Source organism: Bacillus sp. SRB_8, from assembly GCF_003264205.1.
Classification (GTDB): Bacteria; Bacillota; Bacilli; order Bacillales; family Bacillaceae_G; genus Bacillus_A; species Bacillus_A mycoides.
The window spans coordinates 57,672-115,342 of sequence record NZ_NADT01000005.1; the positions used below are offsets into that span (position 1 = coordinate 57,672).

Here is a 57,671-nt window from a genome sequence, read left to right on the forward strand (position 1 = left end):
TGAAATTTTCTATGTACTCTACAATTTTTTCAAGACCAGCAAAAACAGCATAGCCGTTTTCGAATGGAAGCTTTCGAAAGTATAGATCAAAAACAGAACGGCGAGTATGAATACCATCTTTCCAATATGTATAAGCCATGTTGATTTGATATAAATCTGTATGTAAGGCGTAACTATCGTCTTTATAATGATTCATTGCGAAAACACCTCCGTAATTTGGTTATAGTATACCAATTTTTCCCCTTTCGTAGCAAAGAAGTAATAGGGGATTGAAGTCAAGAGAGAAAAAAATGAAATAATGCATATTTTTTAGAAAATTTACATTTATCAATTTATATTTCTCTAGATTTTATGTATTATTAGAGTAGTGGGGGTAATGAGAATGGAGGAGGACAATGCAACAAACATTAGAAAAAATAGGCAAGCAAGTTTTTTATAAACGGCTACAGCAAAAAATGACACAAGAAGAATTATGTCAGGGCATTTGTTCTGTCTCATACTTAAGTAAGATCGAAAATGGAAAGATTGAAGCATCAGAAGAAATTCTACAATTGCTCTGCACAAGACTAGAAATTGCTGTGACGGATTTGAGAGATGTAGAAGAAGATGTGAAAGTGAAGTTGGACGAGTGGTTGAATGCATTAGTTCATTTGGACAAGCAACAAGTAGAGCGCATATACGAAGAGTTGCAAGGTGAAATGAAGCATGTGTTGGATTTTGAAATTATAAATTATTATAAACTGCTGTATACACGTTATTTAATGATGAAGCGGGATCTCCCTGCTGTTGAAGAAGAATTGGACGGATTGAAGAAAGTGTATAAGAAATACTCGCCTTTTCAGAAGATGTTATATACGTATAATAAGGCATTATTATATTCTGTGCAGTACAAATATACGCAGGCATTAGAATATCTGTTAAAGACGGAATCGATGGCGAAAGAGTTAGGATATTATGAAACAGGAATATATTATAATTTGGCATTGACATATAGTCAGATGGAAATAGACCATATGACATTATATTTTGCTAATGTGGCATTAGAAGGTTTTAAAAGTGAATATAAATTTAGAAATATAATTAATTGTAAGTTTTTAATTGCGTTTAGTTATACTAGAAAAAAACAATATAATGAAGCTATGGAAATCTATAATCATATCATAAGAGAAGCAACTTCTTTTGCTGATAAAGATAATATTCTTTCTATTGCTTTAAATAATATTGGTTATCTGTACTACCGACAAAAAAATTATGCCAAGGCGAAAGAGTATTATATAGAATGCTTAAATTATAAAAAAGAAGAGGATATGAATTATATTGATGCCATGTATGAGCTCTCATTACAGTGTATTCAATTAGGAGAACTTGAGGAAGCGGCTGAATGGATTGAAAAAGGTATCCTTGCTGCAAGGAAAGATGATAGATACAAAGGGATGTTATATTTATTGTTAAATTTAAGATATAAATATTTTGAAGAAAGAGACCTCTATAAAAAATTTTTAGAAACAGAAGTAGTTCCTTTCTTTAAAACAGAGGAAAATATAAAAGATTTAAAGAAAGTATACTTAGAACTAGCTGAATACTTAGAAGAATGCTCAGATTTTAAAGAAAGTAATCGCTATTATAAATTAGCGATTACTTTATTAGAAGAGTAAAGAGGAGGGATAGTATGAAAAAGTTAATTGCAGGAACATTTGTGGTTATGGCAATTGCAGCTGTAGTATTGGATATTCAGTATGCTTGGAAGCCGGATACTCTAGGGCAAGAAGCTAAAACAGTTGAACAAATTAATTTATAAAAAAAACCCTTTCCCAACGGAAAGGGTTTTTTTCAATATTTGTTCCTCAAAATTCTACAACACTTGAGAAAGAAATTAATTGAATTTTTAGTATATTAATAGTGGAAACATAATGATAATATGAAACTACTCTTTTTCAAAAATTTTTTATTAGGGGGAATGTTAGATGAAAAAGAAGAGTTTAGCGTTAGTGTTAGCGGCAGGAATGGCAGTTACTACGTTCGGAGGGACAGGCTCTGCATTTGCGGATTCTAAAAATGTACTCTCTACTAAGAAGTACAATGAGACGGTACAGTCACCTGAGTTTATTTCTGGTGATCTAACTGGAGCGACTGGTAAGAAAGCGGAATCTGTGGTGTTTGATTACTTAAACGCAGCAAAAGGTGATTATAAGCTAGGGGAAAAGAGTGCACAAGATTCTTTCAAAGTGAAACAAGTGAAAAAAGATGCTGTAACTGATTCAACAGTAGTACGTATGCAACAAGTTTACGAGGGAGTACCTGTATGGGGGTCTACTCAAGTAGCTCACGTAAGTAAAGATGGTTCTTTAAAAGTATTGTCTGGAACAGTTGCGCCTGATTTAGACAAGAAGGAAAAGTTAAAAAACAAAAATAAGATTGAAGGCGCAAAAGCAATTGAAATTGCGCAACAAGATTTAGGAGTAACACCTAAATACGAAGTGGATCCAAAAGCGGATTTATATGTATATCAAAATGGTGAAGAAACGACATATGCATACGTTGTGAATTTAAACTTCTTAGAGCCAAATCCAGGAAACTATTACTATTTCATTGAAGCGGAAAGCGGTAAAGTGTTAAATAAATATAATAAACTTGATCATGTAACGAATGATGATAAGTCACCAGTTAAGCAAGATGCTCCTAAACAGGAAGCGAAAGCGGTTGTAAAGCCTGTAACAGGGACGAATAAAGTTGGAACTGGTAAAGGTGTATTAGGAGATACGAAATCGCTTAATACAACGTTATCTGGATCGTCTTACTATTTACAAGATAATACGCGCGGAGCAACAATTTTCACATATGATGCGAAAAACCGCTCAACATTACCAGGAACATTATGGGCAGATGCAGATAATGTTTTCAATGCAGCGTATGATGCAGCGGCAGTAGATGCTCATTACTATGCAGGTAAAACATATGATTACTATAAAGCTACATTTAACAGAAACTCTATTAATGATGCAGGAGCACCATTAAAATCAACAGTTCATTACGGAAGTAAGTATAATAATGCATTCTGGAACGGCTCACAAATGGTATACGGAGATGGTGATGGTGTAACATTCACTTCATTATCTGGTGGCATTGATGTAATTGGCCATGAATTAACACATGCTGTTACGGAAAATAGCTCGGATTTAATTTATCAAAATGAATCAGGAGCGTTAAATGAAGCAATTTCTGATATTTTTGGTACTTTAGTAGAATTCTATGATAACCGTAACCCAGATTGGGAGATTGGTGAAGATATTTATACACCTGGTAAGGCGGGAGATGCACTTCGTTCTATGAGTGATCCAGCGAAATATGGTGACCCAGACCATTATTCTAAGCGTTACACTGGTTCAAGTGATAACGGTGGCGTTCATACAAACAGTGGTATTATTAACAAACAAGCTTATTTATTAGCAAATGGTGGTACGCATTCTGGTGTAACTGTAACTGGTATCGGTAAAGATAAATTAGGTGCGATTTACTACCGTGCAAATACACAGTATTTCACGCAATCTACTACATTTAGTCAAGCACGTGCTGGTGCAGTACAAGCTGCAGCTGATTTATATGGTGCTAGCTCTGCAGAAGTAGCAGCAGTTAAGCAATCATTTAGTGCTGTTGGTGTAAACTAAGGCTTTAAGGGATAGTTATTAATAAAATACCTCAAAAATAAAGAAGGAGCATAGGCTCCTTCTTTATTTTTTTCTCCATTTTTTCCACAAATAAAATAATCCAACACAACCTGCGATTGTAATAATCCATTTCGCTTCATTTGTTCCGTTAATGACATGATATGCAGAATATACTTCAATCAATAAAGCCGGTATTTTCCCTATTGTGCTGGCAATACTGAAAGAGAGTAATGACATTTTGCCTAGAGCTGCAAATAAAGTAACGATACTGGACGGAATGAAAGGAATAAAACGAAAAGATAGGACTAGTAGAAATGCCTCTCTGCCTTCTACGTAAAGAAGGCGTTCTACCTTTGGATACGTATTTACTTTATCGTGAGTGAACTTTTGAAGGCCTATACGATAAATATAAAACGAGATAATAGCCCCTAATGCCTCACCTGCGATCGAAATGATTGTGCCATTTGTTACACCGAAGAGCTGTATATTAATGGCGGTCAAAAAAATACTAGGGATAAAACCTAAAAGACTGATGATGATGTTGATTAAGATACTAAGTGGAATTGCGATTGAATAATAGTCTGTTAAGAAGTTTTGAATTGTTTCAGCCATTCTTTAAAATCCTTTATCTTTTTTTGCATTACACCATATTTACATTGTATAGGCAAGTACAAATTTACATAATGTAGAAAACAGTTGATAGAAAGGGTTTTGTATACCTTATATAGGTATTAGGTATATGAAAGTAGGGGTATATTTATTTTGTTTAAAAAACACTCCATAAATCCTGTATTTAAAGGGTTTATGGAGTGTTTCGATTGGTGTTTTCATCTGGGAAATAATTATAAAAACAGGGGGGGATATTTTAAAAAGGGTGAAAAACAGTGATTTGATGAAAGGGGGGTGGAAAATATAGCAAAATGAATGAGGATTTTAAAACTGTATACATTTTTTCTTTGTGAAATTGACTTTTAGTGGAGTTACGATAATAATCATGGAAGAGGTGATACGATGAAACGATTAAGTAGTCTTTTCTTGAGTAGTTTATTGGCACTAATGCTGATTTTAAGTGGATGTGCAGGAAAAGAACAAAAAACAGAAAAACCAAAAGAGGATCATTCTACATCAGTAGAAAAAATTAGTGATAATATTTTAGATGAAATGGAAGGGCCACCTAAAAATGGTCATACGATTGAAAGGCATGTAGGCAAATCAGAAGAGGATTTGAAGAATCGTTTGAAGACAGATAAAGTTTCAGCGGCAAGTACATACTATGATAAGGAAACAGCGACAAAGGCTGTGAAAGATAGTTTAAAACAACATGATAAAGAAATTCAGGATTGGTTGAAAAACTCTAAAGAGGCTCGTCTTGTATTGAATACAACTCATTCATTCCCAGTTGGAAAAACAGTAATAAAGAAAAATATGAATGTAAAAGACAAACTAGTAAAGACTGTTACTGTTTTAGCGAGAGATAAATCAGGAAATCTAGGATTTAAGATTATTACTTCTTATCCATCAGATAAATAAAGGGGGGAGTATATATGTATCCAACATTACAATACTTTCTTAAATCGTACTGTACGTTAAGTATTCATGAGGATGAAATAGTAAGCGTGATGGAAGAGTTTATAGAGCAAGAGGACGAAGAGATTGTTTTGAAATTACGCGATGAATTAGTAAATATGAAGAAAAAGAACGCGTGGGAAGAAGCGTGCGTATTAGCTGCGAAGCAAGGCAATCGTGTGTGGTCTTTAGAAGAAACGAAAGATCATCTGGAAATTTTTTCACTATTATTGCAAAAGAAAAAGGCGTGAGTAGATCACGCCTTTTTGTATACGCTTTTTGAAATTTGTCCGTTTGATATTATCTCATTGTTTTGGGGCACTTTTATATACGCTTTTTGAAATTTGTCCATTTGAGAGTACTTCACCGTTTTGTGTTACTTTTTTATACGTAACCGCTGTTATTTTATCACCAGTATTACTAATTACTTGAGAAGAAACTTCAACATTTTTACCAGTATTTGTACCGAAAATACGTGTAGTAATACTACCGCCATTTGAAAATGCTTGAATGTAAATATGCTTACCTGTATTGTTTTTAAATTTTAAATCCGGACCATAATCTGCCACTGCTGCATCCTGCCCAAGTGGTAAATAATTTACGGGCATAGAATGATTGCTTCGAGAAACAATTCCTAAATCTGCCCTTAAAGCTGCGCTGTATAAAGTACTACTTACTTGGCAAACGCCTCCGCCTGCACTTTGTATAACTTTACCTTGTGAATATACTGCTGCGGATTTATAACCATGTGCAGCATCAGTTACGCCAACACGGCCATTAAAACTAAACGTTTCATCAGGTGCTACAATAACTCCACTTAACGTATTAGCTGACTTATTTACGTTATAGGATTGATTTCCATTACGGCCAGCCATTGGGGTAGAATATTCAGCAATCACTTCTTTAATCCCCATTTGTTGTATATCTTCTGTAGAACGTTCAGGTTTTATTAGTGTAACTGGTAATACAACATCGGGTGTGCCAGAAGTAATAGCTGCGCTTGTTAAATCGGTTAATTTTCCTTTATCAATTTTTTCTCCATTTTGACTTTGGCTAATATTTACTGTAGAGCCTTCAACACTTAATTCGGCGTTGACAGGATTTTTTAATGTTTCATTATATTTATCCTTTATAAAGGTTTCATAAGTTGTTGTATTTAATTGTGGTGTTAATTTATAGTCACGTTTTACTTCACCGTTTTCAGCTTGCTTACGCATGTTGTAACGATTCATTACGTTCCCTTCTTGTTCTTTAAAGATATTGTCGACAATATCCTTCTCTTTATAATCTACTCCTAAATCTTTCCACGTGTAATTTTGCTTATCATTTTGGAATACGTAGTTAAGAGATTTTTGATTTAATTCATTCATCTTTTGATTAACAAGGGCTTGAATATCTGCTTTATTTTTTCCATCAAGAGAAATACCTTCAAATGTAGTGTTTGGTAGTGCAGTTGTATTTAGTTGATTATTTAATTTGGATACATATTGATATCCACCAATACCACCAACACAAAGTAATATGCCACCAGCAATAGCGGAACCAATCAGTATTTTGCTTAGCTTCATTTATTTCCCCCCAGAAAAATTTTTATAAATATATGTATTACATTTTTTGTATAAAAATGATGAAAATAACATTATGTACGTCCTAGTATACTATTATTTTCACTACGTGTGTAATGTTTTCATAAAAAATGTTACACTGCTGTAATAATTGTCTCTTTTTGTCACAATATGCATGAGAAATATGTTGAAAATTATAATAAAAAGGCTGCNNGCAGCCTTTTTATTATAATTTTTTATGCTCATTTTTATTCGTAACACCGAGATGTTCTTGAAGTGTTGTCGATATATCATTAACACTCTTTTCGTTTGGAACGTAATAATAAATACCACCTATATATTTATCAGTACCTTCCACTTGCAATTTATCCATTTTTAAATTTGAATCCATTGAATTTTTTGCAATAGTCATCATATCATCAAAAGTTAAATTTGTTTTTAAGTCTGTATCGACAGCATCTAATAGGCTTCCGATTTTATTAATGGAATTGAGAGATAGGGCTTTTTCAGCAATAGCCTCTAAAACAAGTTGTTGTCGTTGACCACGCATATAATCACTATCAATATGACGCGTTCTAGCTAGTGCAAGTGCTTCTTCTCCATTTAAATGTTGACGCCCTTTTTTTAGGTGAATTGCATCTGCTTCGTCGCTACTATTTTGTTCTGTGAACTCAACTGGAACGTCGACAGTTATACCACCTAGAGAATCAACAATCTGGATAAAGGATTTGAAATTGAATTTTACATAGTAATCAACTGGTACATCTAAAAATTTTTCTACTGTATCAATTGTGCTGTCTACACCACCAAATACATGTGCATGTGTAATTTTGTCATATTTATCACGTGATTTAATGAAGACGCGTGAATCACGTGGAATGCTGACTAGTTTAACAGATTTATCATTTTTATTAATTGTTGCAAGTAGTAATGCATCTGTACGAGTCGCTTTTCCGTAACCTTTTTCCCTGATATCACTTTCATCAACACCCATGATCAGGACAGAAATATTATCAGTCATAGGTTTAACAGCTTTTTCACGTTTGCTGGATTTATCTCCTCGGCCGAGTTCAGAATAAGCGTTGCTTAAGACGGATTTTGCTTTACTGTATATATGGAAGGAATAGCCTCCGGCTCCCATTGCTACAATAAGTAAGGGAATAAGAATGAACCAAAGTAGGCGCTTTTTCTTTGAACGTCCTTTTTTGGCTCGAGTTTCGTTGTTAATGTCGGATTTCATCATTTTTTCTCCTTTAAAACAATCAAAGTGTATACATCTAGAAGCGTATTAAAACACATAAAAAATATTTTACGCTAAATAAAAGGTATTGTACATGTATAAAAAATAGATGTATTGATTATTTATCCCGCATTAACGGGCAGTAAAACTCCCACCTCAAAGTCCAGCGAATGCAAGGAAGTTAGGTGGGAGATAACTGCCCGTAAATGCCCGATTGGTTCAACTAATAATCAGTGGGGGATAGCCCCCTCTGATTAAAGTTTCACTTTATAAGACATCTATTCGTTATTGTATACAAAAGACAGGGATAAGAAAATGATAAAATTTTACCTAATTAAAGCATAATACTTACAATAATCGCAGATAAAATACTAACAAGAGTAGCGCCGTATAGTAATTTTAGGCCGAAGCGGGCAACAACATTTCCTTGTTCTTCGTTTAACCCTTTTACCGCACCGGAAATAATTCCAATGGAAGAAAAGTTGGCAAAAGAAACGAGGAAGACAGAAATAATACCAACTGTACGGATAGAGAGAGTGCTGGAAATTTTACTAAGATCCATCATTGCTACAAATTCATTTGTTACAAGCTTTGTTGCCATAATGCTACCCGCTGTGACAATTTCAGAACTTGGTACGCCGATAAGAAATGCAATAGGGGCGAATACATAGCCTATTAATTGTTGGAAAGTAATGCCGAATATAATGAGGAATAGGTCATTAATGCAACTCATTAATGCGACGAATCCAATGAGCATAGCACCGACGACAATTGCTACACGAAAACCATCAAGAATGTATTCTCCAAGCATTTCAAAGAAACTTTGTTTTTCCCCTTTTATTACCAAAATGTCTTCATCATCGTTAACGTCGTAAGGGTTAATAATGAGTACGATAATAAAACCACTAAATAAATTGAGAACGAGTGCGGTTACTACATATTTTGGTTCAATCATTGTCATATAGGCACCGACAATGGACATAGATACTGTTGACATAGCAGAGGCGCAAAGTGTATATAGTCGATGTTTTGGAATTTGGGCTAATTGTTTTTTTACCGTAATAAAAACTTCTGATTGGCCGACAATAGCGGAAGCGATGGCGTTGTAAGATTCTAATTTCCCAAGACCGTTTATTTTACTAAGAAAGAAACCAATCCAACGAATAAAGAATGGTAGTATTTTGAAATGTTGTAATATACCAATTAAGACGGAGATAAAGACAATCGGTAATAATACGTTAAGGAAAAATGGCATTTCCCCTTTATTTGCAAGACCGCCAAATACAAAATTTATACCACTGGCAGCATACTCAAGTAGCCTCGTAAACAGGCTAGAAATTACCGTAATAAGTATGAGACCAATTTCTGTATTTAATAATAAATAGGTTAAAATTAATTGTATAATAAGCATGATAAAAATTGGTTTAAATTTAATATGTTTCTTATTGTTGCTAGCAATATAAGCAAGGAAGAAAACAACGATAAGTCCCACGAAAAAAGTAATAAATTTCATAGTAAGCCCCCTAAAAGAGATATTCTGCTATATATGTTTTTCATTTCAAGGGAGAATATGCATCTTTGGTAAAGAAAGGAATAGAGAGAGCATGAATATATGTAGAGTGCACCACGTTGCAATTATTTGTTCGAATTATGAACTGTCAAAGGATTTTTATACTCGGATATTAGGTTTTAAAGCGATAAATGAAGTATATAGAAAAGAACGAGATTCTTATAAGTTAGATTTATGTGTAGGGGAAGAGTATCAAATTGAATTATTTTCATTTCCTAGTCCACCTGAGCGCCCAAGTTTTCCAGAAGCAGCTGGACTTAGACATTTAGCATTTGCTGTTACAAATATAGAAGAAGCTGTAAACCATTTAAAACAATGCGGTGTGGAGACTGAAGCGATACGTATGGATGAAATTACGGATAAAAAATTTGTCTTTTTCCAAGATCCTGATGGCTTGCCTTTAGAATTGTATGAGGCTTGAAATTGGTGAATTTTATATAGGGTTGCTTTCAAATAAATGAAGAAACTAAAGTGAAACTTCTTTTTTAAAGGAGGTGTAACTTTAGCTAAGAAAGCTAAAGGACATATGTGGATATTTTAAAATTACTGATGGTAGCCATTCTTATTGCGTTAACAGCATTTTTTGTGGCTGTTGAGTTTGCAATTATTAAGGTGCGTAGCAGTCGTATTGATCAACTCGTTAGTGAAAAACGCCGAGGAGCATTGGCAGCTAAAAAAGTAACTTCGAATTTAGATGAGTATTTATCAGCATGTCAGTTAGGTATTACAATTACTGCTTTAGGGCTTGGGTGGTTAGGAGAGCCCACTATAAAACATATACTCGAGCCGTTGTTTTTAAAACTACACCTATCTCCTGCAATTGCAAGTACAGTTTCATTTATTATTGCCTTTGCAGTTATTACGTTTTTACATGTTGTCATTGGTGAACTTGCTCCGAAGACGCTCGCTATACAAAGGGCAGAGCAAGTTAGCTTATTATTATCGAAGCCAATTATTTACTTTTACCGAGTAATGTATCCGTTTATTTGGGCTTTAAATGGTTCTGCAAGGCTTGTAACAGGGTTATTCGGATTACATCCGGCTTCTGAACATGAAGTAGCTCATTCGGAGGAAGAATTACGATTAATCTTATCTGAGAGTTATGAGAGTGGAGAGATTAATCAAAGGGAATTTAAATATGTAAATAATATTTTTGAATTCGATAATAGAGTCGCAAAGGAAATTATGGTACCTCGTACGGAAGTTGTAGGTTTATATGAGGACGAACCATTTGAAACACATATTAAAATAATCGCACAAGAAAAGTACACGAGATATCCCGTATTTGGTGAAGATAAAGATGAAATTATTGGGATGGTTAATGTAAAGGATTTATTTATTCGTTATATGGATGGTAATCGAGAAGAGGGGTGCTCGATTACGCCATATACAAGGCCAGTTATTGAAGTGTTAGAAAATATACCTATTCATGATTTACTATTACAAATGCAAAGAAAACGAATTCCATTAGCTGTATTATATGATGAATATGGTGGTACAGCGGGGATTGTTACATTGGAAGATATTTTAGAAGAAATTGTTGGAGAAATCCGAGATGAATACGATGAAGATGAGCATCCACCTATAGAACATATAAGTGAAGTGTGTAAAATTGTAGAGGGGAAAGTGCTTATTAGCGAAGTAAATGATTTATTTGGCATACATTTGGTCGCTGATGATGTTGATACAATTGGTGGTTGGATTATGGTACAAAAACAGATCGTTGCTGAGGGGGATATTATTGAGAAACACGGCTTTTCTTTTAAAGTTCTTGAAAAGGATATGCATCAAATTAAGCGAGTTGAAATAAAGAAAGTAGAAGAATGAATGGATTTTCTATTATATAAACTTTAAGAAAAAGTATATATAGAAAAATAAATGTTTGCGCTTTCAAAAAAGGTGCTATATAGTGAAAGTGGATACTGAAGAATTCATTTAATGATACTCGTATTTTATAGGGCGAATTCTTTAGATAAGGATTTAGAATGAAAAGTATAGGTGATGAAAAATGATAGCAACGAAGGATATACGTATAGAAAAAGATTTTTTAGGTAAAAAGGAAGTACCGAGTGTAGCTTATTATGGTGTACAAACATTACGTGCCGTAGAAAACTTTCCTATTACAGGATACCGCATTCATCCGTCACTCATTACGGCAATGGCAATTGTAAAAAAAGCGGCAGCGCTTGCGAATATAGATACAGGTTACTTAGCTAAAGATATCGGACAAGAAATTGCAGAAGCGGCACAAGAGATTGTTGATGGAAAGTTCCATGATCAATTTATCGTAGACCCGATTCAAGGCGGAGCAGGTACTTCAATTAATATGAATACTAATGAAGTAATTGCTAATAGAGCGCTAGAACGTATGGGATACGAAAAAGGTGAATATGCGAAAATTAGCCCAAACACTCATGTGAACATGGCCCAATCAACAAATGATGCGTTTCCAACTGGGATTCATATAGCAACTCTTATGATGCTGGAAGAACTTCTTGTTACAATGGAAGAACTTCACTCTGCTTTTCATGATAAAGCAAAAGAGTTCGATCACGTTATTAAAATGGGGCGTACGCATTTGCAAGATGCAGTTCCAATTCGCCTTGGACAAGAATTTGAAGCATATAGCAGAGTGCTAGAGCGTGATATAAAAAGAATTAAACAGTCTCGTCAACATTTATACGAAGTTAATATGGGTGCGACAGCTGTCGGTACGGGATTAAATGCAAACCCTACTTATATAGAACAAGTTGTGAAGCATTTACGAACTTTTAGTGGTTTCCCTCTTGTTGGTGCAGAGCACTTAGTTGATGCGACGCAAAACACAGATGCATATACAGAAGTATCTGCAGCACTAAAAGTATGTATGATGAATATGTCTAAAATTGCAAATGACCTTCGTATTATGGCGTCTGGTCCACGTGTTGGGTTGGCGGAAATTCAATTACCAGCTCGTCAACCAGGTTCATCTATTATGCCGGGGAAAGTAAATCCAGTTATGGCAGAAGTAATTAACCAAGTTGCTTTCCAAGTAATTGGAAATGACCATACAATTTGCTTAGCGTCAGAAGCTGGACAATTAGAGTTAAATGTAATGGAGCCGGTATTAGTATTTAATTTAATTCAATCCATCAGTATTATGAATAACGGTTTCCGTGTATTCCGTGAATACTGTATAAAGGGAATTACAGCGAATGAAGAGTTGCTTAAGCAATATGTTGAAAAAAGTGTTGGAGTTATTACAGCAGTGAATCCTCATATTGGTTATGAAGCAGCTTCTCGCATTGCACGTGAAGCAATTGCGACAGGAAAATCTGTTAGGGAGCTATGTTTAGAACATGGTGTACTTACAGCAGAAGAGCTTGATATTATTTTGGATCCATACGAAATGACGCATCCTGAAATTGCTGGTGCTTCTTTATTAAAGGATAAAGTGAAACTTTAATCAGTGGGGGGGAATCCCCCACTGATTATTAGTTGAACCAATCGGGCTTTTACGGGCAGTTGATCTCCCACCTAACTCCCTCGCATTCGCCGAATTTTGGGGTGGGAGTTTTACTGCCCGTTAGTGCGGGATAAAAAAATGTAATGTAAAAAGCACCGATCCATTTGGATCGGTGCTTTTTTTTAGAAGATATTAAATACAGAGTTAAGTTGAAGTAAGCTAATAATAGCTAAGAAGATTAAACTATATTTCATTACTATTTTAAATAGAGCAGATTCTTGACCAACTAGTCCAACTGCTGCACAAGCAACTGCTACAGATTGTGGTGAAACCATTTTTGCGATTGTACCACCAACTACGTTTAATGAAACGAGAGTAGATGGTACGATGTTTAACTGATCGGCAGTTACTGCTTGAAGTGGTGCGAATAATGAACCACTTGATACGACTGAACCTGTAATGAATACGCCAATCCATCCTAAGATTGGAGAAAGAACTGGGAATGCATTTCCTGTAGAAGAGAATGCAAGTCCAAGTGTAGATGACATACCAGAGTAGTTTTCTACGTAAGCTAAAGCGATAACGCTACAAATTGTATATACTGGAACTTTTAGTTCTTTTATTGTTTCGATCATTAATTCTTTAATCATTTTGCCGTTTACACGGTAGACGATAAGTGAAACGATGATTGCTAATACAATCGCAGTAGTTGTAGAAGAGAATACATCTAGTTTGAAAATCGCTGCGAAAGGTGTATCAGCCTTTGTAATTGGTGCAGTTTTCATAACCGCATTATGAAGACCAGGGAATTGAATGTTAAATACTAAGTTTGCCAATGGACCATCCGGAGCAAATAAAGCTTTAATTGGTTTTAAATTAAAGATTGTTACAAATGCAGTTAAGAATACGAATGGGGACCAAGCATATAAAATTTGATTGAATGTATGAGATTCTTTTTCTTCTTGTTTTTCTTCTTTAGCAGAAGATTTTGGTTGCCAAACACGTAAGAATAATGTAAGAGCGACCATACTTACGACTGCTGCGAAAATATTAGTAAGTTCAGCGCCTAAGAAGTAAGTCACAAGGAACTGAGTAATTGCGAAAGAAACACCACTTACAAGAATACCTTGCCAAGTTTCTTTAATGCCTTTAAATCCATCTACCATTGAAACAAGTAAGAACGGTAAAACAATGCTAATGAATGGCAAAATGTAAACAGCTTGACGACCGACAGTTAATGCATCTATCCCAGTTAATTGTGCAGGTACTGTAACTGGAATACCCATAGCACCCATAGCACCACCAGCGATATTAGCTACTAAGCAAATACCTGCTGCTTTTAATGGATTAAAGCCCATACCTACAAGTAATGCAGCTGTAATAGCAACTGGAACACCGAAACCAGCTGCGCCTTCTAAGAAAGCACCGAAAGAATAAGCGATTAATAATACTTGTAAACGCTGATCATTTGTAATACTTGAAATGCTATCACGAATGACATTGAATTGTTCTGTTTTAACAGTTAATTTGTAAAGGAAGATAGCTGCGATAACGATAGTACAAATTGGATAAAATCCAGATAAAACACCGAATCCGGCAGATGCTACAGCTACAGTTGCGGGCATTTTATAAACAAATATAGCAAGAATAATAGCGACGATCACACTATAAAGCCCAGCCATGTAACCTTTCATTTTGAATCCCACTAAACAAATAATGAAGCAAAAAATTGGGAGTGCTGCGATTAGTGCAGATAACCAAATATTGTTTAATGGGTCATAAATTTGTGTCCAAGTACTCATAATAATGACAACTCCTATCTATTATATGTGAAGAAATTCACATTATTTGTGAAACTATTCACAATCAACTTACATGCTTAGTATATTCTCCTTCAACACTATTGTCAACGTGAAAAAGTATAATTATTCCATAATAGTATTAAAAGTAACATTTTGTTCATAAAGTAGACAAAAAGCGTAATCAAATTGATTTGATTACGCTTCTATAAATTATTTACATATTCTTTCATTTTTTCATATGTCATTGGTCCTACATGCTTATATTGAATGACACCGTTTGTATCGATGACAAAAGATGTTGGAATGCTGATGATTTGATATGTGGCACTTGCCTGGCCTTTCTGATCTAATAGGACGGGGAAGGTATATTTGTTTTCTTCAAGAAATTGTTTTACATTATTCGGGTCTTTTTCAGTAGCTGTCGCATTTACAGCAACAATTTCAATCCCCATATCTTTAGTATCGTGATAAAACTTTTCCATATCAGGCATTTCTATTTTGCATGGACCACACCAGCTTGCCCAAAAATTCAATATTACTTTTTTTCCTTTATAGTCTGTAAGACGAACTTCTTGACCAGTGGTTGTTTCCAGAAGGAAATCGAGGGCAACATTGCCAACTTCAGTTCCAATGGGGATGTTTGATTTTGAAGCTATATCTTCTTTTTTGTATAGGAAGTGATTGATAATGGTCCAGCCAACCGCAATGCTAATTAACGCAAAAATAAACCATTTTTTAATATTACATCATCCTCCTTACTTAAATTTCCTTTTTATCGTAACAAAGTGGTTAAATATGGTCAAATTACTTTACGATAGGTTATCAATTATGGACGATATTTTACAATATCATTACTGTACATTTCAGTAAGGTGAAAATATAACAAAAAGCCTGATAAAACAACGTTTGTAAGCAAAGTATTGCTAGCCCTTTGTTTTGCTTTTTTATTGTATCATATAGTATAATATTCAAAATCAGGTGGGATTTTTTCTTGAACTGTGTGCTGATAAAAGTCGGAAAATTTTCTCAGCATTATAGGTTGATAAAGTTATGTCGTAACAGGAAATATAAGAACAGATATATAAATAAATAAAGAGAAAATAAAAAATGAAAATGAGGGGAATTTTATGAACCAAAACCAATTTGACTGTCGTATTTCAGAAGAAGACGTACAGATGTTAAGAGCATTAGCTCATCCACTTCGTCTACGTTTAGTAATGGAACTGATGCAGCGTGGAACATGTAATGTAACACAATTACAAGAGGTATTAGAAATTCCGCAATCAACTGTTTCGCAGCATTTAACGAAATTAAAACAAAATAAAGTAGTACGCTTTGAGAGACGCGGGTTAGAAGTGTACTATCAAATTCATAACGATAAAGTAAGTGAAGTAGTAAAAACATTATTTTCTTAATTTTTGAATATTATGGAAAGAAGACGTGTGAAATATACGTCTTTTTTTATTTGGAAAGAATCTAATAATAGGAAGATTTGAGAGCGTATATATTAGCGTGTTAGAAAGAAACAAACTATCGGTTGAAGTGCTAAATTGACGGAATATATTCTGAAGGGATATGAAAAGATAGAAAGGAGTGTTGTAAGCCAAAGGAGGAATAATATAATGGATGTAAAACGTGTGAAACAGATATTATCTTCTTCAAGTAGAATTGATGTTACATACGAGGGAGTCCCCGTATGGATTGAGAGCTGTGATGAGCAGAAGGGTAGTGCTCAAGTGTATGACGTATCCAACCCAGGAGAGAGCGTTCACGTGGATGTGACGGCTTTAGAAGAGATGTAATAGAAAAGACGCTTCTAATTGTAGAAGCGTCTTTTTTATTTACTATTCCATCATATGTGCAATTTTCTTAGAGAACATAAGAAGTACTAATCCTAGCACGATTACGATAACACCGATGCTTGCGAATACTTCTAAATATCCTAAAGATTGAGTGAAAGCAGCTAATTGTCCTGCTAATAAGTTTGCAAAGCCAGTACCAGCTAACCATACACCCATTAATAAAGATGCTAATTTAAGAGGTGCGATTGCACTTACCATAGATAATCCGATTGGTGATAAGAATAATTCACCGATTGTGTGGAACATGTAAGTGAATACAATGAATAGTAAATTTGCTTTCATTGTAATGTTACCTTCATCGCTACCAGTTTTTAGAACAGCTAAAGTTAAAACTAAGTACCCGATTCCTAGTAAAATCATACCAAAAGCCATTTTTGTAGGGATTTTTAAATCACCATTTTTTGTTTTTGAAAGTTTAATCCATAATGCAGAAACTGGTAATGCTAGTAAGATAATGAATAGTGGGTTTACAGATTGGAACCAAGGTGTTGGAATTGTAAATCCACCAATTGTACGATCCACGAACTTATCTGTGTAAAGTGTTAAAGAACTACCAGCTTGTTCAAATCCTGCCCAGAAGAATACAACGAAACAAGTTAAAATTAAAATTGCAGTTGTACGCTTTTTCTCTTGTGTTGTTAAAGGTTTTTTCTCAATAGGTTTTGCATTTTGTTCTTTAGATTTTTTACCGACAACAGTTGTTCCAGCTGATCCTAAGTAACGAGGTGCTAATAAGTTAAATGCAATCTGTCCAATGATCATACCGATACAAGCTGTTAAGAAACCGTATCTATAATCTGTGAAATAACCGCAAATGAATGGAGCGATAAGAGCTCCTAAGTTAATTCCCATATAGAAGATAGTGAAGGCACTATCACGACGAGAATCGTTGTCGCTATATAATTGACCTAATAAAGTCGAAATATTTGGTTTGAAGAATCCGTTACCGATAACTAATAATCCTAATCCTAAAAATAGTCCAGTTTTCGTGTTCATTGAAAATAGTACGAAGTTACCAAGTGCCATAATGATACCGCCGATGGTAATGGCGTGTCGTTTCGTAATGAAATGGTCAGTTAGCCAACCACCAATAATAGGTGTGAAGTATACTAACATTGTGAAAATACCGTAAATCTGTACAGCAACTGCTTTATCAAAGCCTAAACCGCCACTTACTAAGCTCGTTGTTAAATAAAGAACTAATAAGCCACGCATTCCGTAATAACTAAATCTTTCCCATGCCTCTGTAAAGAACAACAAATATAATCCTGGTGGATGTTTTTTTGGTGATTGTTGCTCTCCAGCTTTGTCTAATTTTAAAGCTGCATCCATGTTTGTTTCCCCCTAATCCTGTATAACGGATATTTATGTAATTATTTTAATTCACAAAATATTTAGAAGTCAATAGAATTATATGGAAATAGCAAGAAAATTTATGAAAAAATCTATTTTTCTTCAACCGTTATTATATTTTTCCCTGAAAACAAGATAATAAGCGTTTTCAAATGTAGTAATTGAATTCTAAAATAAAGTAAAATAGTGATAAATCAGAAAATTTAGATTAAAATATTTATTCTGATATAGAGAAAATATACTATATTTACTTTTATAATATAACATATCGGGAATAAAAATACAAAATGAAATAATGTGACACTTCAGTGAAATGAAAAAACCAGCTCCATAAAAGAGGGAGCTGGTTACAATGAAATTATTTAACAAAGCGTTTTTCAATGTCGTCTAGTAGTAAGTTAGCAGCCATTACACCGCCAGCTGTATTCCAAATAACGTCGTCAACTTTGTATGCTTTTCCGTTCTTTACTGCATTTAAGTTTTTAAAGAGAGGGTCGTTTATATATTCTTTTTCTAGTTCAGAACCTTTTTTCTCATTGCCTTTATCGAATGTGAAGTAGAATAATACATCGCCATCCATTGCCGAAATACGCTCTTTAGATACGTTACGTTCTGCGAAATCATCTTTGTTTTGATCTCCAGGACGTTTAAATCCAAGTTCTTTTAAAATAACACCAGAGAATGTATCGCCATGATAAATACGAACATCACCAGGCATAAAGCGTACCATAGAAATTTCTTGATTTACTGTATCACCAAGTTTGCCTTTTAAATCTTCCATACGTTTTCCGTAATCAGCTAAAACTTTTTGACCTTCTTTTTCCTTATTTAAAGCTTTTGCATAAAATTTGAAGTTATCTTTCCATTCACCACGTAATGTTTCCGAGAAAACAGTAGGTGCAATAGCTTTTAATTGCTCATACACTTTTTCGTGGCGCATTTTGTTACCGATAATTAAGTCTGGTTTTAAAGAAGCGATAGTTTCAACGTTAACTTGTCCTTCATCGCCAACAACTTTTACATCTTTCATTTTATCCTTAATATGTGGATACCACGGATCACCAGTCCAAGACTTTACAGCCCCAACTGGTTTTACACCTAATTCGAGTAAAGCTTCAGTTCCTTCATTAGTTAAAATAACTACACGTTTTGGATTGGCAGGAACTTCTGTTTTACCCATTGCGTGCTCAACCGTAATCATTTCTTTTTTATTATCTTCTTTTGTTGATTCTTCTTTGTTATTTGATTTTCCACAAGCACTTAAAAGAAGTGAAAAAGCTAGTAAAAATACAAATACTGTAAACGATTTCTTTTGCATGAAATTCATTATGTACCCCCTACATGTTGAGAATATTTTTCAATAGCAAGCATGATGTTAAGCCTTTATCTTTGGATTGTCAATATATATTACTGAAAATAGTTCTCATTATCGTTGACAATGAGAATTAAGTTGAAATACACTTACAACGTATCATTATACATTGAAGGGGAAACGCTGCATGTTATTAAAAACAAATCAAGCAAAATGGATTGGATTATTTGCTGGAATCATTGCAGTCGTTATTTGTATTTGGGGAAGTATTATTTTCGGATATACAAATACGAGTTGGAAATTAGCTTTAGATGCTTTTTTCCATTTTAATGGTTCAAATGAGCATATTATTATTCAAAATGTGCGTCTACCAAGGGCGTTAATTGCAGCAAGTGTTGGTGCTAGTTTAGCCATTGCAGGTTGTTTAATGCAAACTTTAACAAAGAATCCGCTTGCTTCTCCAGATTTTATTGGATTAAATTCAGGCGCTGCGTTCTTTATAGTTGTAGCAATTGTACTCTTTTCCGTGACATCATTATCAGCTTTCACATGGATTGCCTTTTTAGGAGCGGCAGTTGCAGCAGTACTTGTATTTGCCTCTAGTTCTTTAGGAAAAGAAGGGACAACGCCTCTTAAGTTAACATTAGCAGGTGTAGCGATAAGCGCTTTATTTTCATCATTAACACAAGGGTTACTCGTATTAAATGAAAAAGCATTTGAAGAAGTGTTATTTTGGCTTGCCGGATCTGTGCAAGGAAGAAAGTTAGAGATTTTACAATCTGTATTCCCGTATTTATTAATAGGCTGGATTGCATCTTTTATGATGGCAGGGAAAGTAAATACATTAATGATGGGGGAAGATGTCGCAAAGGGGCTCGGACAACGAACAATTTTAATGAAATCATTCGTGTTACTTATTATTGTACTGTTGTCTGGTGGTTCAGTTGCGGTTGCTGGTCCAATTGGATTTATTGGCATCGTTACTCCTCATTTCGCAAGAGCTCTTGTTGGGGTAGATCACAGATGGAGAGTACCCTATAGCGGATTGTTAGGTGCAATACTATTAATCTTGGCTGATATAGCAGCAAGATATGTCATTATGCCACAAGAAGTACCAGTAGGGGTTATGACAGCATTTATCGGGGCCCCATTCTTTATTTATATTGCACGTAAGAGAGGGCTTAGCAAATGAAGAAGTATATTCCGTTTCGTATTGGAAAAGGCGAGCTCTCGTTTTTAATGTATAAACGAGCTTGTCTCGTCTTATTGAGTTTACTAGTTGTTTTAATAGGATTATTTTTTGCGAGTGCAGGTATGGGGGATATGAAAATTGCTCCTTATGACGTATGGCAAGCGATTACCGGAAATGGTGATGCGATGTCAAATATGGTTGTAAATAAATTTCGTATGCCGCGTATTTTAATTGCTATCCTCGTAGGAATTGCGCTTGCGGTAGCGGGCTGTATTTTACAAGGGCTCGTTCGAAACCCACTTGCTTCTCCTGATATCATCGGAATTACGGGCGGGGCAAGTGTTGCAGTTGTACTCTTTTTAGCTATATTTAGTGATAAAAACAATGCGTTAACAGTAAGCATTCATTATATGCCGCTAGCAGCTTTTGCTGGGGCAACAATTGTAGCGTTTTTTGTATATTTATTTGCCTGGAAAAATGATGGATTATCACCGATTAGTCTTGTTTTAATTGGTGTTGGATTTTGGGCATTAACGAAAGCAGCAACAACTTTATTTATGTTGTTAGCACCAATTTATCAAGCAAGTCAAGCGAATGTATGGATCACAGGTACTGTTTATGGCTCTTCGTGGCAAAACGTTATGATACTTGCGCCGTGGGTTCTTATTTTAACGGTAATATCATTTATAGCGGCTAGACATTTAAATGCTCAAGAGTTAGGGGATGATATTGCGGTAGGACTGGGTGTTCCTTTAACGAAGTCACGCGTATTCATGTTATTACTTAGTACAGCTTTAATTGGCGGGGCAGTTGCCTTTGCAGGAGGAATTGGATTTGTTGGTTTAATGGCACCTCATATTTCGCGAAGATTAGTTGGCTCTTTCTACGGTGCATTGCTCCCAGTTGCGGCGATTATCGGTGCAATTCTAGTACTCGCTGCAGATTTAATTGGGCGTACAGTTTTCGCACCACTTGAAATTCCAGCAGGGGTATTTACATCAGCAATTGGTGCACCTTATTTTATTTATTTACTTTATAAAAGTCGGAATTCATAAAGGGAGATGAATATGCAAAAAGCATTGGAGACGAAACGCTTGACGCTGTCGTATGGTGAAACGATTATTATTGATGAGCTGAATTTAGAAATTCCAAAAGGGGAAATTACAATCTTCATCGGTTCTAACGGTTGTGGGAAATCAACTTTATTACGTTCACTAGCTAGATTATTAAAGCCAACAACCGGTGACATTTTGTTAGATAATCAAGCAATTCAAAGTATGCAAACGAAGCAAATTGCTCGCCAAATGGCAATTTTACCGCAAGGGCCACAAGCTCCAGAAGGACTTACAGTATTGCAACTTGTAAAGCAAGGACGTTATCCATATCAAACATGGCTGAAGCAATGGTCCGAAAAAGATGAGGAAATGGTACAAAAAGCGCTTGCTGCAACGGGTATGACAGAATTTGCTGAGCGTGATGTTCATGCCCTTTCAGGTGGACAACGTCAACGTGCTTGGATTGCAATGACCCTTGCACAAGATACAGATATTATTTTGCTTGATGAGCCGACTACATATTTAGATATGACGCACCAAATTGAAGTGTTAGATTTATTATTCGAATTAAATGAAACAGAGAAAAGAACGATTGTTATGGTATTGCACGATTTAAATTTGGCATGTCGTTATGCAGACAACATTGTAGCTATTCAAGATAAACAAATATATGCGCAAGGTAAACCAGAAGAAGTTATTGACCAGAAGTTAGTTCGGGATGTATTCCGTATGGAGTGTCAAATAAGCGCTGATCCGTTATTTGGGACACCGCTCTGTATCCCGCATGGAAGAGGAAGACGTGTATTTAAAGAGGCTGTTCAGGCGATGAGATAACGAAAAAAGACGATGAGGATTCATCGTCTTTTTTATTTTTGGCAAGAAAATAATAGAAAAAGGGGAATACGTAAACGTCGTTCATATTCTTCTTCATCTTGAAAACAGTTTCGATTTGGTGTAGCTTCTTTTAAGCTTGTAATCGTAAATCCGGCTTGTTGTAATAATGTAAAATATTCTTCCGTAGTCCGGTGATATTTAATAACTTCTTGATCAATCCATGGCTCAACTCGTTTTCCTGTTTCGAAATAATCATCGACGAGCCAACTAGTTCTTTTACCACTCGTTTGCAAGCTTTCAAATGAAGAGGTAATAACGGGATGTTGAACGCTAAAGGTGAAGGTTCCGTTTGTTTTTAAAGTTTGAAACACATTTTGAAAAATGATATCAAGGTGTTCAATATAATGTAAGGCGAGTCTAGATGTTACTAAATCAAAAGTAGAAGGAGGGTATGTGTAGTCTTTGAGGTTTAAAAAATGAACGGTGCCATTTTTATTTTCTAGTTGTTTTTTAGCTTTTTCATACATAAGCTCGGAGCCTTCAATACCAGTGTAAGAGTGGCATCCATGTTCTAATAATTCTTCGCCGAATTTAGCATCACCACAACCTAAATCGAGGATTTGTTTTCCTGTTACATTGCCAATGAGCTGAAAGAATGCTGGTTTTTCAAGGGATTCGTTTGGACTATTTTCTCGATATCTTCGCTGCATATATTGCTCTAAAAACGATTCGTTATTATATACATCAGATTCAGTAAATGCCATTTTAAAAGCCTCCTAAATATTTTTTTAATTCTATCAAATATGAAAAGTAAATGATAGATTTCTTGTAATGAATCATATATAATCTAAAATTGTAAGCGGTTTCTTTAAACTATTTTTCTATAATAAATTCTGAAAACGTGTTAAGCTAGTAGAGGGATTATTAGAACTATTAAGATAATAATCCGCTTACATGAACGATGGGAGGCTTCACGATGTCTAGTAAAACACTTGCAAACTTTTTAGAAGAAAATTTAGAGGATTTAAAATCAAAGGGGCTTTATAACGTAATTGATCCGCTTGAAAGTCCAAATGGACCGATTATTACAATTGGCGGAAAAGAATATATTAACTTATCTTCAAACAACTATCTTGGATTAGCGACTGATAATCGCTTACAAGAAGCAGCAATTGGTGCAATTCATAAGTACGGCGTTGGAGCAGGAGCTGTTCGTACAATTAACGGTACTTTAGATTTGCATATTAAATTAGAAGAAACAATTGCAAAGTTTAAACATACAGAAGCAGCAATTGCTTATCAATCAGGATTTAACTGTAATATGGCAGCGATTTCAGCTGTTATGGATAAAAATGATGCGATTCTTTCAGATGAATTAAACCATGCATCTATTATTGATGGTAGTCGTCTATCAAGAGCGAAAATCATCGTTTATAAGCATTCTGATATGGAAGATTTACGCAAAAAAGCAATCGAGGCAAAAGAATCAGGTCTTTATAATAAATTAATGGTTATTACAGACGGTGTTTTCTCAATGGATGGAGATATTGCAAAATTACCAGAGATTGTTGAAATTGCAGAAGAGCTGGATTTAATGACATATGTAGATGATGCACACGGTTCAGGTGTACTTGGCAAAGGTGCAGGTACTGTAAAACATTTCGGCCTTTCTGATAAAGTTGATTTCCAAATTGGTACATTATCAAAAGCAATTGGAGTAATTGGTGGATATGTAGCTGGGAAACAAAACTTAATCGATTGGTTAAAAGTGCGTTCACGTCCATTCTTATTCTCAACAGCTTTAACACCAGCTGATGCAGCTGCTTGTATGAGATCAATTGAAATTCTAATGGAAAGCACAGAGTTACACGATCGTTTATGGGAAAATGGTCGCTATTTAAAACAAGGGTTAAAAGAACTTGGCTTTAACATTGGAGAAAGTGAAACACCAATTACACCTTGTATTATTGGTGATGAAGTATTAACACAAGAATTTAGTAAACGTCTAAATGAAGAAGGCGTATACGCAAAATCTATCGTATTCCCAACCGTAGCAAAAGGAATGGGACGCGTTCGTAATATGCCTACAGCAGCTCATACGAAAGAAATGCTAGATGAAGCAATTCGTAAGTATGAAAAAGTAGGGAAAGAAATGGGTATCATTTAATTAACGACATCTTTTGAATAGCTTGCAAATGGGGAGTGGGAAAAATGAAAAAAATTCTAGTAACCGGTTCTTTAGGGCAAATTGGTTCTGAACTAGTAATGAAACTTCGTGATGTATACGGCGCATCAAATGTTATTGCAACAGATATTCGTGAAACAGACAGTGAAGTAGTAACGTCTGGTCCATTTGAAACGTTAGATGTAACGGATGGACAAAAATTACATGATATTGCAAAGCGTAATGAAGTAGATACAATTATTCATTTAGCGGCTTTACTTTCAGCAACTGCAGAAAAAAATCCGTTATTTGCTTGGAATTTAAATATGGGTGGACTTGTAAATGCATTAGAAGCAGCACGTGAATTAAACTGTAAGTTTTTCACGCCAAGTTCTATCGGTGCATTTGGTCCATCAACGCCAAAAGATAATACACCACAAGATACAATTCAGCGTCCTACTACGATGTATGGGGTAAACAAAGTAGCAGGAGAATTATTATGTGATTATTATCATCAAAAGTTTGGCGTTGATACGCGCGGTGTACGTTTCCCTGGCTTAATTTCTTACGTAGCTCCTCCAGGAGGCGGAACAACTGACTATGCAGTTGAAATTTATTATGAGGCGATTAAAAAAGGTACATACACCTCATACATTGCAGAAGGAACATACATGGACATGATGTATATGCCAGATGCTTTACAAGCAATCATCTCATTAATGGAAGCTGATCCAAATAAACTAGTTCATAGAAATGCGTTTAACATTACAGCAATGAGCTTTGAACCAGAGCAAATTGCAGCATCAATCCGTAAACACATTCCGAACTTTACAATGGATTACGCAGTAGATCCAGCTCGTCAAACAATCGCTGATAGCTGGCCGAACTCTATTGATGCAACAGCAGCAATGAAAGAGTGGGGCTTTAAAGCAGAATATGATTTAGACAAAATGACAACTGATATGTTAGCCAAGTTAAAAAAAAAGCTTGCAGCTGAGTTAGTGATGAATTAATAGGAAGAGCCGATTCTTAGGAATTGGCTCTTAATTATTTTAGGAAGGGAGAAAAGCAACATGCAAAGAGTTGATGTTGTATATGCATTAATACACGATAGCGAAAAAGATAAAATATTAATGGTACATAATATAGAACAAAACGTTTGGTCATTGCCAGGCGGGGCTGTTGAAAAAGGTGAAATATTAGAGGAAGCACTAGTAAGAGAAGTGAAAGAAGAGACAGGTTTAACTGCCGCACTCAGTGGACTTGTCGCATTAAATGAGAAGTTTTTTGAAGAGAAAGGACATCATGCATTATTTTTTACATTCCGAGCAAATGTAGTAACAGGTGAACTTCGTGCAGAAGATGAAGGAGAAATTTCCGCAATCGAGTGGGTAGATAGAAAAATTGCGAATGAGCGATTCCCATACTACGATGGAGGGTTCGAATTATTATTAGAAGTTTCCATTCCATACAAGTTTCAACCAGAAACAAAGTAAGTTAACGAAGAAAAACAGGAGCCTCGGGGCTCCTGTTTTTCTATTCAATAGTCTTCAGTAATAGTTTCTTCAACAATGGTTTAATCTTCAGGCGTAAATCTTCAGCATGATTTGCAACTAAGAAGTGATGGTTATAAATGTTTTTCATTAGTTGATAAGTCGCTTCTTTCGCTTCGCCTTCTTCGATAAAGATGCCGATGACTTCCATACCACTTTTACGAGCAAGTTTGACTGCTTCGTGCGTATCTAAAATTCCGTCTTGTTGATAGTCTAGTGCAGAAGGTTCACCGTCTGTAAAGACAAGTAAGAATTTATGTTTTTCTGGTCTTTTCGCAAGCTTTTCGGAAACGATACGAATAATATACCCGTCGCGGTTATCTTCTTCTTCGCGAAGTTGCATAATTTCTGGACCGACGTTTGGTAACGTTGAGTTTTTATACGTAACAACTTCATGGATAACGTTCGGTTTATCTTCAGGTTTAGCACTAGAAGCATCTTCCCAAAATCCACTAATAGCGTGCGGGATTTTTAAAGATTTTAAAGCTTCATGGAATAGGACCACACTCTTCTTCGTTTCTTCCATTTTGTTATACATAGAACCAGAGCAGTCCACTAATAGTTGGAATGCAACGTCGAGCTCTTGTGATTCTTGTCCTTTTTTATAAAACATACGCGGCTGCTTTTCAGTATAAATACGAAGGAATTTCTTACGAAGCCTTCCGTAATATTTATCACTGTTTGCATTCGTTTTGTTTTCAATTGTTTTTTCGATAATTTTCTTTAATTCTTTTACATCTTTATTAACGACTGATTTGATAGCTTGGTAATCTTTTTTCTCATCAGGATTCGATTTGCGAGCTTCTTTAAATGTATGAGAAGCTCCCACATTATACTTGCCGTATGCACCGTCGTTTTGGCTAGAAGCATGAGACGCTCTTGCTTCCTCTGTATCAGCACCATCAAAGTTAGATTGTGTACTTTTTTGGGAAGTACCTTGTACAGAACCAAGTGCTTGGTCACCATCTTCTGATTCACGAGCAGTATCACCCATCATATTTGTTTTTGTTCCGCTTTCTAAATCAAAGCGTAAAAAGTTCTCGTTTTCATTGTTTTTATTTTCACGGTGCCATGTCGAGAAGCTTTCATCCATTTTGTTTTTGTTATCATCGTCATCTAGGAGCTGCGTATCATCATTTGCTAATTTTTCAGCGCGACTGTCTTTCTCATCTGCAATCACAGATAAATAAAGCGGTGCATGTCCGAAATAATTATTAAGCATATCACTTTCAAGAAGTCCTTCTAAACGATAGCGAATTTTCTCAACAATATACATAATATCTTCCGTATTACGAGCTTGGAATGTTTCATGCAAAATTGATTCAATTTGCTCGAAATATTCATTATTAAACATTTCATATTTATCACTCGTTAATGAAAGATAGCATAGACAAAATAGACGATCACCGTGATAGTTACGAACACGATTTATTTCATTTTGTGAGCCAAAGTAATTGCGATACATTTCTTTTCGGCGTTTAAAAATATGTTTTGTGCCAGGACGTAAATTTTTGACGATTTCCTCAACACGTAAATCTTCTAATAGAACAAATAATTGTGTTAAAAACTTTTTTAGAGGCGATTCTTGTAACTCAATCGCATAAGAACGAATTAAAGTCATGTCCGAGTAATGTTTATTACCAAGTGCCTTTAAGAACACTTCGCTTTTTAATCCGATTACTGTATCCTCTTCTTTTCGATCATCCCAAAAGTGACTAATGACAACCTTTTTTTCAATTTCGTCGTAGTATGCTTTATAGCCATACTCAAGATAGGCATCGTCTTCTTTTAAAAGAGCATACATTAAGTTTTCCATTTGTAGAAACAGCGACGCATCAATTTTTTTGTCACTAAAAATTTGTCTCATGAATTATCCCTCAAAGAAATAACTTTCTGCTAATTCACGGACAGTCATTTGTTCTGTTTCATCGTTTAATTTTGCGATAATACTACGTTCAATTGCACGCATAACAGGAATATATACACCTAAATCACATGCATCGATAATGCCACGAATACTAGCTGCTTCTTCACTTACGCGCCCATCACGAGCTAAAGGCATAAGATCGCTTGCGAATGCAACGAACTTTTCAATTGTTGCAACATCATTTAATTTTGATTCAGATAGTAATAGTTCTTTTAATGTATCACCTTGAATGTAAGGAACTTCAATAATAACGAAACGGTTTTTTAACGCTTCGTTTAGTTCACTTGTCCCAACATAACCTTCGTTAATCGCAGCAATTACGCGATATTCGTCATCACCGTATACAACTTCTTGTGTAAATGGGTTTGTAATCATTTTACGGTAATCTAACGCACCATGAAGAAGTGGTAACGTTTCAGGTTTTGCCATATTGATTTCATCAATATAAAGGAAATGACCGTTTTTCATTGCCTTCATAAGAGGACCGTTAACGAACGTAACTTCAGATGCGCCGTCTTTTGTTTGTAATGTGTTGTATCCTAAAATACCTTCTACATCTAAGTCGACAGAACAGTTAATGCTATGCATTGGTTTTTGGAATAAAGAAGAAAGAGTTTCCGCTAGTACTGTTTTACCACTACCAGTTGGTCCTTTTAATAGAATGTTTTTACCAAGTAAAAGTGCTGTAATGGCATCTTCAATAATGCTGTTATCAGATGCTTTATATATTTTCTTGCCAATTAAATGTGCATTTTCACCAGCTTCTTGTTTATTCTTTTCATGAATTGTAGAAAGCTGCTGTTTTAAATCAGAATGTATATGAAATTGTTCTAACATGTATTTCCCACCTAACATTATTTTCATAAAGTAATACATCTTATGATAACTTGTTTTAATATGGTATGCAAAGAAAAGGAGAAGGGGGAAATATAAAAGAAAAAGCAATCAATATCACATTGATTGCTTATAGTAAAGGAGAAATGAGTCGCATAAAGGACTCTAATATTCGTTTTTTGATACTTCTTTTTTGGAACGAGTTCCATTTAATTTCAGTGGAGTGTTTAAAGTCTTCTTCAAAATCGCGTTTAATATCATGAACGGTTTCTGATTCATATAGTACGCTAATAATTTCATAATTCAATTCAAAGCTACGTACATCCATATTTGCTGTTCCGATTGTTGCAATTTTATCGTCAACGAGTACAATCTTTGCGTGCATAAATCCATCTTTATAACTGTAAATAGAAGCACCAGCTTTTAAAAGTGGAGTGAAATAGGATTGAGATGCTTGATCGCTAATAATACTATCACTCTTACCAGGATATAAAATGCGTACATCTATTCCAGATATTGCACTTAAGCGTAATAATGTTAAAGTTTCTTGATCCGGAATAAAGTATGGTGTAGCGATCCAAATAGATTTTTTGGCTGAGCCCATAACAGCTAGTAATGTATTACGAATACTTTTATCATCTGAGCTTGGTCCACTTGCTACAATTTGCACCGCACCTTCTGCATCCGGAATTTCTTTTCCTGGGAAGTAGTGTCTATTCATAAATTGATCCCAAGAATAAGTATTCAATCCACTAGACGCATAAAGCCAATCTTCTAGAAAGATGGCTTGTAATTTATACAATGCTTTTCCTTCTATTTTTAAATGACTATCACGCCAAACAGGGAATTTTTTTGAGCGACCAAGATATTCATCACCGACGTTGAGCCCTCCGGTAAAACCAATTTCTCCATCTACAATGACGATTTTACGGTGATTACGATAATTAACGGTCTCGAGTAACCAAGCTGAAAAAATAGGGTCAAATTCGACAATTTCAATTCCAGCTTTTTTCATAGGTTGTAAAAATCGTCGTCTTAACGTATTACTTCCGAGTCCATCATAAAGGAAGCGTACAATAACACCATCTTTTGCTTTTTGTATTAAAGCATCTCGTACTTTTGTACCAATCTCATCAGATTTATAAATATAGTATTGAATATGTATGTGATGTTTTGCATTCTCGATTGCGTTCAAAATTTCTGAAAAGGTTTGATCACCGTTTGTTAAAAGTTTTGTTGTCGTTCTATCTGCGGCAGGCCCGCCTCCGAATTTTTGTACGACTTCTGTTAAATGTATAGAACGTTCATGTAATGGGACTGTGAGTGATAATTCTAGTCGTCTTCCTTCTAATATTTCGCGGAATAACTTTCTTTGTTCTTCTGAACGATGAAGATGTTTTTTTCTTCTCCAACGGCTACGCCCGAAAATAGAGTATAAAAGTACACCTACAACAGGAAGAAGTGCTAATACTAAAAACCACGCTAAAGTGCTTTGGGGTGATCTATTTTCGATAAAAATAACGAATGAAATTCCTACGATTGTGATGGACCATAGAGCACCAACAAACGTATATAACGAAATAACCGATGTATTTAATAGGAAAAGAACGATAGATACGATTGTAAATATTAATAATAATTGAACGATAGGTTTCTTCATTTCTATATAATTCCTCTAATCTTTCTTAAATATAGACTTCTTAAATAGAAGATATAATCTGACATCCTTATTATAAAGTGTTTTGTTTTTTTTACAAAATATAGACATTTGTCCTATACTTTCCGCATTTGTCCTACATACAGTATATTGTTACGTTGTTATCCCGCTATTTGCTGGTTAATGATCAGTGTAGGGGGAACAAAAACCTTGCCCCTTATATAGAAAAGGGAATGAGGTTTCTTTCCTGGATTTGTAGCAGGTACATTATGAAGCACAGGATATGGTTATCCATATTACGCGGATTCTTATTAAGGTGAGAAAATGGAAAGGAGAGGGGAATAATGAATTATATAGAAAATAACGGATTGTATTATCGTCATAATCATGGAGGACACCATCATAATGGCGGGCATAATCACCATGGAGGACACAATCATTATGATCATCACCACCATCATCACGGCGGCGGCTGGGGTGGCGGCTCGTGGGGTGGAGGATTCTTTCCAGGAAGTTTTGCTGGAGGCATGTTAGGTGGGCTTACAGCTGGCGCATTAACGGGTGCGGCAGGTGGAGGCTACTATCCAGCACCGTACCCAGTAACATACCCAGCACCATATCCAATGCCATACCCGGGTTATCAGCAAATACCATATCAGTATTAAACTAAAAAAGAGGATATCCTCTTTTTTAGTTTAATAATTTATTTATAAAATATTTCCAAAAACAAGGTGAAAATATTTTAATATTTTGTTATTATAATTCAATATGTTAAATGAAAATTTTGGCTTTATCCCGCTATTTGTGGGCAGTAAAACCCCCACCTCAATATTCAGCTGGAACAAAGAAGTTAGGTGGAAGCCCTGCTACCCGTAAAAGCCCGATTGGTGATCAGTTGGGATGAACAAAACCCCCACTGATTAAAGTTTCACTTTATATTATTATTCGTGAATCGTTGCATTTTGTATGTTAATCTCTATTTCATTATGTATCGGCAGTTAGATTTACATCTTAACATTTAATGAAATAAATGAGGTTAGGTGTGAGGTCGTATTAGTAGGGAGCAGAGGCGAATAGTGATGAAATTGTCACTTTACAAATTCAAAGAATGTAAGAGAATACTGTATAATAAGCTTAGATAAGTAGAGAGATGAGAAGCTTCTACTATAATTAAAACAGCACCATATTGCTTTTTTTTATAAATAATATTATGTTATTTTAATCGGCCTATTTAGAAAAAAATTGTGATTTATCCCGCATTAACGGGCAGTAAGACTCCCACCTCAAAATTCGGTGAATGTGAGGAAGTTAGGTGGGAGATAAAAGCCCGATTGGTGAAGGCTAATAATCAGTGGGGGATGGACAACCCCCCACTGATTAAAGTTTCATTTTATGTAAAGGCGTATTGTTAGAAAATGAAATATCTCTATTTCTATGAAGAGAAACGAGTTGTGTTTTAGTCAGATAGGAAGCAAGGAGAGGTGCGCATGCTAGAACAAAGAGGTCATGCATTATATGACTCTTCATTGCAAGATTTAAAATTAGCATTAGATGAGTCTTCAATTGTTGCTATTACAGACCGAAATGGTCTTATTACATATGTGAATGATAAATTTTGTAAAATCTCAAAATATAAAAGAGAAGAGTTAATAGGAAAAGATCACCGTATTTTAAATTCCGGATATCATCCGAAAGCATTTTTTCAAATCCTATGGAAGCGTATTTTGAGTGGAAAAGTCTGGACAGGGGAAATTCGAAATCAAGCAAAAGATGGTACGTATTATTGGGTTAAAACAACAATTGTTCCATTTTTAAATGAAAAGGGAGAACCTTATCAATTTATTGCAATTCGAAATGATATAAGTAGTAGGAAAGAAGCAGAACAAAGATTACGATTAAGCGAAAGTCGTTATAGGGAACTTGCTTATCATGATGCGTTAACAAGTTTACCGAACCGTTTACAGTTAATTACGACTGTAAATAAGATGATTGCAGAGAAAATAGAGTTTGGCATGATTTACTTTGATTTAGATCGTTTTAAATTAGTGAATGATACGTTAGGTCATATGATAGGAGATTTACTTTTAAGCGAAGTTGCTTCACGGTTGCATTATGTGCTAGGAGAGAAAGATGTTCTGGCTAGGCTTGGTGGCGACGAATTTGTGCTGTTAACAAAAACTCATACACATGATGAGATGAGGCAGTTAGCGACATCCGTGTTATCATGCTTTCAAGCGCCATTTATGCTTGAAGGTCATGAAGTATATATTTCAGCTAGTCTAGGACTTTGTTCCTATCCGCAAGATGGAAAAGACGTTGAAACGTTATTAAAAAATTCGGATTTAGCCATGTATAGTGCGAAAGAGCAAGGAAGAAATGCGGCGTGCTTCTTTACAGATGAATTACGTGCGAAAATAAACCGTAGAATGAAAATAGAATTTGCTTTGCAAAAAGCGATTCGTGACGAAGAATTAAAAGTGGCATTACAACCCATTATTGATTTGAAAACAAAGAAATGTACTGGTATTGAGGCTTTAGTACGCTGTAAGACAGAAGAAGGTCCTATTTCACCAAGTGAATTTATCCCTGTAGCTGAAGAGTGTGGACTTATTATAAAACTAGGAGACTGGGTACTAGAAAAGTCATGTCGACTGTTTAAAACTTTACCAGATTATCAAGAGGGACTGAAGTTATCTGTTAATTTATCAATACAACAATTGATGCAAAAGCGATTTATTTTATCTGTTCGTAGTATATTGAAGCGAACAGGGTTTCCGCCAAATCGTTTAATATTAGAAATAACAGAAAGTATAGCTGTACGTCATTTTGATTATATTATTGCTACATTACAAGAATTAAGAAGTATGGGAATTTTAATCGCTTTAGACGATTTCGGAACAGGGTATTCCTCATTATATTATTTAAAACAACTACCACTTGATATTGTGAAAATTGATCGTAATTTTATTAGTGGTTGCTGAAGGGGTAGAAACGGTAGAACAAGAAAGTTTATTAAAATCAATGAGTTGCGACTTTGTACAAGGTTTTTATTATGCGAAACCGTTAGATATAGGGGAACTAAAAGAAAAGTTATTAACTGATTTTTAATAAAAAAAGAGAAGCGAAAAGCTTCTCTTTTTTATTGTTTTTTTTGTGAATCTTTCATTAAAACTGGATAAAGAATAAGACCTAATACAAACAAACCAATGCCTAAGAAGAATGTTTTTAAATCAGCAGTTCCCGTTTTAATAACCCATATGGAATATAAAAATGCTAATGCAGTAATGATTCCATCTTTTATTCGAGATCCCGGCATTATATCATACGTTTCCCCCGTAATAACTAATTTTAACTGATACAAGGTAGAAACAAGGTACGGGATTAAATATGCTAATGTCGCTACAACAATAGCGAAATTATATGCTTCTGAAACAGTACCAGAAATCGTTGAGAATAAGAAAATTTGCGTCATCACATTTGTAATAAATAATGATTTTGAAGGACTACCTTTTTTATTTGTTTTACTGAAAAACTTAGGGAAAAGTCCATTTTTAGCAGCCTGGTAAGGTACTTCTGAGCTAACAACGATCCATCCTACAGTAGAGCCGAATAAAGATACGAGTGCAAGTAAGGCCATTATATAAGCACCTTTAGTACCAATTGCTAAATTTAATGCATCTACTAATGGTTTTTGAGACTCTTTTAAAGCGTCTTGTGGAAGAGCGCCCATTGTTAGTAGAGTAATTGCCATGTAAATAAGAAGAGCGATGATTAATCCGAAAATCGTAGCTTTCTTAACATCGTGCTGAGATTTTGCACGGTTAGAGAGCATAACTGCTGACTCAATACCGATAAACGCCCAAAGTGTTGCAATAGCAGCGGAATTTATTTGTCCACCCAACGAAATAGGTTGTCCGGCTTCATTCATAAATGTTTGACCGTCCCCGAAATTAGAGGCATTGAAAATGAATAATGTGATTACAATAAACATTGTAAATCCGATGATTTTTGCGATTGTTGCAAGAAGGTTCATATTTCCGGCTCTATCAATATTTTGAGAAAGAATATATTGAATTCCCCATAGCATCATACTACATACTATGAAGGTTAAAGCTTTTCCAAGTTCTAATGAAAATCCGTTTGTTGAAAAGAGAATTTGCTTACTTTGTAAAACTGGGAAGAATGTTGATAAATATCCTGCAAAGGAAATAATTACAGATGCTGTAGCAGCCCAGTTAGCAGCCCAGTATCCCCAAGCCATACTATATCCTGCAACTTTACCTGTCTTTTGAGAAGTAAACATTGCTTGGGCGTAACTTTGTGGTCCTGCTTTTAATTCTGGTTTACGAATTGCTAAATTTCCAAATACGAGTGCAATCATAAATACACCAAGTCCTGTAATACTCCATGCCAGTGTAGATCCCATTGGACCTGATACGTGTGCTAAATTTGCTGGGAGCATAAATACGCCACCGCCAACCATATTCCCGATAACAAAAGCTGTTAAAATCCATAATCCCCATTTTTTCGTTTCCATTTTTGTTAACTCCTTTGTAGTAAGTTTTGCTTAAACATCATTTTTTACTAGCATTTTTGGCAATAAAAAAAGAGCCATGTAGATAAAAAATACCTACATGGCTCTTTGCCAAAGCGTAGGTACAACGGGAATAACCCTTGTACCTACGCGTAATTTTTCCGCTAGGTTTCAAGGGTTAAGTATGATGATGATGTTTTTGTGCAAATGTAACTACAGTTGTATAAGTAAGCATAGTTCTTTGCTCCCTTTCTCCTCTGATTTTGAAGTTAGTATACTACATGTTTTTTTGAATGAAAAGAAAAATTTATAAAAATACGTTTTAGAGACTAAATATTTACCTATAGTTTTCTTGTACTGGAAAATAAGTGAGAGATTGGCAGAAGAGTATAGCGTGGTATAATATATATAGAACTAGAAGGTGACAAGGGGCTATTGTAGATGATGAGTAAGTATGAACAAATTTATACAGAAATCAGCAAGTCTATTGATAATAAACAATTAAAAGAAGGATGTAAAATCCCATCAGAAACGGAATTAATGAAGCAGTATGAGGCAAGTAGGGGTACTGTAAGAAAAGCTGTAGATTTATTGCAAGAGCGTGGATATGTTCAAAAAATACACGGAAAAGGTGTTTTTGTATTAAAGCGCAAAAACATTGAATTTAACTTTGGTGGTATTGTAAGTTTTCAAGAAGAAAATGAACGTTTAGGACGTCATTGTATTACAGAAGTCGTGGAAATAGAGAAAATGAAAGCGACACAAGATGTAGCAAAGTTATTAAACGTGAAAGAAAAAACGGAAATAAATCATATTAAACGTGTACGAAATATTGATGGAGAAAAAGTAATTTTAGATATAAACCATTTTGTATCGGAATATATTCCAGGATTAACGAGAGAAATTGCAACTGCATCGATTTATAAATACATTGAGAAAGAATTAGGGCTACATATTAGCTATTCACAGCGGGTAATTGAAGTGCAACCATGTACAGAGGATGACCGAAAGTATTTGGATTTAAATGGAACAGACTATGTTGTCGTTGTAAAAAACTTTACTCATTTATACGATGGGAGTCAGTTCGAATATACGGAATCACGTCACCGTTTAGATATTTTTCACTTTTCGGATGTGGCGCGAAGAAAATAAAGAGATGGAGCGAAATAATCGTTCCATCTCTTTATTTATAAAAAATCACCAACTTATATATATGAGTGTTGACTAACTTATATATACGAGTTAATATGTAAGTGTAAACGGTATCAAAAAAAGAAAAGAGGGACGGGAATATGGGGAAAGACTATCGTAAAACAGCAAAAGAAGTGTTGCAGTATATTGGTGGGAAAGACAATATTGAACAAGCTGCGCACTGTGTAACGAGGCTACGTATCGCTTTAAAAGATGAAAATAAAATAGATAATGATAAATTACAGTCTGTTTCATTAGTAAAGGGAGCGTTTCATAACGCTGGGGTATTTCAAATTGTAATTGGTCCAGGTGATGTCGATCGAGTGTACGCTGAATTGATAACGCTTGCAGGTATGAAAGAATCGACAGTAGCTGACGTAAAAGGTTCAGGGGATAAAAAATTAAATCCAGTTCAAAAGTTTGTAAAAGTATTTTCAGATGTATTTATGCCGATTTTGCCAGCAATTATTACGGCAGGTTTACTAATGGGGATTAATAACCTGTTAGGGGCAAAGGACTTATTTTTTGATGGGAAAAATTTATTAGAAGTATATCCGAACTTAGGTGGGCTTTGGGATTTAATTAATATGATGGCCAATACAGCATTCGTATTCTTACCGGCACTTGTTGGTTGGTCAGCAACGAAGCGCTTTGGTGGTAGTCCAATACTAGGGATTGTTATGGGATTAATGCTTGTGCATCCGGCCTTATTAAACGCGTGGGATTATGGAAAAGCAGCGACTGGTTTAGAGGGACAAAAGATTGAGTACTTCGATATTTTAGGGCTATTCCAAATTGAAAAGGTAGGGTATCAAGGTCAAATTTTACCCATTTTAGTAGCAGCATTCGTATTAAGTAAAGTTGAAATCTTCTTAAAGAAACATGTGCCAAACGCAATTCAATTATTAGTTGTACCAATTACAACAATCGTTGTAACGGGTGTGTTAGCGTTAGGAATTATCGGTCCAGTTACACGTCATATTGGCGATTTATTAACGGCTGGATTAGTTGGCGTATATGAAACGGTACCAGTACTTGGAGCAGTATTATTTGGAGCATTATATGCACCGCTCGTAATTACAGGAATGCATCATATGTTTATTGCAATTGATTTACAGCTAATTGCACAGCACGGCGGTACATTTATTTGGCCGATGATTGCTCTTTCTAACATTGCACAAGGTAGTGCGGCACTAGCGATGTTCTGGATTTCTAAAAATCAAAATGATAAAAGTATGGCATCAACATCAGCAATCTCAGCGTACTTCGGTATTACAGAGCCAGCGATGTTCGGTGTGAATTTAAGAAATAAATTCCCGTTCTATGCAGCGATTATTGGGTCTGCTATAGCAGCGATATTTATTACATTAAATGGTGTATTAGCACCAGCAATCGGAATTGGCGGATTGCCAGCATTTATTTCTATCATTCCGAAATCGATTCCAATGTTTATTGTAGGGATGATAATCGCAGTAGTAATTCCATTTACATTAACATGGTTATTTGCGAAACGAGTAAAACAGAAGTAGGAGGAAATTAAGCATGAAAGATTGGCATAAAAGTGTAGTCTATCAAATTTATCCGAAGAGCTTTAACAGTTACTATAATAAAGAAACCGGTGATATAAAGGGAGTTACAGAGAAATTAGATTATTTAAAGGAACTTGGAGTGGATTATATTTGGTTAACACCGATATACCGATCACCACAAAATGACAATGGATACGATGTAAGTGATTATTACAGCATTGATCCATCTTACGGGACGATGGAAGAGTTTGAAGAGCTTTTAAAAGAAGCGAAAGTACGTGACATTGAAATCATGCTTGATATCGTTGTAAATCATAGTTCAACGGAGCATAAGTGGTTTAAAGAAGCAAAAGAAGATAAGAATAGTCCGTATCGAAATTATTATATTTGGCGTGATGAAAAGAATAATTGGCAGTCTAAATTTGGAGGATCTGCTTGGAAATATGATGAGAAAACAGGGCAATATTTTTTACATCTATTTGATGAGACGCAAGCTGATTTAAACTGGGAAAATGAAAAGCTTCGTGAAGAAGTGTACGATATGATGCGCTTTTGGTTGGAGAAAGGTGTAAAAGGATTCCGCCTTGATGTTATTAACTTAATTTCAAAAGATCAAAGATTTTTAAGTGATGAAGGCACCACGGCTACAAGTGATGGGCGTAAATATTACACAGATGGTCCACGCGTCCATGAATATTTACAAGAGATGAGCCAAAATGTTTTTGAAGGGAAAGATGTAATTACAGTTGGAGAAATGTCATCTACGACAATTGATAATTGTATTAAATATTCGAATCCTGAGCGCAATGAACTAAGCATGACGTTTAGTTTCCATCATTTAAAAGTAGATTATCCGAATGGTGATAAGTGGACGAAAGCTGATTTTGATTTCATTAAATTAAAAGAAATTATGTCTAATTGGCAAATTGAAATGCAAAAGGGCGGAGGATGGAATGCGTTATTCTGGTGTAATCATGACCAGCCTCGTATCGTTTCACGGTTTGGTGATGATGAGAAGTACCGGAATGAATCTGCGAAAATGTTAGCGACAGCTATGCATATGTTGCAAGGAACGCCTTACATTTACCAAGGTGAAGAAATCGGTATGACGAATCCTAAATTCGAGTCCATCGAGCAATATCGTGATGTAGAATCGTTAAATATATATGATATAAAGCTAGAAGAAGGATTATCAAAAAAAGAGATTATCGGGATTTTAAAACAAAAATCTCGTGACAATTCCCGTACTCCGATGCAGTGGAATGAAGAGGTGAATAGTGGTTTTACAACAAGTACACCTTGGATTTCTGTGGCTGAAAACTTTAAAGAAATAAACGTAGAGAAGGCATTAGAAGATAGAGAATCTGTATTTTATCATTATAAAAAGCTAATTGAACTTAGAAAAAAATACGATGTCCTTACAGAAGGGAAATATGCTATTTTAGATGGAAATCATCCTAGCATTTGGGCGTATACACGTACTGTAAATAATGAAGTATTACTTGTTATAAATAACTTCTATGGAGAAGAAATAACGTATTCTGTACCAGTTCATGTTCAATTAGATGGTATGAAACAAGAAGTATTATTATCAAATTACAAAGATTCAAGTAAAGATATTACCAATCTTAACTTAAGACCGTATGAGTCAATTGTATATCGTTATATGAAATAAAAGGTTGGATGCCGGCGGGCGTCCAACCTTTTATTTTAAGACGCCACTATATAAAATCTTTACTTCTACTTCCGGTTTAAATTTTACCTTTGCATAATCTTTATTCCAATTCTTTTTCTTCCATAACTCTGGATGATAAGCGATAAGATTTCTACCTATAAAGATTCGATATATAAGATTGTTCCTTTTCCATTTTGGAAAGGGACATCTAATTTTTTTATATCATCTGAATGACAGAGCTTATTTTCAATGTAATTAATATTTTCCGGAAGTGATGGAAACATATGCTTTTTTTTATTATCTTGTTGTGAATTTTTCTGTTCGGCCATAATTTCCATCTCCTTTACATTGAAATTGTTTCTGTTAATTTTTGTTGTTTGTGAGAAAATTATGCTTGGACTATTTGAAAAAAGTAGCTTGAAGGTTACGTTACGTCATCTTTTATACTAAAGAAAATAGGATATAGGGGATGGAAAGAAAGCGTATATTAGATTAGCGATATTAATATATATCTTTTGTACTATAGAGGATAAGCCTAGCGGTATGCATAATTACATCGTTTGATGAATAGGAAATTTATGAGAATCGATTTATACTAATATTGTGTCTTGCCTTTTTAGGTGTAGTACACAGCCGGTGATTGGCTAGTGGAGGTTTTTCCATTTTGCCAGTGCCGGTTTTTTGTTGGATAATAGAGAAAATGAAGTTTTATAAAGAAAGAAGGGGTTGTTTTGAAGGATGTAAATTCTATCTTTATGAGAGAAAAGATTGCTAGTTCTTATCTTTATTTTATTTCTTTTCTTGGCTTGATTACTATAACCATATCTTTACTTGATATTAAAATCCCTTCTTATCCAACGATATTAATATTGTTATTAATATTTATGGGGATTGCAGAGTATTTTCCTGTACGATTTTGGAGAGGAACTAGCTCGCTTACCTTTCCGATAATTTACGCTATGAGTTGGCAGTTTGGAATCCATATGACTATTATTGCTATTGTACTCGTAACGCTAATTATTCACCTGCATCGTCGTTCACCGATACAAAGAATGTTATTTAATAGTACTCAGCATGCGCTTAGTTTGATCTTGGCCGAATGGTTTTCAAATAAATGTATGTCTTTATTAATTAACAAGATAGATATGTCAGTTCTATATGAAAATTTAATATCTTTGTTGTTATTTTGCGTGTTTTTTGGCTTCTTCAACAACCGCTTTTACGATTTGTTAATGATAATTCTTCCGCAGCCATATTCAATCTATCAGTGGTATAAAAAAACTGTAACGGTATTTCTTTGCGAAACTTTTGGTTTCTCTTATGCGGCCCTGATGCATGTATTAATTAGTACATATAGTGTGGAAATAAACGAGATTACAGTACTGTTTTTCTTTTTTCCACTTGTAGCAATTTCAGTTATTAGTTCTTTTTCTGTACGGATAAGGATGGAGAAGGAACGATTATATGAGCTGTTTCTTATTACGACAGAAATTAGTCGTGGACTAACCGGAGGAAACTTGAAACATATTAAACAAGCGCTTAAAGGCTTTTTTGGCATACAAGCATATGTAATATGGACAAAAGATGATGGGAACTGGAATCTTCTATTAAAAGATGGGAAAGTTCGTCTGGATATTTCTGATCATTCAGAAATATCCAAGGCGTTTGAGGGAATCTCTAAAAATCTTGTGTTTCATGATTGGAAAACTGGTACGGCTCCTGGAGATGAAATATTTGATAGCGTCATACGCTCGCTTGTATATTTTCCTCTTATTGTAAATGATGAACTAGTCGGAATGTTTGTTGCAGGGAAAAGTAGAACTGCGGGTTTTTTTCCGGAAGATGTACAGTCGTTAGCTACGTTTTCTAACCAATTAGCTAACGTAGTTAAAACAAGAATATTGATTTCTGAACAGGAAAAAAGAATGATTTTAGAAGAAAGAAATAGAATCGCACGCGAAATTCACGATGGTATTGCACAAACATTGGCCGGGGTGATATACCAACTAGAATCCGCGCAGAAAAAATACCGTGATAAACCAATAGATATGCAGCAAATAGTAGAGAAAAGTATAAAAGATTTAAGAGGAAGCCTAGGAGAAGTTCGTTATTCTATTTATGCTTTAAAACCATATCCGACACAACAATTAGGGCTTAAGCAGGCGATAGCAAGTAAAATAAAATCTTTAAAACAAGAATATGAACTAGATATTACATATCATGAAAGAGGTCATGCACGTGCACTCAGCTTTTCAAAAGAAAGAGTTATTTTTGATACATTACAAGAGAGTTTGCAAAACATTGTAAAACATGCACAAGCAGAAAAGACTGATGTTTTACTTAGCTATCAAAGTGAGCACGTGCTTTTAAGGGTTAAGGATAATGGAGTCGGCTTTTCACTATTTGAGTCTATGGTTAAAACGAAGAATGAGCCACATTATGGTATATTACATATGAATGAACAAGCTGAACAATTAGGGGCTACTTTACAGATTGATAGTTCTGTAGGGAAAGGGACAGAAATTACACTATTAATTCCAGATTCACAAACAAGGGGTGCGTAAAATGATTAAAATATTAGTAGTGGATGATCATGCTTTTTTACGAGACGCAATTCGGAGCATACTAGAGGATGAATCTGATATGAAAGTGGTTGGAGAAGCTAGCTCTGGGGACGGAGTATTGGGAAAAGTAGAAGAATGCAGACCAGATTGTATTTTGATGGATATTAATCTTCCAGGGAAAAATGGGATTGAAGCCACAGAGTTAGTAAAAAAAAATTATCCAAATTGCCGAGTGCTTGTGTTTACAATGTATGAACATGATGAGTATTTAATGGATGCACTTCAGGCTGGTGCTGATGGTTATTTATTGAAGGATTCATCATCGGAGCAGGTAATAGCAGCAATTCGAATGTTATATCGAGGCGATTCAGTTATTCATCCGCGTATGACTAAAAAATTAATTACATATCATCAGCAAAAAATGAAATTAGAATCAAATGAAAATGAACTGACGGAACGTGAAAAGGAAGTTCTTTTTGAATTAGTAAAAGGACTTAGTAATAAAGAAATTGCTGAAGCTCTATATATTAGTGATAAAACAGTTAAAATTCACATCAATAAAATTTTTAAAAAACTCAATGTGAAAAGTCGTTCACAAGCAGTGATTTATGCTGTTCGAAATCAATTGGTTCCGTTGGATTAAATAAGAGATGCTTAAAAGAACTAGCGTGTTTCTTTATTCTATATTACAAAGAATAAAGGGCAAGGTAGTTCTTTTGTACTATTTGGGCATAGAATCATTAGAAAAAAATTACTCCTTTTGTTCAATATTCAGAAAAATCAAAATGTGAAATAATAAAAATAGAATTATTGCTTAACGCTACTAATAATTCATGTTGTAAATCGTTGTAGTTGGAAACAATTTATGGGGGCTTTTATAGAAAGAAGATTAGTAGTGTTGGAGATTCTCGATTGTTTTAAATAGATTTAAGGTTGATAGAATTGCCAATGCTAAATAGGAGATCAGAGGATTTATTTTAGAAAAAATAATTTTAATAATAAGGAGATGCGCTATGAAGAAGGGGAAATTCGGAAAAATACTTATCGGAACGCTAACTGTTGGTATGTTAATGTCTCAAGGAATTCCATATAACGTATTGGCCGAAGAGGTAAATACAACTACTTTAACTGGGATTGATGATGCAAATGCTATATTGAAAGGTCTTACAAAGGAACAACGTAATGCCTTAAAAACGTTAGATACAAAACCAGGTTTTGTTATTTCACCAGGCATCAATACAGCAAGTCCTGATAATGTGAATGTGATTGTAGAGTTTAAGCAAGCACCTAGCAAAATCGAGATGTTAAAACAGGCAGCTAAGGGGAAAAAAATAGCCCTTTCAACTGCGGAACAAAAGGTAGAAGCATCTCATAAAGAATTTAAATCAGAGTTTGAGCAGCTTCAAAAGAATAAAGATAAAGGGACGAATTTTAAATCTGCCAAAATAACAAGAGAATATAAGAATGCTTTTAATGGTGTAGCGATTTCGTTACCTGCGAATATGATTGAAGACTTAGTTCGCACTGGTATTGTTAAGCGCGTATGGGAAGATAGTGAGGTCAAAATTGATTTACCGAAAGAAACAGCTAAGACGGCTGCCGAACCCAAAATGGCAGATAGTGTACCACAAATTGGTGTGGACAAGCTGCATGATGAAAAAATAACAGGAAAAGGAATTAAGGTAGGTGTACTGGACACAGGTATTGATTATAACCACCCTGATTTAAAAGATGCTTATAAAGGGTATCGTGCAAAGCAAGGTGAAGATGCAAGCAAAATAGATCCGAACTCAATAAAAGGATGGGATTTTGTTAATAATGATGCTGATCCAATGGAGACAACGTATAAGGATTGGCAAAATTCTGGAGGATATCCTGAAATTTATGATGGAAGTGCATACTATACATCCCACGGTACTCATGTAGCTGGGACAATTGCTGCAGACAAAAAGAATAGTGTGGATTATGCAGTTATGGGAGTCGCTCCGGATGTAGATTTATATTCATATCGTGTATTAGGTCCATATGGAAGTGGACAAACAAGCGGTATTCTTGCTGCGATTGATAAAGCAGTGAAAGACGATATGGACGTTATCAATTTATCATTAGGTGCGTCTATTAATGATCCTTTATATCCTACTTCTATTGCAGTAAACAATGCGATGTTAGCTGGTGTTGTTACAGTAGTAGCGGCAGGTAATAGTGGTCCAGAAGAAGGTACCCTTGGATCACCTAGTGCAGCAGCACTTCCAATTACAGTTGGAGCAAGTGACGCTGCGATGACTATCCCGACATTTTCCGCCGATGCAGCTGATTTACATGTGGATAAAATGATGCTACTTGGAAAAAGCTTTACTGATAAGATTGAAGATTTGAAAGGTCAATCATTATCTGTTGTATATACAGGTCTTGGGAAAATAGATGATTTTAAAGGGAAAGATGTACAAGGAAAGTTAGCGCTCATCCAGCGCGGTGAGATTACATTCGATGAAAAAATTAAAAATGCTAAGGAAGCAGGTGCAAAGGCGGTAATTGTATATAACAATGTAGATGGTGAAATTACAAGTTACCTTGGGGAAAGTACTTCATCTATTCCATCGTTCCGCTTAACAAAGGCAGATGGTGAGAAATTGCAAGCAAAAGCTGTCCAAGGAGATGTCTCTTTAACATTTGGAGAACTGAGTAACACAAAAACAGAAGGAGATCACTTAGCTGATTTCAGCTCTCGCGGTCCTGCAAGTAAAACAGATGATATTAAGCCGGATATTGTAGCGCCAGGTGTTTCTATTTTCTCAACTGTTCCTGAATATATTAATGATCCAAAGGATGGAGAAAATTATCCGGTAGCGTATGGACGTATGTCAGGTACATCTATGGCAACTCCTCATACAGCGGGGGTGGCGGCACTCATTTTACAAGAACATCCAAACTATAGTCCGTTTGAAGTAAAAGAAGCGCTTATGAATACTGCAGTTGACTTAAAAGAGGCACGCTCTGTATTTGAGGTAGGATCAGGCCGAATTGATGCGTATCGTGCAGTTCATGCAGATACAGCTATCGAGGTTATCGATAAAACATCAAACGTTGTAAATGATGAAGAAGTAGAAATTGAAGAAAAAACAGGGTCTATTGCATTCGGGTATAAAAACCAATTGGGAAATGGACCTATTAAAGATAGTCGAAAAGTCTTAATTAAGAACAGCAATAAAACAGACGAGAAAGAGTTTAAATTAGAAGTAGAGTTTTCACCAACAAGTGTAGGTGTGCAAGATGCAGCGAAGAATGGTGTGAAGCTGAACGTACAAGATTCTATTAAAGTAGCTCCTAGTACATCAGGGGAAATTAGCCCTGGAATTATCATTCCAGAAAACGCTGAATTTGGTAGATATGAGGGATATATTCATATTTCAAATAAAAAAAATGAAAAAGAAGTATATCAAGTGCCATTTGCAGTTAAATTCACAGAAAAAGGGATTGAGTCTGTAGATTTGCTGAGAGACGCAATGGCAACAGATGCATCAAAATTCCATCCATTTATGGAAAGACCAAGTTCGCCGTTGGCATTTAAATTGAATAGCCCTCTTGAAACTATTGATGCGGTTGTGAAGGATCGAAAAACAGGAAAGGCATTAGGAATCGTTGGTACACTGAATGCAAGCAGTCTAACACCGAATGTTGAATATATGATGTTTTCTGGTATGGGAGGATATGTATTTCCGTTCACAGGAGATCCTGCCCATCCAATTGGGGATAAACCTGTTATGTTGCCTGATGGAGATTACGAATTGAACTTCGTTGGATATGATAAAGAAGGGAAATCTTATACAAAAGGCGATAGCATTATCATTGATAATGTCATACCTGAAATGAAATTTACGGATGTACAACCTGGTATTCATGAAGTAAATGATTCTATGTTCAAAGAAGAAGATGGCCAGCGGGCATTATGGGTGCATGGTAATGTTTATGATTCTACAGTGGATGCATTAAAGGCAAAAGGCCTGCAGTATGACCAAAAAGCTAATCAAATTGTATATTATCAGAACTCGGCCTTTCCATCAGGTTGGCTGAATACAATTCAGGCCAATGGTGACTTTAAATTTGGAGTACTTCCAGAAGAAATAAATGAACCGTTAAATTTAAAATTATTTGGATATGACCTCGCAACTGCAGGGAATATGGCAACTGGATATAAAGATTACGTCTTTGTAAAAGAAGGGACAGAATACGCTGTTCCAAGTTATGACAAAGATAAAATAAAATTAGGAGAAAAAATTACGTTAACTTTAAATCTCAATAATGTAAAACAACTTACGGCAGGTACATTTGAAATCCCTTATGATAAGCAGCTATTTAAATTTACAGATGTGAAACCAAATTCAGCGCTTACGGAATATGCAAAACAACATGGATTAAACTTGACATTAGAAGATCCGGCTATAAATACAGAAGGAACTTGGGAAAACAAGGTGAAAGTTGGCGCATCATTGGAAGGAAAAGAATTTAAAGGATTAGATGGAGATACACCATTTTTAGATGTTACATTCGAAATGACGAGCGATGAATATTTTAATAATTTAACTGCATTTGGAGCAGATAAGTTCTCTTATACAAAAGCTGGTGCATCAGAAGGTACTGAGATTCCTGTGTTTAAAGATAAATCTTTTGCTATTGTTTCGAAGCATTCAACAGTTACAGGATATATTGGTCCAGAAGCTTTCTTGAATGAAGAGGGGTATTTAGGTAAGAATGATTACACAAAACTAGGAGCAAAAGTTTACGCAGTTGGCAAGGATGGAAAGAAATATACAGGAACGGTTAATGATAATGGGCAATTTGAAATTCATAGTGTTCCTGTAAGCGATAAAGAATATGATATTTTCGTAGAAATGCCGGGTCATTTAAATAGTAAATTAACTACAAAAATAGGGAAAATGCAAGATGGAGAATTAGTGGGACAAAACTTTAGAGCCGATATGGATGACAACCTTGCAGGTGATGTAAACGGCGATAAAATGGTGGATATTCAAGATGCTAGAATAGCAGCTCTTTCATATGAAAAAGGAAAAGTGGCTGCAAAAGATGGAGATGTCAATCAAGATGGTGTTGTAAATGAAACAGATATTCGTTTTATCGAGAAGAATTTCTTGAAAAAGGGTCGAGATGCTAAAGAAAATCAGAAGCCGAAAGAAAATGTAGGGCCAGTGACGTTAGATAAAATCTTACGTTCTATTGGTTTAGAACCCAAAAAATAAGTGGACAAACTTCTAGAGTAAATAAAGCAATAAGACAATGAATATAAAATTAAATGAGATTGGCTAACAAATAACCGGTAATGATTTACGGTAACATTACCGGTTATTTTAAAAGTAATAGTCGTTTGGGTACATGAAGTAACTAGTTTAAAGTTAGTTCGCTTTCGTTGTGGGACAAGGTAGTTGCTTAATTATTATTGTTTGTGGGCTGGAAATAAGGTTTGTAGTTTAAACTTTAAAAATAGGGGGACTTGTGAAATGAGTATTAAGAAAAAACTTGGTATGGGTGTTGTAACTGCAGCGCTTGGCTTATCTTTAATTAGTGGGGGAACATATGCGTATTTTAGTGATAAGGAAGTATCACAAAACAAGTTTGCAGCCGGTACTTTAGATTTGAGTGTTAATCCTGAAGTTGTTATTAATGTCGACAATATTAAACCGGGCGATGAAATGGAGCGTGGTTTTCAATTAGTAAACAAAGGAACCTTAGCAATAGGAGATGTGAAACTTCTGACAGATTACAGTGTAATCGATGCTAAAGGAGATAATGGAAATGCTGATTTTGGTGATCATATCCGTGTTGATTTCTTGTGGAATTTGGATAAAAATGAGGTTCCAATTTGGTCTACTACATTATCTGAATTAAAGGTAGCTACGCAAAACGGAAGTATTCCTGATCTTGTACAAAAAGGTGTTGTAGACCGAGAAGGAAATGGACTTGCTCCTGGTGATGATGATACTTTCTACGTAATGTTCACATTTGTAGATAACGATGAAGAGCAAAATGTATTTCAAGGAGATTCATTGAATTTAAATTGGACCTTCAACTCAATGCAGACAAAAGGTGAAGAGAAATAAAGATAAATATTATATATGAGAATGAATTGATGAAGAATTGAGGAATAGAATTTTTAATAGTGTAAAGGTTGATTGAGTGAATCAACCTTTTTTTATTTTGTGAGAAAATTATACTTAGATTATTTGAAAAAAAGTAGCTTGAAAGTTACGTTACGTCATCTTTTATACTAAAGAAAATAGGATATAGGGGGATGGTGTAGATGACTTTAAAATGTATGTGGGGATGGAAAGAAATTTTATATTTATTTGTTTTTGTATTTCTGATTGTACCAGTAATGGTTGAATCTCTTTTTTATGATTATGCTTTAAAAATAATAGGGAACTCATTATATGCTGGAGTATTAATGGGACTTATAATGGCAGTGATATTTACATTTTTAGTTTATCTTTTTTGCATAAAAAGATATAAACTGTCGTGGAAAGATATTGGAATTCGGAAGCTTTCATGGAAAGATTTATTGTGGACATTTGTAGCGGTTATTTCTTTGATTGTAGTGAGTGTTGGAGTATTAATGATAATGGAGAAACTGGGGATTTCTTTCGAAAATAGTAAAACGGAGACGATCCAAAATGATAAATCAATATATGCGTTCTGTATCGCGGTAATTGGAGCAGCAGTTATATCACCAATCTATGAAGAAATTTTATATAGAGGTGTTTTTTATACGTTTTTTCGTGATAGATATGGCATATTGGGCGGGGTGATTATAAGTTCAATAATATTTACCGTTGTTCATATTCCAACATATAACACATTACCGGTGAATTTTTTAAGCGGTGTAGTATTCGCGTGGTTATATGAAAAAACAAATTCTATTTTATCGGCTATGATTGCACACGCACTATTTAATTTCATAGCAGTACTTCTTACATTTATGTCGAATTAAGAAGATATATAGGAGGGATACAAATGGAAATAGCGGTAGAACATGTTTTTACGAATGAAATTTTAGCAAGAGCAGCAAAGGCATATCATGTAACGGTGGAAGAAAAGCCACTTGGTGATTTTGAAAATTATATTTTTAAGGCGAAGGGTAAAAATAATGAAGATTACGTATTACGCTTAACCCATTCTTCTCATCGGTCTAAAAAAGAGGTAGAGGCCGAACTAGATTTTTTACGGTATGTTGCAGAGCATGGGGCAAAAGTGGCGGGACCTCGTAATTCAATATCTCAAAACCTTGTAGAAGAAATTGGAGCGGAAGATGGCACTTTCTTTTTCGCGTCTTTATTTACATATGCACAAGGTGAGCAAGTAAAAGGAGAAGAATCGCCTTATTGGGGAGATGCTTACTTTGAAGCGTGGGGAAAAGCGATTGGACAACTACACCGCCTTACAATGGATTATCCTAAAACAGACTACCGTGATACGTGGGAAGAGGATGAAAGTAGCATTGTTAATGGATTAGAAGATGAGAAGGTGAAAGGGATTGCCACTGTATTAATGGATGAAATAAAGGCTCTTCCAATCGAAAGAGAAACGTTTGGCCTTATGCATGGCGATATTCATCCAGGTAATTTTCATTATGATGGAAAAGGGCTAACAATCTTTGATTTTGATGACGCTGCCTATAATTACTTCATTCATGATTTGGCAATGGTTCTTTATTACTCTGTTCTTTTTACACCGTGGACATTGGAGAAAAAGACGGAATTTGCTCGTAAACAGTTACAAGTGTTAAGAAAGGGGTACGAATATGAGCACAGGCTGGCGGATAGTTGGTATGAATCGTTACCGTTATTTTTACGGTTACGTGATATAGGCCTATACGGTACGATTCAAAAGAAATTTAAGGGGAAAGATATGCCAGAGGATTTTCAAAAGTTATCAGATGAGTTGTATGAAAGAATTATAAAGCAAGAGGCAATAGTGAATATATAATACAGAGATAAGGGAACAAAGTATATAAAATAAATATATACTTTGTTTTTTTATACAAAAATATGTTTACTTTATTAAAATAATATTGTTATAGATTCGGTATACACTTATAATTTTATATATATTCTGAATATTCTTTATAAAGAAGGAGGGGGAAAGTTGGAAGCTATCGTAAGTTGGATAAATAATATTGTTTGGAGTCCAGCACTTGTCTATTTATGTTTAGGAGTAGGGTTATATTTTTCCATTCGAACGAGGTTTTTACAAGTAAGACATGTAGGAGAAATGGTGAAACTTACATTTCAAGGGGAAAAATCGGATGCGGGTGTTTCTTCGTTCCAAGCGTTAGCACTTTCGTTATCAGGGCGCGTTGGAACCGGAAATATTGCCGGTGTTGCAACGGCTGTTGCCTTTGGTGGTCCAGGCGCTGTATTTTGGATGTGGGCGGTAGCCTTTCTAGGAGCTGGTTCTGCATATGTAGAATCGACGCTTGCACAAATATATAAGACGAAGCATCAAGGGCAATTCCGCGGTGGTCCTGCTTATTACATTGAAAAAGGACTAGGTGTTAAATGGTACGCATTAGTGTTCGTCGCAGCGACAATTCTTGCAACAGGAATGCTGCTTCCAGGTGTTCAAGCGAATAGTATTGCTGTAAGTCTAGAAACAGCTTTTGGTATTAATACTTCTGTATCAGGGGCGGTATTAGTAGCGGCATTAGCACTTATTATTTTTGGTGGAGTTAAGCGAATTGTTAACGTAGCGCAAGTTGTAGTACCGTTTATGGCACTTGGCTATATTTTAGTAGCTTGTGTAATTGTAGCTATGAATATTGAAAAATTACCAGACGCTTTCATGTTAATTTTAAAAAGTGCATTTGCATTAGAAGCAGCTTTTGGCGGGATTATTGGTTTAGCAATTTCTTGGGGTGTAAAACGTGGTATTTATTCAAACGAAGCAGGGCAAGGAACTGGGGCCCATGCAGCAGCAGCTGCTGAAGTATCGCATCCAGCTAAACAAGGGTTAGTACAAGCATTTTCCGTTTACATTGATACATTATTTGTTTGTTCAGCAACAGCATTTATGATGATTATTACAGGCATGTATAACGTATTTGATGCAAGCGGAAAAAACTTTATCGTCAATAAATTAAATGGTGCACAGCCAGGTCCTGGTTATACACAGGCAGCAGTAGAATCTGTTTTCCCTGGATTTGGAAACGGTTTCGTAGCAATCTCTTTACTATTCTTCGCATTTACAACAATTATGGCTTATTACTACATTGCAGAAACGAATATAGCTTACTTAAATCGTGATAAAGACCGTCCTTGGATGTCTATCGTACTAAAGTTTGTATTCTTAGGAGTTGTATTCTACGGTTGTGTAAAAACAGCAGAAACAGCATGGGCTTTAGGGGATATTGGTGTAGGAATTATGGCATGGGTTAACATTATTGCGATTCTATTATTACAAAAACCGGCATTGATCGCATTAAAGGATTATGAAAAGCAGAAAAAAGAAGGAAAAGATCCAGTGTTCGATCCGCAGAAACTAGGAATTAAAAATGCTGATTTCTGGGAGCATGAATACGGGAAAGACAAGAAAGAAGAAGTATCTTAAGAGAATAGAAATGAAGGAGCAAAGGGAAATCCCTTTGCTCTTTTTTATGGACAAAATGAAGATGAAAGTTATTTTTTTGCCTATTTTTGAATATAAAAAGAATGTACATGCTTTGTTTAGGGGAGGGGGGAGTATGGTGATAGAGTTTCGTAATGTAAATAAATATTATGGTAACTTCCAAGTTTTGAAAAATATTAATGTGCAAGTGAAAAAAGGTGAAGTGGTAGTAGTTGTTGGTCCTTCAGGATCAGGAAAAAGTACATTGCTTCGGTGTATAAATCAGTTAGAGGCGATTACCGATGGAGAATTAATCGTACAAAATACAGACGTACACAATAAAAAAACAGATATGAATGAATTACGCCGAAATATTGGTATGGTCTTCCAGCATTTTTACTTATACCCACATAAAACAGTTCTGCAAAATATTACACTAGCACCAATTAAAGTAAATAAAACTTCAAAAGAAGAAGCAGAAAAAACAGCGATGGTTTATTTAGAGAAAGTAGGAATCCCGGAGAAGGCAGGTGTATATCCTCATCAATTATCCGGAGGTCAACAGCAAAGGGTAGCGATCGCTAGGGGGCTCGCAATGCAGCCGGAAATTATGCTATTTGATGAGCCTACGTCCGCTCTTGATCCAGAGATGATCGGAGAGGTGCTTGATGTTATGAAAGCGCTGGCTAAAGAAGGAATGACGATGGTCGTCGTCACACATGAGATGGGATTTGCACGTGAGGTAGCAGATAGAATTTTATTTATGGATGACGGTCAAATTATCGAAGATACAACACCGGCGCAATTTTTTGCAAGTCCTGAACAAGAAAGAGCTCGTCTATTTTTAAGAAGAGTGTTAAATCATTAAAGGGGGAGTTTTATGCTTAAAATGAAAAAGTTGTTTACGTTAATCGTATTTTCATGTTTATTCGTACTTGTCGTTGCTGGATGCGGAAGTAAAAAAGATGAGACGAAAGAAACGAATACGAAACAAGGCGGGGCTGTTGAGCAAATTAAAAAGCGCGGGAAACTAGTAGTTGGGGTGAAGAATGATACGAACTTATTTGGCTTGAAAAATCCTTCGACAGGACAGGTAGAAGGGTTTGATGTTGATATCGCAAAGGCGCTTGCGAAAAAAATCCTTGGAGATGAAAAGAAATTAGAATTAAAAGAAGTAACGTCTAAAACGCGTATTCCACTACTGAAAAATGGTGATATTGATGCAATTATCGCGACAATGACAATTACGGAAGAACGTAAAAAAGAAGTAGATTTTTCAGATGTATATTTTAAAGCAGGGCAATCGTTACTTGTGAAAAAAGGAAGCGATATTAAAAGTATTGATGATGTGAAACAAGGCGTTAAAGTGTTAGCGGTAAAAGGTTCAACGTCTACAAATAATATTCGTCAAAAATCACCAGAATCGACTGTATTAGAATTTGAAAATTACAGTGAGGCATTTACAGCGTTAAAAGCAGGTAAAGGCGATGTATTAACGACAGATAATGCGATTCTTTACGGAATGGCAAAACAAGATTCTAATTATGAAGTTGTAGGGAAAATTTTCACGGATGAACCGTATGGAATCGCAGTACAAAAAGGTGCAGACGATTTAACGAAAGAGATTAATAGTTTATTAAAAGATATGAAAGCGAATGGAGAATACGATAAATTGTATGAAAAATGGATTGGTCAAAAACAAGAGAAGTAAAATGAAACTTTATTTCTCGTGATAAATAGTAAGAGTGAGAGGATGAGAGTACTCATCCTCTTCTTGTAAAGAAAGAGGGGAGAATATGTGCCTGATTTTTCTATATTAACGAATAACATTGATATGTATTTAGAAGGATTTAAATATACGGTTATGTCTAGTGTAGTTGCGCTAATAGGAAGTTTTGTTTTAGGAATTGTTATGGCAGTGATGCGAATTTCACCTATTCGTATTTTGAATTGGATTGGCTCTGCCTATGTAGAGTTTGTTAGAAATATTCCACTCGTATTAATTGCATTCATTTTCTATTTTGCTTTGCCTGTAATAGGAATTACTTTCAACGGTTTTGTAGCAGGGACAGTTGCGCTTACAGTTTATACAGCGGCTTTTATTGCGGAAGTAATTCGTGCTGGTATTTTATCAGTCGCGAAAGGTCAAATGGAAGCAGCACGTTCTTCAGGATTAACTTATACGCAAGCGATGTATCATGTCGTCTTACCTCAAGCGATGAAAATCGTCATTCCTCCTCTAGGAAATCAATTTCTCAATTTAGTAAAAAACTCTTCAATACTCGGAATTATTGCTGGAACGGATTTAATGTATCAAGGGGACTTAATTTCAACGAAGACGTTCGTTACGTTTGATGTATATATATTTGTCGGGATGTTTTATTTAATATTAACAATACCGCTAAGTATGCTAGTGCGTTATTTAGAAAAACGCTTGGCAAAGGAGGCGGTATAAATGGATTTTAAAGGAGCGATAACAGGTGATCATATCCTCTTTTTATTAAAAGGATTACTCATAACGTTAGAGGTAGCGCTCGTAGCAATTGTACTTAGCTTTATTATTGGTAGTGTAATAGGGATATTGCGCTACATGAAAATACCTGTCGTCTCACAAGTATTAGGAATTATCGTTGAAGTGATTCGAAACTTACCACTACTTTTAATTATATTTTTCACATATTTTGCGCTTCCAGAAGCAGGCTTGAAATTAGAGATTATAACAGCTGTAATTGTTGCTTTAACAATATTTGAAGCAGCAATGATATCTGAAATTGTTCGAAGTGGTCTATTATCGATTGAAAAAGGACAGATTGAGGCCGCAAGATCTTCAGGATTAACGTATGTTCAAGCACTGTGGCATATCATTTTACCACAAGCATTAAGAAGAATGGTCCCGCCGCTTGTCAGTCAGTTTATTTCATTGCTGAAAGATACATCATTAGCAGTTGGTATATCACTGCCAGAGCTTATGCATAATGCTCAAATTATTAGCGGGCAGAATGTAAATTATATGATTCCAACGTTTATAGTAGTAGCTTGTATGTATTTTGTTGTAAACTACGGTTTATCAATTTTATCTAGAAGATTAGAAATACGTTAACTCTTACAAAAAATGTAAGAGTTTTTTCCTTATAAATCCTTTTTTGCCTCAAATTAGTATCTCGAGCTCTTAATAGTTGAATTTTTATATTGTTTTATCAGAAAAGTTTTAATTTTATATAGAAATTGTAATCGCTTTCGTGTATATTTTTATTATCAGAAAATTTTAAAAAGAGATAGGGGTACTTGTAGGGGGAGGATTAAGATGCAGCAAACAACGAATGAGCAATTACATCGTACGATGAAGAGTAGACATTTATTTATGATCGCACTAGGTGGTGTAATCGGAACTGGTTTTTTTCTAGGTTCAGGTTACACCATTAATCAGGCTGGACCAGGGGGAGCCATCCTTTCATATTTAGTGGGCGGATTTATTATGTATTTAACAATGCTTTGTCTTGGAGAGCTAACGGTAGCAATGCCAGTTTCAGGATCTTTCCAAAAGTATGCGACGAAGTTTATTGGACCAGGAACTGGATTTATGATCGGTTGGCTATACTGGATTGGATGGGCAGTAACAGTAGGATTAGAATTAACATCGATCGGTTTAATGATGAAAAGATGGTTTCCGAATGTTGATGTTTGGGTATGGTGTCTCGTATTCGGAGTTATTTTATATGCTTCAAATGCAATATCAGCGAAGAGTTATGCTGAATTAGAGTTTTGGTTCTCTAGTATTAAAGTAGTTACAATTATTGCATTCATTCTACTTGGTGGTAGCGCATTACTAGGATTCTTACCATACGATGGAAAAGAAGCAGCGCCTCTTTTCTCTAACTTTGTAAGTGATGGTGGGCTATTCCCAAATGGACTAGCTGCAGTGCTTCTTACGATGATTACAGTTAACTTTTCCTTCCAAGGAACAGAGTTAATCGGGATTGCAGCAGGAGAGAGTCAGAATCCTGAAAAAACAATTCCACGTGCGATTCGTAATACAGTATGGCGCATTATGTTATTCTTCATTTTAACAATGACAATTTTAGTAGGGTTAATTTCTTGGAAAGAAGCAGGGATAATTGAAAGCCCATTCGTAGTTGTATTTGATAAAATCGGTATTCCATATGCAGCTGATATTATGAACTTCGTTATTATTACAGCTCTTCTATCTGTAGCGAACTCAGGGTTATATGCAGCAACGCGTATACTATGGTCACTTGCAAATGAAGGAATGGCACCAACTTCTTTCAAGAAAGTAAATAAACGTGGTATTCCGATTACAGCGTTAGTCGTAACGATTGCTGTAGCGGCGTTATCTTTATTAACAAGTTTCCTTGCAGAAGATACAGTATATATGTATTTATTATCTATAGCTGGTTTATCGGCTGTTTCAAGTTGGATCATTATTGCTTTATCACAACTTCGCTTTAGAAGTCAGTATTTAAAAGGCGGAGGAAAATTAGAGGACTTAAAGTATAGAACACCACTATACCCGCTTGTTCCAATTTTAGCTTTAATTACAAATAGCATCGTTGTTATTAGTTTAGCGTTTATTCCAGAACAACGAATGGCGTTATATTGTGGTATTCCATTTATCATTTTCTGCTACATATATTATTATATAAATAAGAAACGGCAGAAACCGATGAAAGTGGAGATGGAGACACCAAATGAAACTAACAATCAAACACGATGATATACAGGCGGATTTATCGTATGGTCAATTAGCGATTGGAAAAGAAAACGGATATTCACCGTTACAATTACTCGTGTCTTCTATCGCAGGATGTAGTGCAATTGTCTTCCGAACAATTTTAGAAAAGAAACGTATTACATACGATACGTTTACAATTGAAACTGAAATTGGTAGAAGTGAAGCTTTATCAAAACCAGTTGAAAGTGTTCATTTGCACTATAAAATTAAAGCGCAAAACATTACAGAAGAACAATTAGACAAGGCGCTGCAACTTGCAGTGAAAAATTGCACAATTGTTCAATCTGTAAAGGATAGTATAAAAGTTACAGAAACAATTGAATTAGTAAAGTGAAACATAAAAACGTGAGAATAGGGCGCTCACGTTTTTATGTTTTTGGCAGAGGGGGAAGAATGATGGAATGTTTAGGTTGTAAATTAGCAAATGAAGAAGAAATTATATATAAAGTGTATGAAGATAATTATGTAACTTGTTTTTTAGATCATGCGCCTTTCTATACAGGGCATACTTTAATCGTTCCAAAGCAGCATGTTGTAGAAGTGGACGAATTAGATGATTGTGTAGCAAAAGCGATTATGGATGCTTCTAAGCTTATTTCAAAGGCTATTAAGTTATTATATAAACCAGACGGAGTTACAATTTGCCCCGCATTAACGGGGCAGTAAGATCCCCTACCTCAAAATTCAGTGAAAACAAAGAAGTTAGTTGGGAATCCAACTGCCCGTAAAAGCCCGATTGGTTCAACTAATAATCAGTGGGGATGAACAAAACCCCCACTGATTAAAGTTTCACTTTATCAAAATGGTGGAATCTTTAACGAGTTAACTCATTATCACATGCATGTTGTGCCGAGATATAAAGAGCGTTCGTTTGCTGAGTTTTATACGGTGCAGCCAGGAGAACAGCAGAATCATAACTTTGAAGAGACAAAGAATTTATTAAAAGAAGCAATAGAGAAAATAATACATAGCGAAAAGGCGTAAGAGGGGTTTTCTTAAGGGGACAGTCAGGAAAATTCTAATATTAAAAAGCCCAATTTCTCAGTTAAAATAGAGAAATTGGGCTTTTATTTATTCTATTATTCAATTTTCTCTATTAAAGAATTCTGCAGTGTCACAAAGTATATCGCTCATTCGTTATATAGAATGAGAGGAGGAATTATATGAAAGTTACAAACAAAGATTACGAAAAGATGGAAGAGCTATACGAGTTGTATGAG

48 protein-coding genes and 5 pseudogenes (2 of these 53 cut by a window edge) are annotated in these 57,671 nt (G+C 35.2%); 37 read left to right on the plus strand and 16 right to left on the minus strand.

All coding sequences use genetic code 11. The features are described from left to right. A protein-coding gene (locus tag B5P40_RS04625; protein ID WP_002169184.1) for a nicotinate phosphoribosyltransferase crosses the window boundary here: on the minus strand, nt 1–196 show its beginning. Its footprint begins 1,268 nt before the window's first position; only the first 196 of its 1,464 coding nucleotides appear in the window; the start codon lies at nt 194–196; its stop codon lies off the left edge, out of view. A gap of 199 nt (nt 197–395) precedes the next feature. Here B5P40_RS04625 and B5P40_RS04630 point away from each other — a divergent pair, with 199 nt between their 5' ends. The 3 genes from B5P40_RS04630 to B5P40_RS04635 all read left to right on the plus strand — a co-directional run bounded on the left by B5P40_RS04630 (nt 396) and on the right by B5P40_RS04635 (nt 3,665). Next, the gene (locus tag B5P40_RS04630; protein ID WP_113708923.1) at nt 396–1,655 is read left to right on the plus strand and encodes a tetratricopeptide repeat protein; all 1,260 of its coding nucleotides are present in this window, start codon (nt 396–398) and stop codon (nt 1,653–1,655) included. 14 nt (nt 1,656–1,669) lie between these two features. Beyond that, the gene (locus B5P40_RS32550; protein WP_000733136.1) at nt 1,670–1,798 is read left to right on the plus strand and encodes an NprX family peptide pheromone; all 129 of its coding nucleotides are present in this window, start codon (nt 1,670–1,672) and stop codon (nt 1,796–1,798) included. Nucleotides 1,799–1,964: 166 nt separating this feature from the next. Next, complete coding sequence (locus B5P40_RS04635) at nt 1,965–3,665, plus strand: M4 family metallopeptidase (protein WP_002188261.1); 1,701 nt, start codon at nt 1,965–1,967, stop codon at nt 3,663–3,665. 63 nt (nt 3,666–3,728) lie between these two features. Here the strand turns inward: B5P40_RS04635 and B5P40_RS04640 are convergent, their stop codons facing one another. Then, nucleotides 3,729–4,277 carry a TVP38/TMEM64 family protein gene (locus tag B5P40_RS04640; RefSeq protein WP_002125156.1) on the minus strand — a complete coding sequence of 183 codons (549 nt, stop codon included), beginning with the start codon at nt 4,275–4,277 and terminating at the stop codon, nt 3,729–3,731. A gap of 399 nt (nt 4,278–4,676) precedes the next feature. Between B5P40_RS04640 and B5P40_RS04645 the strand changes: the two genes are divergently transcribed. Next, complete coding sequence (locus B5P40_RS04645; RefSeq protein WP_002125157.1) at nt 4,677–5,195, plus strand: RNase A-like domain-containing lipoprotein; 519 nt, start codon at nt 4,677–4,679, stop codon at nt 5,193–5,195. Between the two features lie 14 nt (nt 5,196–5,209). Beyond that, on the plus strand, nt 5,210–5,482 hold the full coding sequence (locus B5P40_RS04650) for a hypothetical protein (RefSeq protein WP_113708924.1): 273 nt from the start codon (nt 5,210–5,212) through the stop codon (nt 5,480–5,482). Nucleotides 5,483–5,536: 54 nt separating this feature from the next. On the opposite strand, the gene B5P40_RS04655 is transcribed toward B5P40_RS04650, so the two are convergent. From B5P40_RS04655 to B5P40_RS04665, 3 genes are all read right to left on the minus strand, one after another. Next, complete coding sequence (locus B5P40_RS04655; protein ID WP_002010475.1) at nt 5,537–6,799, minus strand: VanW family protein; 1,263 nt, start codon at nt 6,797–6,799, stop codon at nt 5,537–5,539. A gap of 223 nt (nt 6,800–7,022) precedes the next feature. Beyond that, nucleotides 7,023–8,039 (minus strand): LCP family glycopolymer transferase, encoded by a 1,017-nt coding sequence (locus tag B5P40_RS04660; protein WP_282914994.1) that lies wholly within the window; start codon nt 8,037–8,039, stop codon nt 7,023–7,025. A gap of 331 nt (nt 8,040–8,370) precedes the next feature. Then, nucleotides 8,371–9,549, minus strand: coding sequence for a NupC/NupG family nucleoside CNT transporter (locus tag B5P40_RS04665; protein WP_000668860.1), 1,179 nt, complete (start codon nt 9,547–9,549; stop codon nt 8,371–8,373). A gap of 91 nt (nt 9,550–9,640) precedes the next feature. Between B5P40_RS04665 and gloA2 the strand changes: the two genes are divergently transcribed. The 3 genes from gloA2 to aspA all read left to right on the plus strand — a co-directional run bounded on the left by gloA2 (nt 9,641) and on the right by aspA (nt 13,051). Continuing rightward, nucleotides 9,641–10,027 carry an SMU1112c/YaeR family gloxylase I-like metalloprotein gene (gene gloA2, locus B5P40_RS04670; RefSeq protein ID WP_001017670.1) on the plus strand — a complete coding sequence of 129 codons (387 nt, stop codon included), beginning with the start codon at nt 9,641–9,643 and terminating at the stop codon, nt 10,025–10,027. 107 nt (nt 10,028–10,134) lie between these two features. Next, a complete protein-coding gene (locus B5P40_RS04675) occupies nt 10,135–11,433 on the plus strand; it encodes a hemolysin family protein (RefSeq protein WP_002125161.1) in 1,299 nt (432 codons plus the stop codon). 181 nt (nt 11,434–11,614) lie between these two features. Further along, nucleotides 11,615–13,051: an aspartate ammonia-lyase gene (gene aspA / locus B5P40_RS04680; RefSeq protein ID WP_113708926.1), complete on the plus strand. Its 1,437-nt coding sequence runs from the start codon at nt 11,615–11,617 to the stop codon at nt 13,049–13,051. 182 nt (nt 13,052–13,233) lie between these two features. Here the strand turns inward: aspA and B5P40_RS04685 are convergent, their stop codons facing one another. Next, complete coding sequence (locus B5P40_RS04685; protein ID WP_002188268.1) at nt 13,234–14,853, minus strand: lactate permease LctP family transporter; 1,620 nt, start codon at nt 14,851–14,853, stop codon at nt 13,234–13,236. A 203-nt stretch (nt 14,854–15,056) separates the two neighbouring features. Next, nucleotides 15,057–15,593 carry a redoxin domain-containing protein gene (locus tag B5P40_RS04690; RefSeq protein ID WP_012260294.1) on the minus strand — a complete coding sequence of 179 codons (537 nt, stop codon included), beginning with the start codon at nt 15,591–15,593 and terminating at the stop codon, nt 15,057–15,059. Between the two features lie 387 nt (nt 15,594–15,980). On the opposite strand from B5P40_RS04690, the gene B5P40_RS04700 reads away from it, so the two are divergent. Together B5P40_RS04700 and B5P40_RS04705 are read left to right on the plus strand one after the other, a co-directional pair. Beyond that, the gene (locus B5P40_RS04700; RefSeq protein ID WP_001075217.1) at nt 15,981–16,268 is read left to right on the plus strand and encodes an ArsR/SmtB family transcription factor; all 288 of its coding nucleotides are present in this window, start codon (nt 15,981–15,983) and stop codon (nt 16,266–16,268) included. A gap of 207 nt (nt 16,269–16,475) precedes the next feature. After that, a complete protein-coding gene (locus B5P40_RS04705; RefSeq protein WP_002010492.1) occupies nt 16,476–16,655 on the plus strand; it encodes an acid-soluble spore protein H in 180 nt (59 codons plus the stop codon). A 42-nt stretch (nt 16,656–16,697) separates the two neighbouring features. On the opposite strand, the gene B5P40_RS04710 is transcribed toward B5P40_RS04705, so the two are convergent. Continuing rightward, nucleotides 16,698–18,047, minus strand: a complete 1,350-nt coding sequence (locus B5P40_RS04710; RefSeq protein ID WP_002140345.1) for a peptide MFS transporter — start codon at nt 18,045–18,047, stop codon at nt 16,698–16,700. A 379-nt stretch (nt 18,048–18,426) separates the two neighbouring features. After that, on the minus strand, nt 18,427–19,395 hold the full coding sequence (locus B5P40_RS04715; protein ID WP_002125165.1) for an ABC transporter substrate-binding protein: 969 nt from the start codon (nt 19,393–19,395) through the stop codon (nt 18,427–18,429). Between the two features lie 172 nt (nt 19,396–19,567). Between B5P40_RS04715 and B5P40_RS04720 the strand changes: the two genes are divergently transcribed. The 3 genes from B5P40_RS04720 to B5P40_RS04730 are packed head-to-tail and all read left to right on the plus strand — an operon-like array spanning nt 19,568 to nt 22,461. Continuing rightward, a complete protein-coding gene (locus B5P40_RS04720; RefSeq protein WP_002188269.1) occupies nt 19,568–20,572 on the plus strand; it encodes a FecCD family ABC transporter permease in 1,005 nt (334 codons plus the stop codon). Then, the gene (locus B5P40_RS04725) at nt 20,569–21,627 is read left to right on the plus strand and encodes a FecCD family ABC transporter permease (RefSeq protein ID WP_002169174.1); all 1,059 of its coding nucleotides are present in this window, start codon (nt 20,569–20,571) and stop codon (nt 21,625–21,627) included. Before B5P40_RS04720 ends, B5P40_RS04725 begins: the two co-directional genes overlap by 4 nt. Nucleotides 21,628–21,639: 12 nt before the next feature. Beyond that, nucleotides 21,640–22,461 carry an ABC transporter ATP-binding protein gene (locus B5P40_RS04730; protein WP_002188271.1) on the plus strand — a complete coding sequence of 274 codons (822 nt, stop codon included), beginning with the start codon at nt 21,640–21,642 and terminating at the stop codon, nt 22,459–22,461. 32 nt (nt 22,462–22,493) lie between these two features. Here the strand turns inward: B5P40_RS04730 and B5P40_RS04735 are convergent, their stop codons facing one another. Then, the gene (locus tag B5P40_RS04735) at nt 22,494–23,225 is read right to left on the minus strand and encodes a class I SAM-dependent methyltransferase (RefSeq protein WP_002090994.1); all 732 of its coding nucleotides are present in this window, start codon (nt 23,223–23,225) and stop codon (nt 22,494–22,496) included. A gap of 212 nt (nt 23,226–23,437) precedes the next feature. On the opposite strand from B5P40_RS04735, the gene B5P40_RS04740 reads away from it, so the two are divergent. From B5P40_RS04740 to B5P40_RS04750, 3 genes are read left to right on the plus strand one after another with little or no spacing between them, the layout of a single operon-like run. Further along, nucleotides 23,438–24,628 (plus strand): glycine C-acetyltransferase, encoded by a 1,191-nt coding sequence (locus B5P40_RS04740; protein WP_000095918.1) that lies wholly within the window; start codon nt 23,438–23,440, stop codon nt 24,626–24,628. 44 nt (nt 24,629–24,672) lie between these two features. Beyond that, on the plus strand, nt 24,673–25,638 hold the full coding sequence (locus B5P40_RS04745; RefSeq protein WP_002188273.1) for an L-threonine 3-dehydrogenase: 966 nt from the start codon (nt 24,673–24,675) through the stop codon (nt 25,636–25,638). Between the two features lie 60 nt (nt 25,639–25,698). Next, entirely contained in the window at nt 25,699–26,121 is a 423-nt protein-coding gene (locus B5P40_RS04750) for an NUDIX hydrolase (RefSeq protein ID WP_002090992.1), read from the plus strand. Between the two features lie 40 nt (nt 26,122–26,161). Here B5P40_RS04750 and B5P40_RS04755 read toward each other — a convergent pair whose 3' ends face one another. The 3 genes from B5P40_RS04755 to B5P40_RS04765 all read right to left on the minus strand — a co-directional run bounded on the left by B5P40_RS04755 (nt 26,162) and on the right by B5P40_RS04765 (nt 30,599). After that, nucleotides 26,162–28,045 (minus strand): vWA domain-containing protein, encoded by a 1,884-nt coding sequence (locus tag B5P40_RS04755; RefSeq protein WP_002029726.1) that lies wholly within the window; start codon nt 28,043–28,045, stop codon nt 26,162–26,164. Nucleotides 28,046–28,048: 3 nt separating this feature from the next. Then, nucleotides 28,049–28,942 (minus strand): ATP-binding protein, encoded by an 894-nt coding sequence (locus B5P40_RS04760; RefSeq protein ID WP_000892986.1) that lies wholly within the window; start codon nt 28,940–28,942, stop codon nt 28,049–28,051. Nucleotides 28,943–29,069: 127 nt separating this feature from the next. After that, the gene (locus B5P40_RS04765) at nt 29,070–30,599 is read right to left on the minus strand and encodes a cardiolipin synthase (RefSeq protein WP_002010479.1); all 1,530 of its coding nucleotides are present in this window, start codon (nt 30,597–30,599) and stop codon (nt 29,070–29,072) included. Between the two features lie 341 nt (nt 30,600–30,940). Between B5P40_RS04765 and B5P40_RS04770 the strand changes: the two genes are divergently transcribed. Together B5P40_RS04770 and B5P40_RS04775 are read left to right on the plus strand one after the other, a co-directional pair. Next, a complete protein-coding gene (locus B5P40_RS04770; RefSeq protein ID WP_002188278.1) occupies nt 30,941–31,261 on the plus strand; it encodes a hypothetical protein in 321 nt (106 codons plus the stop codon). An 822-nt stretch (nt 31,262–32,083) separates the two neighbouring features. Further along, nucleotides 32,084–33,704, plus strand: a pseudogene (locus B5P40_RS04775) (putative bifunctional diguanylate cyclase/phosphodiesterase). A gap of 31 nt (nt 33,705–33,735) precedes the next feature. On the opposite strand, the gene B5P40_RS04780 reads toward B5P40_RS04775, so the two are convergent. Continuing rightward, on the minus strand, nt 33,736–35,133 hold the full coding sequence (locus tag B5P40_RS04780; protein WP_002010500.1) for an amino acid permease: 1,398 nt from the start codon (nt 35,131–35,133) through the stop codon (nt 33,736–33,738). Between the two features lie 438 nt (nt 35,134–35,571). Here B5P40_RS04780 and treR point away from each other — a divergent pair, with 438 nt between their 5' ends. From treR to treC, 3 genes are all read left to right on the plus strand, one after another. Beyond that, nucleotides 35,572–36,282 (plus strand): trehalose operon repressor, encoded by a 711-nt coding sequence (gene treR / locus B5P40_RS04785; RefSeq protein WP_002010502.1) that lies wholly within the window; start codon nt 35,572–35,574, stop codon nt 36,280–36,282. Between the two features lie 140 nt (nt 36,283–36,422). Next, on the plus strand, nt 36,423–37,850 hold the full coding sequence (gene treP, locus B5P40_RS04790; RefSeq protein ID WP_002188283.1) for a PTS system trehalose-specific EIIBC component: 1,428 nt from the start codon (nt 36,423–36,425) through the stop codon (nt 37,848–37,850). Between the two features lie 13 nt (nt 37,851–37,863). Then, complete coding sequence (treC, locus tag B5P40_RS04795) at nt 37,864–39,525, plus strand: alpha,alpha-phosphotrehalase (RefSeq protein ID WP_002188285.1); 1,662 nt, start codon at nt 37,864–37,866, stop codon at nt 39,523–39,525. A 30-nt stretch (nt 39,526–39,555) separates the two neighbouring features. Here the strand turns inward: treC and B5P40_RS33990 are convergent. Then, nucleotides 39,556–39,684, minus strand: a pseudogene (locus tag B5P40_RS33990) (Ger(x)C family spore germination C-terminal domain-containing protein); the annotation flags it as partial. After that, nucleotides 39,684–39,863: pseudogene (locus B5P40_RS04805) on the minus strand (spore germination protein); the annotation flags it as partial. The pseudogenes B5P40_RS33990 and B5P40_RS04805, both read right to left, overlap by 1 nt. A 393-nt stretch (nt 39,864–40,256) precedes the next feature. Here B5P40_RS04805 and B5P40_RS04810 point away from each other — a divergent pair. From B5P40_RS04810 to B5P40_RS04885, 16 genes and pseudogenes are all read left to right on the plus strand, one after another. Next, nucleotides 40,257–42,089 carry a GAF domain-containing sensor histidine kinase gene (locus tag B5P40_RS04810; protein WP_002125196.1) on the plus strand — a complete coding sequence of 611 codons (1,833 nt, stop codon included), beginning with the start codon at nt 40,257–40,259 and terminating at the stop codon, nt 42,087–42,089. 1 nt (nt 42,090) lies between these two features. Beyond that, nucleotides 42,091–42,732 (plus strand): response regulator, encoded by a 642-nt coding sequence (locus B5P40_RS04815; RefSeq protein ID WP_002188290.1) that lies wholly within the window; start codon nt 42,091–42,093, stop codon nt 42,730–42,732. Between the two features lie 370 nt (nt 42,733–43,102). Beyond that, entirely contained in the window at nt 43,103–47,344 is a 4,242-nt protein-coding gene (locus B5P40_RS04820; RefSeq protein WP_113708927.1) for a S8 family serine peptidase, read from the plus strand. Nucleotides 47,345–47,602: 258 nt separating this feature from the next. Continuing rightward, nucleotides 47,603–48,202: a TasA family protein gene (locus B5P40_RS04825; RefSeq protein ID WP_113708928.1), complete on the plus strand. Its 600-nt coding sequence runs from the start codon at nt 47,603–47,605 to the stop codon at nt 48,200–48,202. Between the two features lie 200 nt (nt 48,203–48,402). Further along, nucleotides 48,403–49,089 carry a CPBP family intramembrane glutamic endopeptidase gene (locus tag B5P40_RS04830; protein WP_016126548.1) on the plus strand — a complete coding sequence of 229 codons (687 nt, stop codon included), beginning with the start codon at nt 48,403–48,405 and terminating at the stop codon, nt 49,087–49,089. A 23-nt stretch (nt 49,090–49,112) separates the two neighbouring features. Continuing rightward, nucleotides 49,113–50,084, plus strand: coding sequence for a phosphotransferase enzyme family protein (locus B5P40_RS04835; RefSeq protein ID WP_113708929.1), 972 nt, complete (start codon nt 49,113–49,115; stop codon nt 50,082–50,084). Nucleotides 50,085–50,243: 159 nt separating this feature from the next. Beyond that, the gene (locus B5P40_RS04840) at nt 50,244–51,704 is read left to right on the plus strand and encodes an alanine/glycine:cation symporter family protein (protein ID WP_002010512.1); all 1,461 of its coding nucleotides are present in this window, start codon (nt 50,244–50,246) and stop codon (nt 51,702–51,704) included. A gap of 10 nt (nt 51,705–51,714) precedes the next feature. Beyond that, nucleotides 51,715–52,569, plus strand: coding sequence for an amino acid ABC transporter ATP-binding protein (locus tag B5P40_RS04845; protein WP_307837906.1), 855 nt, complete (start codon nt 51,715–51,717; stop codon nt 52,567–52,569). Nucleotides 52,570–52,581: 12 nt separating this feature from the next. Beyond that, nucleotides 52,582–53,412, plus strand: a complete 831-nt coding sequence (glnH, locus tag B5P40_RS04850; protein ID WP_113708930.1) for a glutamine ABC transporter substrate-binding protein GlnH — start codon at nt 52,582–52,584, stop codon at nt 53,410–53,412. Nucleotides 53,413–53,499: 87 nt separating this feature from the next. Continuing rightward, nucleotides 53,500–54,156: an amino acid ABC transporter permease gene (locus B5P40_RS04855; protein ID WP_061673994.1), complete on the plus strand. Its 657-nt coding sequence runs from the start codon at nt 53,500–53,502 to the stop codon at nt 54,154–54,156. After that, a complete protein-coding gene (locus B5P40_RS04860; protein WP_002029756.1) occupies nt 54,157–54,801 on the plus strand; it encodes an amino acid ABC transporter permease in 645 nt (214 codons plus the stop codon). Between the two features lie 204 nt (nt 54,802–55,005). Continuing rightward, nucleotides 55,006–56,433, plus strand: a complete 1,428-nt coding sequence (locus B5P40_RS04865; RefSeq protein ID WP_002125217.1) for an amino acid permease — start codon at nt 55,006–55,008, stop codon at nt 56,431–56,433. Beyond that, nucleotides 56,408–56,785 carry an OsmC family protein gene (locus B5P40_RS04870; RefSeq protein WP_000778855.1) on the plus strand — a complete coding sequence of 126 codons (378 nt, stop codon included), beginning with the start codon at nt 56,408–56,410 and terminating at the stop codon, nt 56,783–56,785. The genes B5P40_RS04865 and B5P40_RS04870 overlap by 26 nt, the downstream gene beginning before the upstream one ends. 62 nt (nt 56,786–56,847) lie before the next feature. Beyond that, nucleotides 56,848–57,096: pseudogene (locus B5P40_RS04875) on the plus strand (HIT family protein); the annotation flags it as partial. 153 nt (nt 57,097–57,249) lie between these two features. Beyond that, a pseudogene (locus B5P40_RS04880) lies at nt 57,250–57,435 on the plus strand (HIT family protein); the annotation flags it as partial. Between the two features lie 179 nt (nt 57,436–57,614). Beyond that, nucleotides 57,615–57,671, plus strand: the 5' end (the start) of a protein-coding gene (locus B5P40_RS04885) for an RNA polymerase sigma factor (RefSeq protein WP_002029825.1). Its footprint extends 501 nt past the window's final position; only the first 57 of its 558 coding nucleotides appear in the window; it begins with the start codon at nt 57,615–57,617; its stop codon lies off the right edge, out of view.

Coding starts and splice junctions, on each gene's coding strand:
- B5P40_RS04645 (WP_002125157.1), top strand. CDS start 4,677: ATGAAACGATTAAGTAGTCTTTTCTTGAGTAGTTTATTGGCACTAATG.
- B5P40_RS04735 (WP_002090994.1), bottom strand. CDS start 23,225: ATGGCATTTACTGAATCTGATGTATATAATAACGAATCGTTTTTAGAG.
- B5P40_RS32550 (WP_000733136.1), top strand. CDS start 1,670: ATGAAAAAGTTAATTGCAGGAACATTTGTGGTTATGGCAATTGCAGCT.
- B5P40_RS04750 (WP_002090992.1), top strand. CDS start 25,699: ATGCAAAGAGTTGATGTTGTATATGCATTAATACACGATAGCGAAAAA.
- gloA2 (WP_001017670.1), top strand. CDS start 9,641: ATGAATATATGTAGAGTGCACCACGTTGCAATTATTTGTTCGAATTAT.
- B5P40_RS04835 (WP_113708929.1), top strand. CDS start 49,113: ATGGAAATAGCGGTAGAACATGTTTTTACGAATGAAATTTTAGCAAGA.
- B5P40_RS04630 (WP_113708923.1), top strand. CDS start 396: ATGCAACAAACATTAGAAAAAATAGGCAAGCAAGTTTTTTATAAACGG.
- B5P40_RS04755 (WP_002029726.1), bottom strand. CDS start 28,045: ATGAGACAAATTTTTAGTGACAAAAAAATTGATGCGTCGCTGTTTCTA.
- B5P40_RS04710 (WP_002140345.1), bottom strand. CDS start 18,047: ATGGATGCAGCTTTAAAATTAGACAAAGCTGGAGAGCAACAATCACCA.
- B5P40_RS04860 (WP_002029756.1), top strand. CDS start 54,157: ATGGATTTTAAAGGAGCGATAACAGGTGATCATATCCTCTTTTTATTA.
- aspA (WP_113708926.1), top strand. CDS start 11,615: ATGATAGCAACGAAGGATATACGTATAGAAAAAGATTTTTTAGGTAAA.
- B5P40_RS04640 (WP_002125156.1), bottom strand. CDS start 4,277: ATGGCTGAAACAATTCAAAACTTCTTAACAGACTATTATTCAATCGCA.
- B5P40_RS04825 (WP_113708928.1), top strand. CDS start 47,603: ATGAGTATTAAGAAAAAACTTGGTATGGGTGTTGTAACTGCAGCGCTT.
- B5P40_RS04715 (WP_002125165.1), bottom strand. CDS start 19,395: ATGAATTTCATGCAAAAGAAATCGTTTACAGTATTTGTATTTTTACTA.
- B5P40_RS04685 (WP_002188268.1), bottom strand. CDS start 14,853: ATGAGTACTTGGACACAAATTTATGACCCATTAAACAATATTTGGTTA.
- B5P40_RS04740 (WP_000095918.1), top strand. CDS start 23,438: ATGTCTAGTAAAACACTTGCAAACTTTTTAGAAGAAAATTTAGAGGAT.
- B5P40_RS04865 (WP_002125217.1), top strand. CDS start 55,006: ATGCAGCAAACAACGAATGAGCAATTACATCGTACGATGAAGAGTAGA.
- B5P40_RS04655 (WP_002010475.1), bottom strand. CDS start 6,799: ATGAAGCTAAGCAAAATACTGATTGGTTCCGCTATTGCTGGTGGCATA.
- B5P40_RS04820 (WP_113708927.1), top strand. CDS start 43,103: ATGAAGAAGGGGAAATTCGGAAAAATACTTATCGGAACGCTAACTGTT.
- B5P40_RS04815 (WP_002188290.1), top strand. CDS start 42,091: ATGATTAAAATATTAGTAGTGGATGATCATGCTTTTTTACGAGACGCA.
- B5P40_RS04780 (WP_002010500.1), bottom strand. CDS start 35,133: ATGGAAACGAAAAAATGGGGATTATGGATTTTAACAGCTTTTGTTATC.
- B5P40_RS04660 (WP_282914994.1), bottom strand. CDS start 8,039: ATGATGAAATCCGACATTAACAACGAAACTCGAGCCAAAAAAGGACGT.
- B5P40_RS04870 (WP_000778855.1), top strand. CDS start 56,408: ATGAAACTAACAATCAAACACGATGATATACAGGCGGATTTATCGTAT.
- B5P40_RS04650 (WP_113708924.1), top strand. CDS start 5,210: ATGTATCCAACATTACAATACTTTCTTAAATCGTACTGTACGTTAAGT.
- B5P40_RS04765 (WP_002010479.1), bottom strand. CDS start 30,599: ATGAAGAAACCTATCGTTCAATTATTATTAATATTTACAATCGTATCT.
- treC (WP_002188285.1), top strand. CDS start 37,864: ATGAAAGATTGGCATAAAAGTGTAGTCTATCAAATTTATCCGAAGAGC.
- B5P40_RS04720 (WP_002188269.1), top strand. CDS start 19,568: ATGTTATTAAAAACAAATCAAGCAAAATGGATTGGATTATTTGCTGGA.
- B5P40_RS04760 (WP_000892986.1), bottom strand. CDS start 28,942: ATGTTAGAACAATTTCATATACATTCTGATTTAAAACAGCAGCTTTCT.
- B5P40_RS04635 (WP_002188261.1), top strand. CDS start 1,965: ATGAAAAAGAAGAGTTTAGCGTTAGTGTTAGCGGCAGGAATGGCAGTT.
- B5P40_RS04665 (WP_000668860.1), bottom strand. CDS start 9,549: ATGAAATTTATTACTTTTTTCGTGGGACTTATCGTTGTTTTCTTCCTT.
- B5P40_RS04705 (WP_002010492.1), top strand. CDS start 16,476: ATGGATGTAAAACGTGTGAAACAGATATTATCTTCTTCAAGTAGAATT.
- B5P40_RS04770 (WP_002188278.1), top strand. CDS start 30,941: ATGAATTATATAGAAAATAACGGATTGTATTATCGTCATAATCATGGA.
- glnH (WP_113708930.1), top strand. CDS start 52,582: ATGCTTAAAATGAAAAAGTTGTTTACGTTAATCGTATTTTCATGTTTA.
- B5P40_RS04725 (WP_002169174.1), top strand. CDS start 20,569: ATGAAGAAGTATATTCCGTTTCGTATTGGAAAAGGCGAGCTCTCGTTT.
- B5P40_RS04700 (WP_001075217.1), top strand. CDS start 15,981: ATGAACCAAAACCAATTTGACTGTCGTATTTCAGAAGAAGACGTACAG.
- B5P40_RS04745 (WP_002188273.1), top strand. CDS start 24,673: ATGAAAAAAATTCTAGTAACCGGTTCTTTAGGGCAAATTGGTTCTGAA.
- B5P40_RS04730 (WP_002188271.1), top strand. CDS start 21,640: ATGCAAAAAGCATTGGAGACGAAACGCTTGACGCTGTCGTATGGTGAA.
- B5P40_RS04830 (WP_016126548.1), top strand. CDS start 48,403: ATGACTTTAAAATGTATGTGGGGATGGAAAGAAATTTTATATTTATTT.
- treR (WP_002010502.1), top strand. CDS start 35,572: ATGATGAGTAAGTATGAACAAATTTATACAGAAATCAGCAAGTCTATT.
- treP (WP_002188283.1), top strand. CDS start 36,423: ATGGGGAAAGACTATCGTAAAACAGCAAAAGAAGTGTTGCAGTATATT.
- B5P40_RS04845 (WP_307837906.1), top strand. CDS start 51,715: ATGAAGGAGCAAAGGGAAATCCCTTTGCTCTTTTTTATGGACAAAATG.